This is a genomic window from Pseudomonas xanthosomatis, from assembly GCF_019139835.1.
GTDB lineage: Bacteria > Pseudomonadota > Gammaproteobacteria > Pseudomonadales > Pseudomonadaceae > Aquipseudomonas > Aquipseudomonas fakonensis.
Map to the genome: position 1 here is coordinate 4,602,501 of NZ_CP077075.1, position 56,563 is coordinate 4,659,063.

Annotated in this window: 54 protein-coding genes and 1 pseudogene (2 of these 55 only partly in view); 31 read left to right on the forward strand and 24 right to left on the reverse strand. The window is 64.0% G+C overall.

All coding sequences use genetic code 11. The features are described from left to right. Both rhtA and KSS93_RS20285 read left to right on the forward strand, forming a co-directional pair. Positions 1-678, forward strand: partial view of a threonine/homoserine exporter RhtA gene (gene rhtA, locus KSS93_RS20280; RefSeq protein WP_217885694.1) — the 3' portion only. Its footprint begins 210 nt before the window's first position; only the last 678 of its 888 coding nucleotides appear in the window; the start codon falls outside the window, past its left edge; it ends in the stop codon at positions 676-678. A gap of 187 nt (positions 679-865) precedes the next feature. Beyond that, entirely contained in the window at positions 866-1,147 is a 282-nt protein-coding gene (locus KSS93_RS20285) for a hypothetical protein (protein ID WP_217885695.1), read from the forward strand. Positions 1,148-1,476: 329 nt separating this feature from the next. Here the strand turns inward: KSS93_RS20285 and KSS93_RS26995 are convergent. Then, positions 1,477-2,129: pseudogene (locus KSS93_RS26995) on the reverse strand (IS4 family transposase); the annotation flags it as partial. Positions 2,130-2,272: 143 nt separating this feature from the next. Continuing rightward, a complete protein-coding gene (locus KSS93_RS20300) occupies positions 2,273-4,081 on the reverse strand; it encodes an aminopeptidase P family protein (RefSeq protein WP_217885698.1) in 1,809 nt (602 codons plus the stop codon). 194 nt (positions 4,082-4,275) lie between these two features. Between KSS93_RS20300 and KSS93_RS20305 the strand changes: the two genes are divergently transcribed. Further along, positions 4,276-5,376 carry a DUF3182 family protein gene (locus KSS93_RS20305; RefSeq protein WP_217885699.1) on the forward strand — a complete coding sequence of 367 codons (1,101 nt, stop codon included), beginning with the start codon at positions 4,276-4,278 and terminating at the stop codon, positions 5,374-5,376. Next, a complete protein-coding gene (locus KSS93_RS20310; RefSeq protein ID WP_217885700.1) occupies positions 5,360-6,130 on the forward strand; it encodes an alpha/beta hydrolase family protein in 771 nt (256 codons plus the stop codon). The genes KSS93_RS20305 and KSS93_RS20310 overlap by 17 nt, the downstream gene beginning before the upstream one ends. Here KSS93_RS20310 and KSS93_RS20315 read toward each other — a convergent pair. After that, positions 6,109-6,489, reverse strand: a complete 381-nt coding sequence (locus KSS93_RS20315) for an antibiotic biosynthesis monooxygenase (protein WP_217885701.1) — start codon at positions 6,487-6,489, stop codon at positions 6,109-6,111. The genes KSS93_RS20310 and KSS93_RS20315 overlap by 22 nt on opposite strands. A gap of 85 nt (positions 6,490-6,574) precedes the next feature. Between KSS93_RS20315 and soxR the strand changes: the two genes are divergently transcribed. Next, entirely contained in the window at positions 6,575-7,021 is a 447-nt protein-coding gene (soxR, locus tag KSS93_RS20320) for a redox-sensitive transcriptional activator SoxR (protein ID WP_217885702.1), read from the forward strand. A 3-nt stretch (positions 7,022-7,024) separates the two neighbouring features. Here soxR and KSS93_RS20325 read toward each other — a convergent pair whose 3' ends face one another. Next, positions 7,025-8,002 (reverse strand): GlxA family transcriptional regulator, encoded by a 978-nt coding sequence (locus KSS93_RS20325; protein ID WP_217885703.1) that lies wholly within the window; start codon positions 8,000-8,002, stop codon positions 7,025-7,027. A gap of 82 nt (positions 8,003-8,084) precedes the next feature. Between KSS93_RS20325 and KSS93_RS20330 the strand changes: the two genes are divergently transcribed. Further along, complete coding sequence (locus tag KSS93_RS20330; protein ID WP_217885704.1) at positions 8,085-8,633, forward strand: cysteine hydrolase family protein; 549 nt, start codon at positions 8,085-8,087, stop codon at positions 8,631-8,633. Here KSS93_RS20330 and KSS93_RS20335 read toward each other — a convergent pair. Further along, positions 8,630-9,193 carry a helix-turn-helix domain-containing protein gene (locus tag KSS93_RS20335; protein ID WP_217885705.1) on the reverse strand — a complete coding sequence of 188 codons (564 nt, stop codon included), beginning with the start codon at positions 9,191-9,193 and terminating at the stop codon, positions 8,630-8,632. The genes KSS93_RS20330 and KSS93_RS20335 overlap by 4 nt on opposite strands. Positions 9,194-9,277: 84 nt before the next feature. Here KSS93_RS20335 and KSS93_RS20340 point away from each other — a divergent pair, with 84 nt between their 5' ends. The 7 genes from KSS93_RS20340 (at position 9,278) to KSS93_RS20370 (ending at position 16,498) form a co-directional block, all read left to right on the forward strand. Continuing rightward, positions 9,278-10,207, forward strand: a complete 930-nt coding sequence (locus KSS93_RS20340; protein ID WP_217885706.1) for a DMT family transporter — start codon at positions 9,278-9,280, stop codon at positions 10,205-10,207. Between the two features lie 233 nt (positions 10,208-10,440). Then, positions 10,441-13,356, forward strand: coding sequence for a monovalent cation/H+ antiporter subunit A (locus KSS93_RS20345; RefSeq protein WP_217885707.1), 2,916 nt, complete (start codon positions 10,441-10,443; stop codon positions 13,354-13,356). Next, entirely contained in the window at positions 13,356-13,700 is a 345-nt protein-coding gene (locus KSS93_RS20350; protein WP_003250128.1) for a Na+/H+ antiporter subunit C, read from the forward strand. The genes KSS93_RS20345 and KSS93_RS20350 overlap by 1 nt, the downstream gene beginning before the upstream one ends. Next, the gene (locus tag KSS93_RS20355) at positions 13,697-15,376 is read left to right on the forward strand and encodes a monovalent cation/H+ antiporter subunit D (RefSeq protein WP_217839393.1); all 1,680 of its coding nucleotides are present in this window, start codon (positions 13,697-13,699) and stop codon (positions 15,374-15,376) included. The genes KSS93_RS20350 and KSS93_RS20355 overlap by 4 nt, the downstream gene beginning before the upstream one ends. Then, positions 15,373-15,861: a Na+/H+ antiporter subunit E gene (locus KSS93_RS20360; protein ID WP_217885708.1), complete on the forward strand. Its 489-nt coding sequence runs from the start codon at positions 15,373-15,375 to the stop codon at positions 15,859-15,861. The genes KSS93_RS20355 and KSS93_RS20360 overlap by 4 nt, the downstream gene beginning before the upstream one ends. Beyond that, entirely contained in the window at positions 15,858-16,136 is a 279-nt protein-coding gene (locus KSS93_RS20365; RefSeq protein WP_217839395.1) for a K+/H+ antiporter subunit F, read from the forward strand. The genes KSS93_RS20360 and KSS93_RS20365 overlap by 4 nt, the downstream gene beginning before the upstream one ends. Next, the gene (locus KSS93_RS20370; protein WP_217885709.1) at positions 16,133-16,498 is read left to right on the forward strand and encodes a Na+/H+ antiporter subunit G; all 366 of its coding nucleotides are present in this window, start codon (positions 16,133-16,135) and stop codon (positions 16,496-16,498) included. Before KSS93_RS20365 ends, KSS93_RS20370 begins: the two co-directional genes overlap by 4 nt. A 3-nt stretch (positions 16,499-16,501) precedes the next feature. On the opposite strand, the gene KSS93_RS20375 is transcribed toward KSS93_RS20370, so the two are convergent. Together KSS93_RS20375 and KSS93_RS20380 are read right to left on the reverse strand one after the other, a co-directional pair. Further along, positions 16,502-16,708: a hypothetical protein gene (locus tag KSS93_RS20375; protein ID WP_217885710.1), complete on the reverse strand. Its 207-nt coding sequence runs from the start codon at positions 16,706-16,708 to the stop codon at positions 16,502-16,504. Further along, on the reverse strand, positions 16,705-17,175 hold the full coding sequence (locus tag KSS93_RS20380; RefSeq protein ID WP_217885711.1) for a hypothetical protein: 471 nt from the start codon (positions 17,173-17,175) through the stop codon (positions 16,705-16,707). The genes KSS93_RS20375 and KSS93_RS20380 overlap by 4 nt, the downstream gene beginning before the upstream one ends. A 209-nt stretch (positions 17,176-17,384) precedes the next feature. On the opposite strand from KSS93_RS20380, the gene KSS93_RS20385 reads away from it, so the two are divergent. Beyond that, positions 17,385-17,672 carry a hypothetical protein gene (locus tag KSS93_RS20385; RefSeq protein ID WP_217885712.1) on the forward strand — a complete coding sequence of 96 codons (288 nt, stop codon included), beginning with the start codon at positions 17,385-17,387 and terminating at the stop codon, positions 17,670-17,672. A gap of 8 nt (positions 17,673-17,680) precedes the next feature. Here KSS93_RS20385 and KSS93_RS20390 read toward each other — a convergent pair whose 3' ends face one another. Together KSS93_RS20390 and KSS93_RS20395 are read right to left on the reverse strand one after the other, a co-directional pair. Further along, entirely contained in the window at positions 17,681-19,288 is a 1,608-nt protein-coding gene (locus KSS93_RS20390; protein ID WP_437182055.1) for a methyl-accepting chemotaxis protein, read from the reverse strand. A 144-nt stretch (positions 19,289-19,432) separates the two neighbouring features. Continuing rightward, entirely contained in the window at positions 19,433-19,837 is a 405-nt protein-coding gene (locus KSS93_RS20395; RefSeq protein ID WP_217885714.1) for a TraR/DksA family transcriptional regulator, read from the reverse strand. A gap of 330 nt (positions 19,838-20,167) precedes the next feature. Between KSS93_RS20395 and KSS93_RS20400 the strand changes: the two genes are divergently transcribed. Further along, a complete protein-coding gene (locus KSS93_RS20400) occupies positions 20,168-20,413 on the forward strand; it encodes a hypothetical protein (protein WP_217885715.1) in 246 nt (81 codons plus the stop codon). A gap of 128 nt (positions 20,414-20,541) precedes the next feature. Here KSS93_RS20400 and KSS93_RS20405 read toward each other — a convergent pair whose 3' ends face one another. The 8 genes from KSS93_RS20405 to KSS93_RS20440 all read right to left on the reverse strand — a co-directional run bounded on the left by KSS93_RS20405 (position 20,542) and on the right by KSS93_RS20440 (position 32,762). Then, positions 20,542-21,315 carry an enoyl-CoA hydratase gene (locus KSS93_RS20405; protein WP_217885716.1) on the reverse strand — a complete coding sequence of 258 codons (774 nt, stop codon included), beginning with the start codon at positions 21,313-21,315 and terminating at the stop codon, positions 20,542-20,544. A 13-nt stretch (positions 21,316-21,328) separates the two neighbouring features. Then, positions 21,329-22,456 carry an acyl-CoA dehydrogenase gene (locus KSS93_RS20410; protein WP_217885717.1) on the reverse strand — a complete coding sequence of 376 codons (1,128 nt, stop codon included), beginning with the start codon at positions 22,454-22,456 and terminating at the stop codon, positions 21,329-21,331. A gap of 8 nt (positions 22,457-22,464) precedes the next feature. Then, entirely contained in the window at positions 22,465-23,658 is a 1,194-nt protein-coding gene (locus KSS93_RS20415; RefSeq protein WP_217885718.1) for an acetyl-CoA C-acyltransferase, read from the reverse strand. A gap of 12 nt (positions 23,659-23,670) precedes the next feature. Beyond that, positions 23,671-24,438, reverse strand: a complete 768-nt coding sequence (locus KSS93_RS20420) for an SDR family NAD(P)-dependent oxidoreductase (protein ID WP_217885719.1) — start codon at positions 24,436-24,438, stop codon at positions 23,671-23,673. Between the two features lie 12 nt (positions 24,439-24,450). After that, on the reverse strand, positions 24,451-26,097 hold the full coding sequence (locus tag KSS93_RS20425) for an AMP-binding protein (RefSeq protein WP_217885720.1): 1,647 nt from the start codon (positions 26,095-26,097) through the stop codon (positions 24,451-24,453). Between the two features lie 116 nt (positions 26,098-26,213). Next, positions 26,214-30,734, reverse strand: coding sequence for an NEL-type E3 ubiquitin ligase domain-containing protein (locus tag KSS93_RS20430; RefSeq protein ID WP_367616817.1), 4,521 nt, complete (start codon positions 30,732-30,734; stop codon positions 26,214-26,216). A 69-nt stretch (positions 30,735-30,803) separates the two neighbouring features. Next, the gene (locus tag KSS93_RS20435; RefSeq protein WP_217885722.1) at positions 30,804-31,817 is read right to left on the reverse strand and encodes an AraC family transcriptional regulator; all 1,014 of its coding nucleotides are present in this window, start codon (positions 31,815-31,817) and stop codon (positions 30,804-30,806) included. Between the two features lie 81 nt (positions 31,818-31,898). Continuing rightward, positions 31,899-32,762, reverse strand: coding sequence for a LysR substrate-binding domain-containing protein (locus KSS93_RS20440; RefSeq protein ID WP_217885723.1), 864 nt, complete (start codon positions 32,760-32,762; stop codon positions 31,899-31,901). Between the two features lie 118 nt (positions 32,763-32,880). Between KSS93_RS20440 and KSS93_RS20445 the strand changes: the two genes are divergently transcribed. Together KSS93_RS20445 and phnX are read left to right on the forward strand one after the other, a co-directional pair. After that, positions 32,881-33,987, forward strand: a complete 1,107-nt coding sequence (locus tag KSS93_RS20445) for a 2-aminoethylphosphonate--pyruvate transaminase (protein ID WP_217885724.1) — start codon at positions 32,881-32,883, stop codon at positions 33,985-33,987. A gap of 34 nt (positions 33,988-34,021) precedes the next feature. After that, a complete protein-coding gene (phnX, locus tag KSS93_RS20450; protein ID WP_217885725.1) occupies positions 34,022-34,849 on the forward strand; it encodes a phosphonoacetaldehyde hydrolase in 828 nt (275 codons plus the stop codon). A gap of 99 nt (positions 34,850-34,948) precedes the next feature. Here phnX and KSS93_RS20455 read toward each other — a convergent pair whose 3' ends face one another. Beyond that, positions 34,949-35,509: an NADPH-dependent FMN reductase gene (locus KSS93_RS20455; protein WP_217885726.1), complete on the reverse strand. Its 561-nt coding sequence runs from the start codon at positions 35,507-35,509 to the stop codon at positions 34,949-34,951. 157 nt (positions 35,510-35,666) lie between these two features. Here KSS93_RS20455 and KSS93_RS20460 point away from each other — a divergent pair, with 157 nt between their 5' ends. Then, positions 35,667-35,885, forward strand: a complete 219-nt coding sequence (locus KSS93_RS20460) for a hypothetical protein (protein WP_217839415.1) — start codon at positions 35,667-35,669, stop codon at positions 35,883-35,885. Here KSS93_RS20460 and KSS93_RS20465 read toward each other — a convergent pair. The 4 genes from KSS93_RS20465 to KSS93_RS20480 all read right to left on the reverse strand — a co-directional run bounded on the left by KSS93_RS20465 (position 35,869) and on the right by KSS93_RS20480 (position 40,391). Continuing rightward, positions 35,869-38,118 carry an Orn/Lys/Arg family decarboxylase gene (locus tag KSS93_RS20465; protein ID WP_217885727.1) on the reverse strand — a complete coding sequence of 750 codons (2,250 nt, stop codon included), beginning with the start codon at positions 38,116-38,118 and terminating at the stop codon, positions 35,869-35,871. The two genes, KSS93_RS20460 and KSS93_RS20465, sit on opposite strands and share 17 nt — an antisense overlap. A gap of 149 nt (positions 38,119-38,267) precedes the next feature. Then, on the reverse strand, positions 38,268-39,023 hold the full coding sequence (dnaQ, locus tag KSS93_RS20470; protein WP_217885728.1) for a DNA polymerase III subunit epsilon: 756 nt from the start codon (positions 39,021-39,023) through the stop codon (positions 38,268-38,270). A 140-nt stretch (positions 39,024-39,163) separates the two neighbouring features. After that, the gene (gene rnhA, locus KSS93_RS20475; protein WP_217839418.1) at positions 39,164-39,604 is read right to left on the reverse strand and encodes a ribonuclease HI; all 441 of its coding nucleotides are present in this window, start codon (positions 39,602-39,604) and stop codon (positions 39,164-39,166) included. A gap of 13 nt (positions 39,605-39,617) precedes the next feature. Beyond that, a complete protein-coding gene (locus KSS93_RS20480) occupies positions 39,618-40,391 on the reverse strand; it encodes a class I SAM-dependent methyltransferase (protein ID WP_217885729.1) in 774 nt (257 codons plus the stop codon). A gap of 80 nt (positions 40,392-40,471) precedes the next feature. Here KSS93_RS20480 and gloB point away from each other — a divergent pair, with 80 nt between their 5' ends. The 11 genes from gloB to KSS93_RS20535 all read left to right on the forward strand — a co-directional run bounded on the left by gloB (position 40,472) and on the right by KSS93_RS20535 (position 53,393). Beyond that, entirely contained in the window at positions 40,472-41,251 is a 780-nt protein-coding gene (gene gloB / locus KSS93_RS20485) for a hydroxyacylglutathione hydrolase (RefSeq protein ID WP_217885730.1), read from the forward strand. Positions 41,252-41,351: 100 nt separating this feature from the next. Further along, positions 41,352-42,785 carry a lytic transglycosylase domain-containing protein gene (locus KSS93_RS20490; protein ID WP_217885731.1) on the forward strand — a complete coding sequence of 478 codons (1,434 nt, stop codon included), beginning with the start codon at positions 41,352-41,354 and terminating at the stop codon, positions 42,783-42,785. A 238-nt stretch (positions 42,786-43,023) separates the two neighbouring features. Next, a complete protein-coding gene (locus tag KSS93_RS20495; RefSeq protein WP_217885732.1) occupies positions 43,024-44,853 on the forward strand; it encodes an extracellular solute-binding protein in 1,830 nt (609 codons plus the stop codon). Then, entirely contained in the window at positions 44,850-46,682 is a 1,833-nt protein-coding gene (locus KSS93_RS20500; RefSeq protein ID WP_217885733.1) for an extracellular solute-binding protein, read from the forward strand. Before KSS93_RS20495 ends, KSS93_RS20500 begins: the two co-directional genes overlap by 4 nt. Position 46,683: 1 nt before the next feature. Further along, a complete protein-coding gene (locus tag KSS93_RS20505) occupies positions 46,684-47,757 on the forward strand; it encodes a microcin C ABC transporter permease YejB (protein WP_217839424.1) in 1,074 nt (357 codons plus the stop codon). Position 47,758: 1 nt separating this feature from the next. After that, positions 47,759-48,778: an ABC transporter permease gene (locus KSS93_RS20510; protein ID WP_217885734.1), complete on the forward strand. Its 1,020-nt coding sequence runs from the start codon at positions 47,759-47,761 to the stop codon at positions 48,776-48,778. A 1-nt stretch (position 48,779) separates the two neighbouring features. After that, positions 48,780-50,387, forward strand: coding sequence for an ABC transporter ATP-binding protein (locus KSS93_RS20515; RefSeq protein ID WP_217885735.1), 1,608 nt, complete (start codon positions 48,780-48,782; stop codon positions 50,385-50,387). A 79-nt stretch (positions 50,388-50,466) separates the two neighbouring features. Then, the gene (locus tag KSS93_RS20520) at positions 50,467-51,570 is read left to right on the forward strand and encodes a PDDEXK family nuclease (protein WP_217885736.1); all 1,104 of its coding nucleotides are present in this window, start codon (positions 50,467-50,469) and stop codon (positions 51,568-51,570) included. A 478-nt stretch (positions 51,571-52,048) separates the two neighbouring features. Beyond that, entirely contained in the window at positions 52,049-52,297 is a 249-nt protein-coding gene (locus KSS93_RS20525) for a hypothetical protein (protein ID WP_217885737.1), read from the forward strand. A 306-nt stretch (positions 52,298-52,603) separates the two neighbouring features. Continuing rightward, positions 52,604-52,873 carry a DUF3077 domain-containing protein gene (locus tag KSS93_RS20530; RefSeq protein ID WP_217839428.1) on the forward strand — a complete coding sequence of 90 codons (270 nt, stop codon included), beginning with the start codon at positions 52,604-52,606 and terminating at the stop codon, positions 52,871-52,873. 262 nt (positions 52,874-53,135) lie between these two features. After that, complete coding sequence (locus tag KSS93_RS20535) at positions 53,136-53,393, forward strand: hypothetical protein (protein WP_217885738.1); 258 nt, start codon at positions 53,136-53,138, stop codon at positions 53,391-53,393. Between the two features lie 579 nt (positions 53,394-53,972). On the opposite strand, the gene KSS93_RS20540 is transcribed toward KSS93_RS20535, so the two are convergent. After that, positions 53,973-54,410 carry an MAPEG family protein gene (locus KSS93_RS20540; RefSeq protein WP_217885739.1) on the reverse strand — a complete coding sequence of 146 codons (438 nt, stop codon included), beginning with the start codon at positions 54,408-54,410 and terminating at the stop codon, positions 53,973-53,975. Further along, complete coding sequence (locus KSS93_RS20545) at positions 54,407-54,706, reverse strand: DUF2834 domain-containing protein (protein WP_217888779.1); 300 nt, start codon at positions 54,704-54,706, stop codon at positions 54,407-54,409. The genes KSS93_RS20540 and KSS93_RS20545 overlap by 4 nt, the downstream gene beginning before the upstream one ends. Positions 54,707-54,948: 242 nt before the next feature. Here KSS93_RS20545 and KSS93_RS20550 point away from each other — a divergent pair, with 242 nt between their 5' ends. Continuing rightward, on the forward strand, positions 54,949-55,752 hold the full coding sequence (locus KSS93_RS20550) for a helix-turn-helix domain-containing protein (protein WP_225917227.1): 804 nt from the start codon (positions 54,949-54,951) through the stop codon (positions 55,750-55,752). Between the two features lie 340 nt (positions 55,753-56,092). After that, positions 56,093-56,563 carry the 5' portion of a pirin family protein gene (locus tag KSS93_RS20555; protein ID WP_217885741.1) on the forward strand. The gene runs 252 nt beyond the window's last position, so the window shows 471 of its 723 coding nt (coding positions 1-471); its start codon is at positions 56,093-56,095; the stop codon falls past the right edge of the window.

Genomic DNA, 56,563 nt, shown 5'->3' on the forward strand with positions numbered 1-56,563 from the left:
ACCTGGCGCAGCGTGATCATCTACGGCATGGCCCTGGGGGGCATGAACTTCCTCTTCTATATGTCATTGCGCACCGTCCCCCTGGGTATCGCCGTCGCCCTGGAGTTCACCGGCCCTCTCACCGTTGCACTGCTGGCCTCGCGCCGGGCGCTGGATTTTGTCTGGATCGCGCTCGCCGTCGCCGGCCTGCTGTTGCTCATCCCCGTCGGCCAGACCGGCGCCAGCATCGACCCGATCGGCGCCCTCTATGCCTTGGGCGCAGGAGTCTGCTGGGCTCTGTACATTCTTTATGGACAAAAAGCCGGCGCCGAGCACGGTATCCAGACTGCGGCCCTGGGCGTAGTGATCGCAGCGCTCTTCGTCGCACCAATCGGCATCGTGCACGCTGGCAGCGCTTTGCTCACCCCCGCCCTTCTACCTATAGCCTTGGCTGTAGCCGTTCTGTCCACCGCATTGCCCTACAGCCTGGAGATGGTCGCCCTCACCCGCATGCCCGCCCGTACGTTCGGCACCCTGATGAGCATCGAGCCGGCTTTCGGCGCGTTGTCGGGCCTGCTCTTTCTCGGCGAAAAACTGACCCTCTGGCAATGGCTGGCCATCCTTGCCATCATCACTGCGTCGGTCGGCGCGACCTTGTCGATGAAACGCGATAGCACCCCACCGGTAGCGGCCGACTGATTTGAGAAATATTTGCATTTGAGTGGTGTCGGCCTTGTACCGCTCGCCGCAGCTGACTTAAGCTGTCACAAAATCATAATCAAGACGCTATCTACTTGGCAGCAAAGGGATGCTGGGGAATCTCAAGGAAGACTCGAAGCGCTGACGACAGGCCTGCTCAAGCAGTCGGGCCTGCATAAGGACAGGAATGAAACGTATTTTGCTCATCCTGGCTATCTTGGCCATTGCTGGATGTGCCGCTACGGCCAAGACCGAGGTGAAACGGGGAAAAAAGGGCCTGCATATCAATTGCTCGGGCCTCTCCTCCTCGTGGGACAAGTGTTACGCCAAGGCCGAAACCTCCTGCAGCGGCAAAGGCTACAAGGTGATCGCCCGCTCCGGTGACAATGACGAGGAGCCTGGTGACTACATCTTCGGCATCAACCCGGCCGGCTATACCAGCCGCAGCATGATCGTTATCTGCAAGTAGAAGCAAAAAAGGGCAGCCCGCAGGTTAATGCCAGTCAGTTAAGCTGACTGGCATTTTCATTTTCGGGTCGGATATTTTGCTGGTCGTTGCTTCACCACTCTCGGGAACCAACGATCAGGTCGTCGATGAGGCAAGACATACTGCGCCGCTGATGCCTGCAGATCCGCCAGAAATCCTGGCAGGTTACCGGGATGATTAAGTGACGTGCCATGCAACAAGCCCAAGATTGCCCAGCTGCAAGCGGTAAAGCTCATTTCGCAGAGGTAGACGCCAGGGCACTGCCTCGATAACTGAACCATCTGATAACGCAACAAGTTGTAGCCCAGCAGCACGCCCCACAACTCTTGCGCAATGATTTCTGGCGTCTTGCTTCTCAGCGTGTATTCGCCGTCCAAGAGCCCTTGCTTGATCTCCCGGTAGCCCAATTCGATTTCCCAGCGCTGGCTGTAAAGATCGACGATCTCATCACCCGGGAAGCGCAGTGGATCGGTCATCGAGGTCAAGACACTCACAACCTTTCCTTTGATCGTTTTGCTCAATAGTCGCGCTCGGACCTCCAGCGCTAAGCCCGGCCACTGCTTGCGGGCCTGGGGCGATGTGCGCAAAACGACCAGCGCATCATTACGCCCAAGCTTGTGCTCAACCTCATACTGAACGCCCTTTTCAAGGGGATCAGCCAGTGGCGCTGCTCACCTTGCGATTGCCAGTGATGCAGCAAGCCCAACGAGTAGAAACCTTTATCGAAAAGGGCCAGTGACTGGTTAGGCGTCGTGGCGATCAGCTGTTCAGCCAGCTTCATTTCACTGCTGTGGTAGCTTTCAAAAGTGCTGCTGATCAGCAAATGGCTGGTCAGCTCCGTCTGACAGAGCATTCGAACTTGAGGAAAACCGCCGTCCCCATGCTGGTTGGTCGCTCCACCGTAGAACGCCCCTAGCCCCTCAAGGGCATTTGGCCTTGATGCCATTTCGTGAGTGAGGGACAGTGCTTTTGCTAAACGCATAAAAAATCCGATGCTCGTTTCCAAGCATCGGATTTTGCGGCCTACGGGCTAAAGGTCAATGCGTCAGTCTTAACTGACTGGCATTAGCCCGCAGGCTGCCCTTTTTCATGTTCGTATGACCCGCTTCAGATAGCCGCAGTGCGCTGTTCCAGCCATTGCAGCGCCTCACCAGCCAGCAGCGGTGCAAGCCGTTCGCGCACGCTCCAGTGATAGCGGTTAAGCCAGGCAGCATCCTCGCGCCCCAGCAGCTCGGGCAGCAGGCAGCGCGTGTCGATCGGGCACAAAGTCAAGGTTTCGAACTCCAGGAAGTCGCCGAACGCCGAGCTACCTGCCTCACGGTTGACCACCAGATTCTCGATCCGCACGCCCCATTCCCCCGGCCGATAAGTACCTGGTTCGATGGAACTGATCATCCCCGGTTGCATGGCCGTCTGTGGCGTGGCTGGTGCCTGGAAGGCGATCACCTGCGGCCCTTCGTGCACGTTCATGAAATAACCCACGCCGTGCCCGGTCCCGTGGCCGTAGTCCACCTGGTCGGCCCAGATCGGCGCCCGCGCGATGGCGTCGAGAAGCGGCGACAGGATGCCTCGCGGGTAGCGTGCCCGCGACAAAGCAATCATGCCCTTAAGCACGCGCGTGCAATCAGCCTTCTGTTCATACGTTGGCTCACCGATCGGCACCATCCGCGTGATGTCGGTGGTCCCCCCAAGGTACTGCCCACCCGAGTCGATCAGCAGCAGGCCATTGCCTTCGATAACCGCATGGGACTGCTCGGTGGCCCGATAGTGAGGCATCGCGCCATTGCCATTGAAGGCCGCGATGGTGGAAAAACTCAGCGATACATAACCCGGGCGCCGGGCCCGGGCCGCAGTAAGTTGTTCATCGACGGTCAGCTCGGTAATGCGTTCGCGACCCAGGTTGGCCTCGAACCAGGCGAAGAACTCGCACAACGCCGCACCGTCCTGCTCCATCACCTGGCGGATATGCACCAGGTCGGCCTCGCTTTTGCGAGACTTGCTCAGGGTCGTCGGGTTGATGCTCTCTACAAGGCGCACCTGCCCATCAAGTGCATCCACCAGGCCGCAGGTAACCCGCGCCGGGTCCAGCAACAGGCTGCTGCCAGGTTCGATCGCTGCCAGGGCTTGCTCCACTTCATCGTACCCGCGCACCTCGATGCCATCGGCAGCCAGCACCTGACGCAGATGACCGTCTACCTTGTCCGCGCCCACGAACAGCAGGGCCTTGCCCTGGCTTATCAAGGCAAAGGCGACGAACACTGGGTTGTAGGAGACGTCACTCCCCCGCAGGTTGAACAACCAGGCAATGTCATCCAGCGTGGCGATGAAGTGCCAGTCGGCCCCCTTTTCGCGCAAACCAGCGCGCAGGGTGGCCAGTTTCTCGGCCCGGCTGACCGTGGCGTGAGGCGGCAGGTGCTGGTAAACCGGGTTGACCGGCAATGCTGGCCGATCGGTCCACACCTGGCCAAGCACGTCGAGGCGGGTCAGCAGCCGTACCTCGCGCGCCTTCAGCCGCTCACCCAGCTGCCGCGAAGCAGCCAGCGCCATCACCGCACCATCCACCGCCACGGCACCCCCAGCCGGGGCATGCTCGCCCAGCCACTCAAGCGCCCCCGGCTGCCCCGGGCGCAATTTCATCAGTTCGATACCGCTGCCTTGCAGTTCATGTTCGGCTTGCTCCCAGTAGCGGCTGTCGACCCACAGCCCGGCGAACTGCGTTGTCACCACCAGCGTGCCCACAGAGCCATGGAAACCGGACAACCACTGGCGCCCCTGCCAATACCCCGGCAGGTACTCGGACAGGTGCGGGTCGGCCGACGGCACCAGCAGGGCATCGACGCCCTCGCCGGCCATCACCTCACGCACACGGGCCAGGCGTGCCGGCACACTTTCCAGAAGGGGGGACTGACTGTTCATGCACACTCCTGCGGGCTTATCTCGGCGGGTCCAGGCCGTCGATAATGGAACAGCCAGCCGGGGCCCGCAATCATGCAGGCGACATCAAAGCAGGCTTTGCCGCAACCGCCCTGCCGACCGCCGGTCACTCGCCCTGAACTTGCCCAGTGCTTAACCTTCACAAACTCTACACAGGCAGTCGATGAGAGAAGCCCATGCAAACGAAGCACGCCGTGGTGCTGCTCGATACCCGCGAGCACACGCCCGAGCATGAGCACGCGGTCCACCTGAAGCTGGCCGACGGCCTGGCCCGGCTATTGGGCGTCGAACGCCATGACGCTGCGCAGCCTTGCGTGCATGGCAAGCACTACTACTATGTCCCCACCGAAACGCTGCTTGAAACGTCAGGCCAGACGCCGCCAGGCATCAACGATGAGGGCGACCTGTTCGGCGGCCTGGTCAGCCACCCGTACATGGCGACCAAGGCCATCTCCCACCCGTTGCCCGCGGGCGCCACATCTCCCCCAGGCTGGACTGATGCCTTCGCCCGGCAGGCCAGCGATGCACTGCTGCGCGGCTACAGCGTATTTTCCAAAGCCGACGCCCGCCGCGCCGTCGCCCTGCTGCTGAGCAACGGCAAAGTTCGCCTCAAACCCGTGCTGGCCACCGCTGGCCGGGGCCAGCAAGTGCTCGAACATATCGACCAACTCGAAACACTGCTCGCCACCATGGACGATCAGCAACTGGCGCTATGGGGTCTAGTGCTCGAAGAAGACCTGAGCGACGTCGAAACTTTCAGCATCGGCCAGGTCCGCGTGGCCGGGCTGACTCTGAGCTATCACGGCACGCAACAGCTGACCCGCGACCACCAGGGCTGCGAGGTGTACGGCGGCTCCGACCTGATCGTCGTGCGCGGCGGCTACGACGCCTTGCTGCAGCGGCCACTGCAAGACCACCTGCGCCTGGCGGTCAACCAGGCGGTGGCCTACGAGCAGGCCGCCGAAACGCACTTTCCCACCTTCGTCGTCTCGCGGCGCAACTACGACATCGCCCGCGGCCGCGATGCCAAAGGGCACCTGCGCAGCGGTGTGCTGGAGCAATCCTGGCGCATCGGTGGTGCCAGCAGTGCCGAGCTTCTGGCCCTTCAGGCATTCACCGACGACCCGGCCCTGCAACAACTGCGCGCATCAACCCACGAGGTGTTCGGCACACCCCAACTGCCCGCCGACGCCACACTCTTCTATCAGGGGGATGACAGTGAACTCGGACAACTCTGCAAATACGCACGGATACGCGAGCATGGCCATCGAGAGTGAAAACATCGAGCTGAAGGTCCAGGGCGAGAGCATCGCCGGCACCCTGGTCAGCCCCGGCAGCCGCATGCCCGGCATCCTCTTCGTCCACGGCTGGGGCGGCAGCCAGCAGCGCGACCTGGCCCGGGCGCGGCAGATCACCGGGCTTGGCTGCGTGTGCATGACCTTCGACCTGCGCGGCCACGAAAAAACCGAAAGCCAGCGCCTGACCGTCACCCGCGAACAGAACCTCGATGACCTGCTGGCCGCCTACGACCTGCTCGTCGGCCACCCCAGTGTCGACCCAGGCGCCATCGCCGTGATCGGCAGCAGCTACGGCGGCTACCTGGCCACCCTGCTCACCGCCCGCCGCACAGTGAAGTGGTTGGCGTTGCGGGTACCGGCGCTGTATTGGGACGATGAGTGGAACATGCCCAAGCAAGGGCTCGACCGCCAGCGCCTGAACGACTACCGCCGCCGCGCCCTGGGCCCGGCCGACAACCGTGCCCTTGGCGCCTGCGCCGAATTCGCCGGCGACGTACTGCTGGTGGAATCCGAACAGGACGACTACGTACCCCACGACACCCTGATGAACTACCGCTCGGCGTTCGTCAGCGCTCATTCACTGACCCATCGCATCGTAGACGGCGCCGACCATGCGCTGTCCAGCGAAGAAAGCCAGAAAGCCTACAGCGCGATGCTCACCGCCTGGGTCAGCGAAATGGTCATCGGCGCGCGCCTGGACCGCTACCCGCATTACGCCCCGTGGTACGCCTGAACCTCGCCAACCTGGCAGTGCAAACCACCGTCGGCCCCGCGTACCAGGCTGCGCAGGGCCTGGTACGCGGCAAAGTTCACGCCCCGGGCCTGGTGCTGGCTCAGCAGCGCCAGGAACGGCTCTTCGACAAAGGTCTCGGCCGCAGCGGCCCATACCTCGCGTGAGCGCCATTGCAGATACTGCAGCACCCGGCAGCCGTCGTCACTGGCCTGAATACTGGCCCCCTCAAGGCCCTCGCAGCGCAGCGCCAGTTGCTCGCAACGCGCCACCAGCGCCTGCGCCAGGGCGCTCTGCCGATCCGGCGGCACGTCGTACTCGATCATCTGGGTGAACCACAGGGAATGGGCATGCGCCGTCATCGACCGTCTCCTCGCTTGGGGCTGTTGCAGCCTGTCGCCGCGCAGGGTAAAACCTCGAGCTAACTCAAGGTCAAGGACTTTTTCCATGAAAGCGCCCTCCCCCGGCGAACGCCTGCTCAGTGTCGGGCAACTGGCTGCGCGCAGCGGTGTAGCAGTGACCGCCCTGCATTTTTACGAGACCAAGGGCCTGATCCACAGCACCCGCAACGCCGGCAACCAGCGCCGCTACCCACGCGCGGTGCTGCGCCGGGTAGCGGTGATCAAGATGGCCCAGCGCCTCGGCATTCCACTGGCCGACATCGCCCTGGCCCTGGCCGCCCTGCCCCAAGACCACACCCCCAGCGCCGAGGACTGGCAGCGCCTGTCGCTGCGTTGGCGCAAGGAGCTGGACAAGCGCATCGAAGAATTGAGCCTGCTGCGTGACCAGCTCGACGGCTGCATCGGCTGCGGCTGCCTGTCGCTCAAGGAGTGCCCGTTGCGCAACCACCACGACCGCCTGGGCGAGGCCGGCCCCGGCCCACACCTGGGCTGAGGCTCAGGCGCTGCCCACCGCAAAACGCCGCCGATAGTCGCTGGGGGTCATGCCGGTCAGGCGCTGAAACACCTTGCGAAAGGCTCCAGGGTCCTGATAGCCAACGCCCCAGGCGATCTGGTCGACACTGCGCCGGGTGAATTCCAGCAGCCGGCAGGCACGCCCAACCCTCACTTGCTGGGCATATTCGGTCGGGCGCAGCCCGGTGGCGGCGCGAAAACGACGCAGAAACGTCCGAGGCTCCAGCCCCGCACAACGGGCCATGTCAGCCAGCCCCGCATCGCGTCCGGCCTCGCCCTGCAGCCAGTGCTGCACCCGCAGCACCGCCTCGTCGCCATGCTCCAGCCGCGGGGTGAACAAAGCCCCTGGCAAAGGTGCCGGCGTGGGCTCGACCGCCAGGTAACGGGCCGTTTCACGGGCCAGGGTATGGCCCAGAAAACGCTCCAGCAGGTGCAGCCCCAAGTCGGTCCAAGCCATCAGCCCTGCCGAGGTGACGATATCGCCGTCATCCAGCAACGGCTGGCTGGCCGCCACCTGCACCTTGGGAAAGCGCTCGCTCAGGGCCTGGGCGTAATTCCAGTGGGTACAGGCCGCGCGCCCATCCAGCAGGCCGCTGCCGGCAATCAGAAACACCCCGATGCACACCGACGCCAGTACCGTACCCTGCCCATGCAACTGGCGAAGCATAGCGCCATGGGCTGCCAGCAGCGCGTTCGAGGGCGCCGCCGCCAGGCTCGGCGGGATCAGCATCACCCTGAGCCTATGCCCGGGCTGTGGCAGGCTGTCGTGAACAAGCTGCAGTTGTGCGCTTTCATCCAACTGCCAATGGCTCACCCGCAACAACGGCAAGCCGTGCTCGCCCAACTCGCCAGCCACCCGGTTGGCCACCACGAACAGGTCGGTCAGGCCATGCACCGCAGCGCTTTGTGCCCCCGGGTAGACCAGGATACCGATTTCCAGGGTGTCAGTTTTTGCCGTCATTGTGTCGCTCGCGCCAATGCCCAGATCGATCAGGCAAGCCTATAACTATCGTCAGTTCTTCACTACTGCCGCAGGAGGCACCATGAGCAAGCAAGCGCTGATTCTCATCGACATCCAGAACGATTACTTCCCCGGTGGCAAATGGACCCTCGACGGCGTCGAAGCCGCCGCCGACAACGCCGCCCGGCTGTTGGCAGCCGCCCGTGAACGGGGCGATCTGGTGGTGCATGTGCGCCATGAGTTCGCCGGCGCCGATGCACCGTTTTTCGCCCCAGGCTCCCCAGGCGCCGAGATTCACCCCAAGGTCGCGCCAGCCGCTGGCGAGCCCGTGGTACTCAAGCACCAGGTCAACAGCTTCCGCGACACCAACCTCAAGCAGGTACTCGACCAGCACGGCATCGCCACGCTGACCATCGCCGGCAGCATGAGCCACATGTGCATCGATGCCGCGGCACGCGCTGCTGCTGATTTTGGCTATGAAGTGAAGGTGGCCCACGATGCCTGCGCCACCCTGGCGCTGGACTTCGGCGGCCGTCAGGTTGCTGCCCGGGACGTGCATGGCTCGGCCATGGCCGCCCTGGCGTTCGCTTATGCCAACGTCGCCGGCACCGACGAGCTGCTCAAAGGCTAAATGACCACGTTGCGCACAAAGCGCACTGGCAGCGCCCCGTCATTGCGGTAGGCGTAGCGACAGTCGCTGGGGAATACGTGGAACTGGCCACTGTGCAAGCGGTGCTCGGCACCCTCTATCAGCAACGTGAGCTGCCCTTCGGCCACGTAGATCTGCTCGCTCCAGCCCGCCGCATCGGCTTCGCTGGTGTAAAGCTCGCCTGGGGCCAGGGTCCACTCCCACAACTCCACCTCACGCCGTGCAGGGCTGCTGCCCAGCAGTACCGCCCGGCTGCCGGGGTTCTCGCCGGCCCAGGCCAGCTCGTCGATACGGCTGGGGTCGCGCTGCTCGGGCGCCTGGATCAGGGTACTGAAGGCCACCCCAAGGGCTTCGGCGATCAGGTCCAGGGTAGTCAGGCTGACATTCTTCTCGCCCGCCTCGATGGCCACCAGCATGCGCCGGCTCACACCGGAGCGTTCAGCCAGCGCGGCCTGGCTCATGCCAGCAGCGCCACGCAGGCGACGCACGTTGTGGCTGACATGCTGCAGCACCGAGGCACGCTGCATGGAATCTTTGTGCACTATATTGCTCACTCGCTCAGGTTGCGCAGTATACTGCCCACTTTGCGGCGAATTGTGCGCCGCCCCTGCCGAGCACGCAAGACCATGAACCAGACCACCCCGGCCAAACGCGCCATCACCTTCCGCCTGAGCAAGGCCGAGCTGGTGCTGGTGTTCATCACCATGCTCTGGGGCGGCACCTTCCTCATCGTGCACAACGTCATGACCGTCAGCGGGCCGATGTTCTTCGTCGGGCTGCGCTTCGCCGCCGCGGCGCTGTTCGTCGGGCTGGTCTCGGCGCGCGCACTGGCGGGGCTGACCTTCACCGAACTCAAGGCGGGCATGCTCATCGGCGTCACCATCATGCTCGGCTACGGCCTGCAGACCATGGGCCTGCAAACCATCAGCAGCAGCCAGTCGGCATTCATCACCGCGCTCTACGTGCCTTTCGTGCCGCTGCTGCAATGGCTGGTGCTCGGTCGCCGCCCAGGGTTGATGCCCAGCGTGGGTATCTGCCTGGCATTCGTCGGCCTGATGCTGCTGGCCGGCCCCGAGGGCGGCGCCCTGCACTTCAGCGAAGGCGAACTGGTGACCCTGGTCAGCGCGGTGGCCATCGCCGGTGAAATCATCCTCATCAGCCGTTACGCAGGCTCCGTCGATGTGCGCCGGGTCACCGTGGTGCAACTGGCCACCGCCTCGGCCTTGGCGTTCCTGATGATCGTGCCCACCCAGGAGCGTCTGCCCGATTTTTCCTGGTTGCTGCTGGTCAGTGCCATCGGCCTGGGCGCCATGAGCGCGGTGATTCAGGTGGCGATGAACTGGGCACAGAAGTCTGTCTCGCCGACCCGTGCCACCCTGATCTATGCCGGCGAGCCAGTCTGGGCCGGGGTAGTCGGGCGCATCGCCGGCGAGCGCTTGCCGGGCGTGGCGCTGATCGGCGGGCTGCTGATCGTGCTGGCAGTGGTGGTCAGCGAGCTGAAGGTCCGCCGCCGCGACGAAGCACGCGACAAGCAGGAAGAAGCCGCCCCCCTGTAACGGCCGGCTTGCCGGCGATCACCGGCAAAGCCGGTGCCATCCTCAGCCCGCTCCGGCCAGCCGGTTGCCACACGCGGTCGCACAATCTCGTCTGACCGCTATCCTTTGTAAAAAACTGTTATAAAAAAACAGCTTGTCACAGCGCATTTGTAGGATTTCGCAACCGCTTGCGTGTTGGTGATACACACCCCGGCACGTATGATCCTTGGCAAACCTCTCCAGATCAGAACGCTATGTCATTGATTGTGCTATTGCTTCTGCCCTTCGTGGGCAGTTGCCTGGCGGCCGTGCTGCCGCACAACGCACGCAACGCCGAGTCCATTCTTGCCGGGCTCGTGGCCTTGGTCGGCACCGTCCAGGTGGCGTTGCTGTACCCGCAGGTCGCCCATGGCGGCGTCATCCGCGAAGAACTGCTGTGGCTACCCAGCCTTGGCATGAACCTGGTCCTGCGCATGGACGGCTTCGCCTGGCTGTTCAGCCTGCTGATATTGGGCATCGGCGCCCTGGTGTCGCTGTACGCCCGCTACTACATGTCGCCGCAGGACCCGGTGCCGCGCTTCTTCGCGTTCTTTCTGGCCTTCATGGGCGCCATGCTCGGCCTGGTTATTTCCGGCAACCTCATCCAGCTGGTGTTCTTCTGGGAGCTCACCAGCCTGTTCTCGTTCCTGCTGATCGGCTACTGGCACCACCGCGCCGACGCCCGCCGCGGCGCCTACATGGCGTTGATGGTCACAGGCGCCGGCGGCCTGTGCCTGCTGGTCGGCGCCCTGTTGCTGGGCCACGTGGTCGGCAGCTACGACCTCGACAAAGTGCTAGCTGCTGGTGATGTCATTCGCCAGCACGCCCTGTACCCGGTACTGCTGCCGCTGATCCTGGTCGGCGCCCTGAGCAAAAGCGCGCAGTTCCCATTCCAGTTCTGGTTGCCCCACGCCATGGCCGCACCCACCCCGGTGTCGGCCTACCTGCACTCGGCAACCATGGTCAAGGCCGGGGTATTTCTGCTGGCGCGGCTGTGGCCGGTGTTGTCCGGCAGCGAAGAGTGGTTCTGGATCGTCGGCGGTGCCGGCGCCGCCACCCTGCTGCTCGGCGCCTTCGCCGCGATGTTCCAGAACGATCTCAAGGGCCTGCTGGCCTACTCGACCATCAGCCACCTGGGCCTGATTACCCTGCTGCTGGGCCTGAACAGCCCGCTGGCGGCCGTGGCCGCCGTGTTCCACATTCTCAACCACGCTACATTCAAAGCCTCGCTGTTCATGGCCGCCGGCATCATCGACCACGAAAGCGGCACCCGTGACATCCGCCGCCTCAGCGGCCTGTTCCGCCTGGTGCCCTTCACCGCCACCCTGGCCATGGTCGCCAGTGCCTCGATGGCCGGCGTGCCGTTGATGAACGGTTTCCTCTCCAAAGAGATGTTCTTCGCCGAAACCGTGTTCATCAGCTCCACCGCCTGGGTCGAGGCCGCCCTGCCGGTCATCGCCACCCTCGCAGGCACCTTCAGCGTGGCCTATGCACTGCGCTTCACCGTCGACGTGTTCTTCGGCCCCAAGGCCGAAGACCTGCCGCACACGCCCCACGAACCACCACGCTGGATGCGTGCCCCGGTCGAACTGCTGGTACTCACCTGTCTGGTAGTCGGCATCTTCCCGGCGCAATCGGTCGGCCCGCTGCTGGCCGCCGCCGCCCTGCCGGTGGTCGGCGGCACCCTGCCCGAGTACAGCCTGGCCATCTGGCACGGCTGGAATGCGCCATTGATCATGAGCCTGATCGCCATGTGCGGCGGCGTCGTCCTCTACCTGCTGCTGCGCAAGCAGTTGCAGCGCGGCCGCTTCCCCTACCCGCCACTGATCGAGCGTTTCAACGGCAAGCGCCTGTTCGAACACGGCCTGGTACGCCTGATGCTGCTGGCCCGCCACCTCGAACGCCTGCTGACCACCCGCCGCCTGCAGGTGCAGCTGTTCATGCTGGTGCTGGCGGCCTTCATCGCCGGCCTCACGCCGCTGCTGTACAGCGGCCTGAGCTGGGGCGACCGGCCAAAAATCCCCGGCTCCGGGGTGTTCGTCGCGCTGTGGCTGATCGCCATCGCCTGCGCCATCGGCGCCGCCTACCAGGCCAAGTACCACCGCCTGGCCGCATTGATCATGGTCAGCGTGTGCGGTCTGATGACCTGCATCACTTTCGTCTGGTTCTCCGCCCCCGACCTTGCCCTTACGCAACTGGCGGTCGAAGTGGTAACCACCGTGCTCATCCTGCTCGGCCTGCGCTGGCTGCCGCGGCGTATCGAAGGCGTCTCGCCGCTGCCCGGCAGCCGCGACCGCGCTCGCCTGCGCCGCCTGCGCGACCTGGTACTGGCAGTACTGGTCGGTGGCGGCATGGCGCTGTTGTCCTACGCCATGCTCACCCGCCCAACCCCCAACGACATCTCCTCGTTCTACCTCAGCCGCGCCCTGCCGCAAGGCGGCGGCACCAACGTGGTCAATGTCATGCTGGTGGACTTCCGTGGCTTCGACACCCTGGGCGAGATCACCGTACTGGTGGCCGTGGCCCTGACCGTGTTCGCCCTGCTGCGCCGCTTCCGCCCACCCAAAGAAAGCATGCAGTTGCCCGCCCAGCAACGCCAGCTGGCGCCAGACGTGGTCACCGACCTGGTCAACCCGCGCCATGCCACCGACACCGCCCTAGGCTTCATGATGGTGCCGGCAGCGCTGGTGCGCCTGCTGCTGCCGATCGCCCTGCTGGTGTCGATGTACCTGTTCATGCGCGGCCACAACCAGCCGGGTGGTGGCTTCGTCGCCGGCCTGGTGATGTCGGTAGCGTTCATTCTGCAATACATGGTCGCCGGCACCCAGTGGGTCGAGGCGCAGATGAGCCTGCGCCCGCTGCGCTGGATGGGCACCGGGCTGCTTTGCGCCACCCTGACCGGGGCCGGTGCGATGCTGCTCGGCTACCCCTTCCTCACCACCCACACCGCGCACCTGCACCTGCCGCTGCTCGGTGACATACACGTGGCCAGCGCGCTGTTCTTCGACATCGGCGTGTACAGCGTGGTGGTCGGCTCGACGCTGCTTATCCTCACGGCGCTGGCGCACCAGTCGGTACGTGCCTACCGCCCCGGCAATCCTGCCAAGTCCAGCCAAGCAGGAGCCGCCTGATGGAAGAAGTCATTGCAGTCGCCATCGGTGTTTTAGCCGCCTCGGGGGTGTGGTTGATCCTGCGCCCGCGTACCTATCAGGTGATCATGGGCCTGTGCCTGCTGTCATACGGGGTCAATCTGTTCATCTTCAGCATGGGCAGCCTGTTCATAGGCAAGGAGCCGATCATCAAGGATGGCGTCACGCAAGATTTGCTGCATTACACCGACCCGCTGCCCCAGGCCCTGGTGCTCACTGCCATCGTCATCAGCTTCGCCATGACCGCGCTGTTCCTGGTGGTGCTGCTGGCATCGCGCGGCCTGACCGGTACCGACCACGTAGACGGCCGGGAGCGTGACGAATGAGTGGCATGAGCCAACTGATCATCGCGCCGATCCTGCTGCCGCTGGTCACTGCGGCCCTGATGCTGCTGATCGGCGAGAAGCACCGCTGGCTGAAAGCCCGCCTCAACCTGCTGTCGACCTTCATCGGCCTGGCCATCGCCGTATCGCTGCTGCTGTGGGTACGTACCCAGGGCCAGGCCGAGTCCATCGGCGTCTACCTGCCCGGCAACTGGCCGGCGCCGTTTGGCATCGTACTGGTGGTCGATCACCTGTCGGCGTTGCTGCTGGTGCTCACCGGCATCGTCGGCAGCAGCGCGCTATTGTTCGCCCGCGCCCGCTGGGACGGTGCCGGGGCCAGCTTCCATGCGCTGTTCCAAATCCAGTTGATGGGCCTTTACGGCGCCTTCCTCACCGCCGACCTGTTCAACCTGTTCGTGTTCTTCGAAGTGCTGCTGGCGGCCTCCTACGGCCTGCTGTTGCATGGCTCGGGCCGCGCACGGGTCAAGGCCGGCCTGCACTACATCGCCATCAACCTGTTCGCCTCGTCGCTGTTCCTGGTCGGTGCGGCCATGCTCTACGGCGTCACCGGCACCCTGAACATGGCTGACCTTGCGCTGAAGATCCCGCTGGTGCCCGAAGCCGACCGTGGACTGCTGCACGCCGGCGCAGCAATCCTGGCCATCGCGTTCCTGGCCAAGGCCGGCATCTGGCCGCTGAACTTCTGGCTGGTGCCGGCCTACTCGTCGGCCAGCGCCCCGGTAGCTGCGCTGTTCGCCATCATGACCAAGGTCGGCCTGTACGCCGTGCTGCGCCTGTGGAGCCTGCTGTTCTCCGGGCAGGCCGGGGCCTCGGCGCATTTCGGCGGTGACTGGCTGGTATACGGCGGCCTGGTCACCCTGGCCGTGGCCGCCGCCTCGATCCTCGCCGCCCAGCGCCTGGAACGCCTGGCCGCGCTGAGCATCCTGGTTTCGGCCGGCACCCTGCTGGCCGCCGTCGGCTTCGGCCAGCCGGTCCTCACCGGCGCTGCACTGTTCTACCTGGCCAGCTCCACCCTGGCCCTGTGTGCATTGTTCCTGCTGGCCGAACTGGTGGAGCGTTCGCGCTCGGCCAACGAAGCGCCGCTGGACGACGAAGAAGACGCCATGCCATCGCCACTGGAATCGCTGCACCCACCCAAGGGCATCAACCTGGACGACGAACAAAAAGCCGTGATCGGCCAGATCATCCCCTGGACCATGGCCTTCCTCGGTTTGAGCTTCATCGCCTGCGCCCTGCTTATCATCGGCATGCCGCCGCTGTCGGGGTTCATCGGCAAGCTCAACCTGATCAGCGCGCTGTTCAACCCGCAAGGGCTCGGGGTCGCCCCGCAGCAACCGCTGGGCACGGCAGGCTGGACCTTGGTCACCCTGCTGGTGCTGTCGGGCATGGCGGCGCTGATCGCCTTTGGCCGGGTCGGCATCCAGCGCTTCTGGAAGCCCGAAGAACGTCCTTCGCCACTGCTGCGCCGTTATGAATGCCTGCCCATCGTCATGCTGCTGGGCCTGTGCATCTTCTTGAGCCTCAAGGCCGAGCCGCTGCTGCGCTACACCCAGGACACCGCCGCCGAACTGCAGGCCCCGGATGCCTACATCAACGCGGTCATGGCCACCCGCCCACTGCCCGGGCCGACCACTGCCAGCGCCGAGGTGCAGCCATGAACCGCCTGTTCCCCGCGCCGCTGCTGTCGGCCTCGCTGTTTGTGCTGTGGCTGCTGCTGAACCTGTCGGTGAGCCCGGGCAACCTGTTGCTGGGCGCCGCCCTGGGGCTTCTGGCGCCGATACTCATGGCCCCGCTGCGCCCGCAGCACGCCCATGTGCGTCGTCCGCTGGTGATCGCCCGACTGATAGCGCGGGTGGGCATCGACGTGGTCCACTCGAACCTGCTGGTAGCCCGCGGTGTACTGTTTGCCGGTAGCCGGCCACCGCGCTCGGCCTTCGTGCATATTCCGCTGGCGCTGCGCGACGCCCACGGCCTGGCCGCCCTGTCGATGATCACCACGGTGGTGCCCGGCACGGTCTGGTCGGAGCTCGCCCTGGACCGCAGCGTCCTGCTGCTGCACGTGTTCGACCTGGAAGACGAAGCCGCCTTCATCGAACACTTCAAGCACACCTACGAACGCCCGCTGATGGAGATCTTTGAATGAGCGGCCTGTTAGCCAACGCCGTCCTCGCCAGCCTGTTCATCTTTGCCATCGCCATGGGCCTGGCGCTGATCCGGCTGTTCCGCGGGCCCTCCGCCCAAGACCGGGTACTGGCCCTGGACTACCTGTACATCCTGGCCATGCTGATGATGCTGGTGCTGGGTATCCGCTACGCGAGCGACACCTACTTCGAAGGCGCGCTGCTGATCGCCCTGTTCGGCTTCGTCGGATCGTTCGCCCTGGCCAAGTTCCTGCTGCGCGGCGAGGTGATCGAATGACCGAAACAATGCAATTGCCGTTCTGGCTGGAATTGTCGGTGGCGGCCCTGCTGCTGCTCGGCAGCCTGTTCGCCCTGATCGGCGCCATCGGGCTGCTACGGCTGAAGGACTTCTTCCAGCGCATGCACCCACCGGCACTGGCCTCGACCATCGGCGCCTGGTGCGTGGCGCTGGCCTCGATACTGTATTTCTCGATGCTCAAGCAAAGCCCGGTGCTGCACGCCTGGCTGATCCCGATCCTGCTGTCGATCACCGTGCCGGTGACCACGCTGCTGCTGGCCCGCGCGGCGCTGTTTCGCAAACGCACCAGCGGCGAGGCGGTGCCGGACGAGGTCAGCAGCGGCCACGACCGGGGCAACTGACCCTCAAACCTCGCTCAGGCGCTGCAGCTCACGGCGCACCATGGCAACAAAAGGTGGCGGGCTGAGCTGGTAAAGCTCGCCGGCCACCCAGGCCAGCCAGGCGCCCTCCAGCTCTTCACGACGCGCCAGCAGGCGCTGGGCCTGCTCGGTGGCCTGGGCCTGGTGCTGGCGATGAAACCCGGCCCGCGACGCAGGCCCCGCCTCACTCATTCGCTGGCCTTGAAAGTGGTCAGCTCGCCCTTGCGCCATTTGGCCACCTTGCCGGTCACCGCCTTGAGTAACTTGCCCAGGCCTTCGGGCACCTGTTGTTGCGCCGCGAACACCAGCATCACGCCATGCCCCTCGCGAAACACGATGCCATCGCCCTCTGGCACCGAGACGAACGCGTAGTCGCCCTGGCCGTAAACGTTGAACTTGATCTCGCGAAAACGCAGTTCCAGCTTGCCGCCCTCGCGGCTGGGCAGCACGGCGGCGCGGAAGTGGTCGCCTACCTTGAGCTCGAGCCGCTGCTTGTCATCCACCACCAGCGCATCGTCGGTGTCGATTTCGGCCATGTACAGGCCTTCAGGGCTCTGCTCGGTGACATAGACGAAACGCCCCTGGAACAGCTTGACCAGCTTGGCGCGCAGGTCGCCCAGGGCAAACAACGCATGGGTATCAAGAGTACTGACTGCCAATGAAAGGTTCCTCGCATCTGTAGCAAGCGGCCACTCGTACGCACCGCAGGGGTGGCCGCCGATGAAAAAGTCAAAGTCCGATGGCGCTAAAGCCCGGCAACGAAGGATCCACGCGGCGCAAGCCCTGCGAGAACCGGGAAATGCTTCTCCAGTCCATCGCCCGGTTGCACGGGGTACGCTTCGGCATGATTCGGTAACGGGAAAATGTAATGACTGAAGGCCAAACCGTCGAAAAAGAAGCGGCAGACCACGTCAGCCCCCTGCTCAGAACAGGGTCGCGATCATCACACGCGCATTACAGGGGGATGAATATGCACGAAAACACCGAAATCCGTCGAGAGGCACAACGCATTTCCTGGCCGGAAAAACCCCGTTTTATCGTCATCCCCGCCGGAATCGCCTTCTACCACGTCACTGACAGTTGCACCGGCAGGGTCAAGGGCTTTCGCAGGCGCCACGAAGATGCCTGCGAACTGGCACGCCACCTGGAAGGCTGAGCACTTGCTCAGTCAAGGCCAGGCTCGGGGCGGTACCCCAGGCGCAAGCCGCCCCAATGCCGGCCCTGAACGAAGATCGGCACCGACAGGTCATGCATCAGCTCGCCGGTGTCCCGGGTATAGGTTTGTAGCAACACCCGCTGCTGGTGGCTGCCACAGCGAATGCCGGTGCGGTCGTCAAAGGTGCGTTTGCTGCGGTTGTGGGCGGTATCATGCACCGGGTCGCCGGTCAGCGGCTGGTTGAAGGCATTGTTGTGGGTCGGCACATAGCCTTGCGGGGTGCAGGCGATGGCGTACACCAGGCCCTCGTGCTGCAGCAGCGGCTCCTGAATGTGCGGCAGCACGGTATCGGTGTACTGGTCGAAGCGGGTGCTGAAACGTGGCGGCTGCATGCCGGCAATCGGCCGGTACTGGCGGTCGAACAGGTCATCCAGCGTCACCCTGCCCTGCTGGATATCCGCCTCGAAACGCTCGCCGATCTGCCGGGCACCGGCCTGGGCCAGCTCGAACACCCGCTGATGGTAGGCATCCAGCCCGACTTCGGCCAGCCGCTCGCTCAAACCTTCCACCTGGCTTTCCATCTGCACCGCGGCCTTGGCCAGGCGGCGGGTCTGCTGATCGCTCACCTCAAGGTCGCTGCGCACCTGGGCCACTGCCTGGAACAGGGTATCGAGCTGGGCCCGGTTGGTATCGGTGCCTTCGGCGATCTCGCTCACCTGCCCTTCGACACTGGCCGCCAACTCGGCGATCTGCGCCAACTGCCCGCCGGTATGTTCCACCTGCTGCACGCCGCTGCCCAAGTCATCGGCCAACTCACGAATCTGCGCCACCACCTGGGCGGTACGCGCCTGGATATCGGCGACCATCTGCCCCACCTCCTCGGTGGCGCTGGCGGTGCGCCCGGCAAGGCCACGCACCTCGTCGGCGACCACGGCAAAACCGCGCCCGTGCTCACCGGCCCGGGCAGCTTCGATGGCGGCATTAAGTGCCAACAAATTGGTCTGGCTGGCGATGGCCTGGATCACCAGGGTCACCCGCGCGATATCTTCGCTGCGCTGGTGCAGCGCCTCGATCAGCTCGCGGCTGGTGGTGGCGCGCACACTGAGGTCATGCATGCGCTGGATCGACTCGGCCAGCACTGCGCTGCCGGCCACGCTGCTGCCGTGAGCCGCACGCGCCGCCTGCAGTGCCTGCTGGCTGAGCTGGGCGCTGGCCTTTTCGGTGACGATCATCACCTCGGCGCTGCCGACGATTTCCTGCGCCGCACCCAACTGCGATTGCACCCGCGCCGCAAGCTGCTGCGCGGCATGGGCCACGGCAGCGGCCGACAGCGCGTTATGGCTGGTGCCCTTGGCCAACTGACGAATCAGGTCGTCTTCCTCGGAGGCTTCGATTACCGGCACAGTGCGCACAGCTTGCCGCCAGCGCGGCAACCACAGCACCAGCAATGCCAGTGGCACGGCCAGGTATAGCGCCTGCTCGACGAACGCCGTGGCGCCCAGCAGCGCACACAGCGCCACGCCCTGCAACAAGGCAAGGCCGCGGGTGGTAGCCGACTGTGGCATTTCGGCGGGCGGCAGAGTTCCTTCTCGCATCATCTTCGTGGTCCATCGCATGTCGTTATTGTGACGCCATTAAACGCCACTACAACGCCACTATCCATACTCCCTTGGAAGTAAGGCGCCCACCCATGATGCACAGCAAGAAAACACAAAGGCCCCAGGGATCGCTCCGTGGGGCCTTGGCTCAGGCTGCCGAGGTCAGACTTGCCGCTGGTGGCGGTCGAGCTGCTCGTGGCGTTCCTGGGCTTCGATGCAGTACTTGGTGGTCGGGCTGATCAGCAAGCGCTTCAGGCCGATCGGCTCGCCGCTGTCGTCGCACCAACCGAAGCTTTCGTCACTGATGCGGTCCAGCGCCATTTCCAGTTGCGGCAGCAGGCGCTGGTCGCGGTCGATGGCGTTCACCAGCCAGGTGCGCTCCTCTTCAACCGACGCCACATCGGCAGGGTCCGACGGGGTGTCCAGGCTTTCGATGGAGTTGCGGCTAAGCTCGATGCGCTCGTGGGTTTCGACTTTCATCGCCTGCAGCAGCGCGGTGAAGAACGCCAGCTGTTCGGCGTTCATGTAGTCATCGGCCGACATGGCCAGCAACTGTTCCTTGGTCATCGATTTCTCTATGAAAAAATGTGCATTGGGGCGATTCGGGTGCCGGCGGTGACGCATCACCGCCGGCGGAATTCTTCAAGCGCCAACCGGCACTCTTTTACAGGGGGCGGCAGTCTAAGGTGCCAGGCGACGTCGGGCAACAGAAATGACGGGGCATTTGACCGAAATAGCCAGGAATCCGCCCATTGGTGCCTCATTCGCGCGGCCGGGAGGCGCCCAGGGGCAATATGCCGCAACAAATCTTGCATTGTTAAGCATCGACGCTGCGCTGGCGCAGAAGCCCAGAATGGCCTAGCTACAGTTTCTGATCGACCAGGGCGAAGTCCAGGTATGCGCCTCGGGGCCGCGCAAGCGCCTGGCCACGGTGCAGGAGCCCCGGATGACTCTCTTGACGAGTACGCCATCCCCCACCGAAGCACTGTGCCGTGGTACGCGCATTTTCACTACCCGACGATGGATACCGCCAAGGCCGAGTTCACCGCCGGGCATCTGAAAACCGCAGCGCAGCGCCATGCCAGCGGCAATGCAGACGTGTACCGCGCACCGGTCAGCAGCACTTCAGGCACTCACCACTAACCACGCCGCGCTGCATCGAAGCAGGCGACGCGGTGGTGCGCAGCGGCTCCATGCCGATGTTCGCGGCTAAAGCCGCCGCTCCTAAAGAACCGCGCAGCACCTGAGTCAAGCGCCAGGCTTGCAGCGCCTCAACGGTCCTTGAACTGCGCCTCGCGCTTGGCGATGAACGCCGCCATGCCTTCTTTTTGGTCCTCGGTGGCGAACGCTGCATGGAACACCCGCCGCTCGAAACGCACACCTTCGCTCAAGGTCACTTCGAACGCCCGGTTGACGCTTTCCTTGACCATCATGCTCACAGGGACCGATTTGGCAGCAATGGTCGCGGCCACTTTCAGTGCTTCTTCCACCAATTCAGCCTGCGGCACGATGCGCGCCACCAGCCCGGCACGCTCGGCTTCTTCTGCGCCCATCAGGCGCCCGGTCAGGCACAGCTCCATGGCCTTGGCCTTGCCCACCGCGCGGGTCAGGCGCTGGGTACCGCCCATGCCCGGCAGCACCCCGAGGTTGACTTCCGGCTGGCCGAATTTCGCGTTGTCGGCGGCCAGGATGAAATCGCACATCATCGCCAGCTCGCAGCCACCGCCCAGGGCAAAGCCTGACACCGCAGCGATGATCGGCTTGCGCCGGTTGGCGATGCGGTCGGCGTCGCTGAACAGGTCATCGACGTAGATCTGCGGATACTTGAGCTCGGCCATCTCCTTGATGTCGGCGCCGGCAGCAAAGGCTTTGGCGGAGCCGGTCAGCACCACGCAGCCTATGTTCGGGTCACGTTCGAGCTGGTCTAGGGCCTGGTTGATCTCGGCGACAATCTGCGCGTTCAGCGCGTTCAGCGCCTGGGGGCGGTTAAGGGTGATCAGGCCGACCTTGCCGTGGATGTCCAGCAGGATGGTTTCGAATGCCATGCAGGTTGCTCCTTCAAAAGTTGCGCGCAATGACCATGCGCTGAATGTCACTGGTGCCTTCGTAGATCTGGCACACCCGCACATCGCGGTAGATGCGCTCCAGCGGGAAGTCGCTCAGGTAGCCATAACCGCCCAGGGTCTGCAAGGCATCCGAGCAGACCTTTTCGGCCATTTCCGAGGCGAACAGCTTGGCCATCGACGCCTCCACCAGGGCCGGGCGCCCGGCATCGCGCAGGGCCGCGGCGTGCAGCACCATCTGCCGGGCCACGGCAATCTTCGTCGCCATGTCCGCCAGGCGAAAGGCCACTGCCTGGTGTTCGATCAGCGGCTTGCCGAAGCTCTGGCGTTCATTGGCGTAATCACGGGCCACCTCGAACGCCGCCCGGGCCATCCCCACCGCCTGCGAGGCTATACCGATACGCCCGCCTTCAAGGTTGGCCAGGGCGATCTTGTAGCCCTGCCCCTCCTCGCCCAGGCGGTTGGCCAGCGGCACCCGCATATTGTCGAAGACGATCTGGCAGGTATCGGAGGCGTGCTGGCCGAGTTTGTCCTCGACCCGCGCCACCTGGTAGCCCGGCGCATCGGTGGGCACGATAAAGGCGCTGATGCCGCGCTTGCCGGCCTCAGGGTCGGTGACGGCGAACACGATCACCACCCCGGCATTCTGCCCGGAGGTGATGAACTGCTTGCTGCCATTGAGCACGTAGTGGTCGCCGTCCAGCCGCGCGCGGGTTTTCAGGCTGCTGGCATCGGAGCCGGCCTGGGGCTCGGTCAGGGCGAAAGCGCCGAGCATCGCACCCGTGGCCAGCGGTGTGAGGAACTGCTGTTTCTGCGCCTCGCTGCCGAACTTGAGAATCGGCACGCAGCCCACCGAGTTGTGCACGCTCATGATGGTCGAGCAAGCACCGTCACCGGCGGCGATTTCTTCCAGGGCCATGGCATAGGCCACATAACCGGTATCGCTGCCGCCATACTGCTCCGGCACCAGCATGCCGAACAGGCCCAGTTCGGCCATCTCTTCAATGGCCTCCTTCGGGAAGCGATGTGCTTTGTCCCACTGCTCGGCGAAAGGTTTCAGGCGTTCCTGGGCAAACCCGCGCACGGCGTCGGCGATCTGTTGTTGCTCGTCAGTTACCAGCATGGTTCACCTCAGTACAGGCATTCGACGGCCATGGCCGTGGCCTCGCCACCGCCAATGCAGATGGCCGCCACGCCACGGCGCAGGTTGTTCTGGCGCAAGGCCGACAGCAGGGTTACCAGAATGCGCGCGCCCGAGGCGCCAATCGGGTGGCCCAGGGCGCAGGCGCCACCATGGATATTGACCTTGTCGTGGGGCAGGTCGAGCTGCTTCATGGCCGCCAGAGTGACCACGGCGAACGCTTCGTTGATCTCGAACAGGTCGACTTCGGTCAGGCTCCAGCCGGTACGCTTCATCAGCTTGTCGATGGCGCCGATGGGCGCCGTCGGGAACAGTGCCGGGGTGTCGGCGAATGCGGCATGCCCATGGATCACCGCCAGCGGCTTGAGGCCGCGCTTGTCGGCTTCGCTGCGGCGCATCAGCACCAGGGCCGCAGCGCCATCGGAGATCGAGCTGGAATTGGCCGCCGTCACCGTGCCACCTTCGCGGAACGCAGGTTTGAGCTGCGGGATCTTGTCCAGGCGCGCCTTGGGTGGCTGCTCGTCGTCCTTGATCTGGCGTTTCTCCTTACCCTCGATGACTTCCACAGGGGCGATCTCGGCAGCGAAGCGGCCGCTGCTGATTGCCTCCTGCGCACGGGTCAGCGAAGCGATGGCGAAGTTGTCCTGGGCCTCACGGCTGAAGCCGCCGTTCTGCGCGCAGTCCTCGGCAAAGGTGCCCATCAGCCGGCCCTTGTCGTAGGCGTCTTCCAGGCCGTCCATGAACATGTGGTCGATGATCTTGCCATGGCCCATGCGGTAGCCACCGCGGGCCTTGTCCAGCAGGTACGGGGCGTTGCTCATGCTCTCCATGCCGCCAGCAACGATCACATCCGCGCTGCCGGCCAGCAACTGGTCATGGGCCAGGATCGCCGCCTGCATGCCCGAGCCACACATCTTGTTCAGCGTGGTGCAAGTGGTGTGCTTGCCCAGCCCGGCGCCGAGGGCCGCCTGGCGTGCCGGTGCCTGGCCTTGCCCGGCTGGCAGCACGCAGCCGAACAGCACTTCATCGACGCTTGCCGCATCGAGGCCGGCGCGCTCCACGGCAGCACGGATCGCCGCGCTGCCCAGCTGCGGTGCATTAAGGCTCTTGAGGTCGCCCTGCAGGCCGCCCATAGGCGTGCGCACGGCGCTGACGATAACGATCGGGTCATTGGCGAGGGTCATGTTCTGTGCTCCTTACTTGGCAGCCATGCGCAGCGCACCGTCGAGGCGGATCACCTCGCCGTTGAGCATGCTGTTCTCGATGATGTGGCGGGCCAATGCTGCGTATTCCTGCGGGCGGCCCAGGCGCGGCGGGAACGGCACCCCGGCGGACAGCGAAGCACGCACCTCATCGGTCATGCCGGCCATCATCGGGGTTTCGAAGATACCCGGGGCGATGGTCATCACGCGGATGCCGAAGCGCGCCAACTCGCGCGCGGCAGGCAGGGTCAGGCTGGCGATGGCACCCTTGGAGGCTGCATAGGCCGCCTGGCCGATCTGCCCGTCGTAGGCGGCAATCGAGGCGGTGTTGATGATCACGCCGCGCTCGCCGCCCTCGCCTGCCGGCCCTTCGGCCATGGCCGCAGCAGCCAGGCGCAGCAGGTTGAAACTGCCGATCAGGTTGACGTTGATCACCTTGGCGAAGCTGCCCAGCCCATGCGGGCCGTTTTTGCCCAGCACCTTCTCGGCGCCGACGATACCGGCGCAGTTGACCAGCCCGTGCAGGCTGCCAAAGGCGCTGACGGCGGCATCGACCGCTGCCTGGGCAGCCTGCTCGTCGCTGATGTCGGCCACCGCAAAGCGGGCATTGCCGCCCAACTCAGCGGCCTTGGCTTCGACGGCGGCGGCGTTCAGGTCCACCAGCATGACCTTGGCCCCGGCCTCGATGAGCATCTGCGCAGTGGCGGCGCCCAGGCCCGAAGCCGCGCCGCTGACAATGAAATTGCTGTTCTGGATGTGCATGTCGGTATTCCTTCAGGCGCCCGCAGCGATCGGCTGCGCAGCTTGTTGTTTGGCGATTTCCTGGTTGCGCAGGATGAACCGCTGCAGCTTGCCGCTCGGGGTCTTGGGCAGCTCGCTGACGAATTCGATTTCACGCGGGTAGGCGTGGGCATAGAGGCGCTGGCGCACATGCTGGCGCAGGGTTTCTTCAAGCTCGGGGCTGCCCGCGTACCCCTTGGCCAGCACCACGAACGCCTTGATCAGCTCGGTACGCTGCGGGTCGGGCTTGCCGATCACCGCCGCCTCAATCACCGCCGGGTGCTCAATCAACGCGCTTTCCACATCGAACGGGCCGACCCGGTAGCCGGATGTGGTGATCACATCGTCACTGCGCCCGACGAAGCTGATGCTGCCGTCCGGGTTCAGCTCGACGGTATCGCCAGAGAGGTAGTACTTGCCGACGAATGCCTTGGTCGGCAGGCCGTGGTAGCCGCCGAACCAACACAGCGGCGACTGCTCGCGGTCCACCGCAAGAATGCCCGGCTGGCCGGCGGGCAGCTCAAAGCCCTGCTCGTCCACCACCACGATGCGGTGGCCGGGGATGGCGAACCCTGCCGACCCCGGGCGAACCGGGTGGCGTAAACCATGATGGTTGCACAGCACCATGCCCAGCTCGGTCTGCCCGTAGTGGTCATGGATGGTCACCCCGAGCTCGCCTGCGAACCAGCGGATAACCTCGGGGTTGAGCGGCTCGCCTGCGCTGCTGACCACCCGCAGGCGGCCCTTGATCGGCGCGGCGAACGCGTCACCTGCAGCAATCAGCAGGCGGTAGGCGGTCGGTGACCCCGCCAGGTTGGTGATGCCCAGCTTGTCGATGATCCGCGCGCAGCTTTCAACGCTGAACGGCCCGTCGTAAAAGGTGGTGGCGTGGCCCAGGGACAGCGGCCCGGTAACCGCGTAGTACAGGCCATAGGCCCAGCCCGGGTCGGCCAGGTTCCAGAAGTTGTCATCCGGGCGCAGGTCGATGGCATCGCGCATGTAGCCCTGGAACGCGACAATCGCCCGCAGCGGTACTTCCAGCGGCTTGGCCGGGCCCGTGGTGCCGGAGGTGAACATCAGCAAAAACGGGTCGTCACCTGTGCGCATCACCGGTTCGCAATCATCGGCAGCGGCATCGAGCAATGCCTGGAAGTCCAACTCGCCCGGGACAGCGCCCACGGTGATAAGCGTCGGACACTGCGGCACGTCAGCGAGTTTTGCCCGGTTGCCGCGGTCGGTCACCACCACGCGGGCGCTGGACTGCGCCAGCCGGTGCTCGATGGCTTTCGGGCCAAACGCAGTGAACAGCGGTTGATAGACGGCGCCCAGGCGCCAGGTGGCGAGGATCGTCACCAACAGCTCGGGGGTGCGTGGCAGCAGGCCAGCAACCCGGTCACCGGCGCCCACACCCTGGGCCCTGAGCACGTTGGCAAAGCGTGCGGCCAGGGCTTGCAATTGGTCGAAGCTGTAGCGCCCGCCGTTGCTGCCCTGGCCTTCATGAATCAGCGCCAGCTTGCCGCTGCCGGCATGCCGGTCACAGCATTCGACACAGGCATTGAGCGCCTGCAGGCTGCCGTGCAGGGCAGCAGCAGCGGCCTCGGTGTAATTGAACGAACGGGCCGCCTCGGCGTAATCGCGCATCGTCAGACTCCTGGCTTTTTATTGTTGGAGTGCACCATCGGTCTGGCGATATTCGCGCCGCAGCCCAGGGCGGGCAATGGCCAAAGCTGTCAATCTGGATGACCGGTTTTGCCCGGTCAGCCTTGCTCTTCGGCCAACACCTCCAGGGTCAGGCGTACAGTGAGTGAGTTGACGGCTGCCTGGCGCTCGACCTTTATCGCTTCCCATTGCTGCTGGTATTGCCCGCTGGTCATCGTCGCCTCCTGCTCGTCCAGTGCGGTGCCACGCTGATCGAACGGCAACTCCAATTCGTCGAACAGCGCCAAATGCCGCTCATGCATATAGCGTTGCCAGAACACCCTGGCGCTCAGGTCTTCGGCCAGAGCTTCATCGGTTTGCGCCGCGAGTACCACCCTGCTGGCTTCCTGCAGCTGCTCCTCGCTGACCCTGGCCACGCGACCAAAACGCATGCTACGCGGCTGGAAAGGCAGTTGCAGCTGATCAGCCAGGTTCACACGGTAGAACAGGCTCACTTCGATTTCGTCGACACTCCCCCCTTCAATGCCGCGGGCGCGGATATCCTCACGGGCGAACTGCTCCAGCCGATCCAGACGGAACAGCCCGCGCCCCAGGCTCAGCAGTTGGGTACGGCGTTCACCCAGCGCCCCATCACTGTCGGCGACGGCAACCCGGACTTGCACCTGCAGTGCCGCGAAGCGGTCGATGACGCTGTCTTCACAGGTCAACGGCTGGTTGACCTCGGTGAAGACCTGCTCGCGCAGCTCGCTGTCGCTTTCCAAGGTTTGCAGCAGCGCCCACACGTGATCCGCCATATACGCCTGGCCTAAACGAAAATCTGCGGTACGCGGCAACTCGCTCAATATATCGAATACAGCGCTGCTGTGCGGCAACGCACTCAGCGTATCCCAGCGCTCAGCCAGAACATCCCGCTGCGTTTCCGGCATCCTTTCCAGCCACACGCGCCTGGCCTCGGTGTAATCGCCCCCCACGGCGAGCTCGCCCACACCCTCATGTTGCATGGGGTGGACCTCGATCATGCGCAGATTCATCAGGTCCCGCGCCCGCATCCGGTTACGCTCCACCAGCAACGTTAGCCGGAAATCGAGTGGCATCTGCAGGATTTCTGCCGGCACTCTGGCAAGCTGATTGTCGCGCAGGTCGGCACGCTCCAGATAACCCAGCAGCTCAAGCCCTGTAGGCCATTCGCTCAGGCGGCAATTACTCACGTTCAGCCGCGCCAATCGGGACAAGTGGTTGAAGCGCATCTGCAACCGGCCCAGCGGGTTGTAGCTCAGGTCGAGTTCGACGAGCTCCGGCAGGGCGGCCAGTCTGGCAAAACCTGCGGCAGTCATACGGATCTGATTGTGGCCAAGGCGCACCACGCGCAGGTCGGTAAGGTAGCCAACACCTTCAGGCACCTGGGTCAGGCGGTTGCTGCGCAGGTTCAACCGCCGCAGTCTGGAGAAAGCCCGCAAAAAGTCCACCGGCACCTGATCCAGGCGCATATTGGCCAGCGTCAGCACCGTGACATGCTCGAAATCAGTGGTAGGGGGCACAACGGGCAGGCGTTCCACCGGCAGACCGCTCAGGTCCAGACGCATACCTTCGACGTTCCCCTCCCCGTCATGGACCGGCTCGCCCTGCAGGCGCCAGGCGCGGCGAAGGCGCAAGGCGAGCTGCTCGCGGGTGCTGCGGGCCACGGGCTGGCTTTGCTGCTCCACCCAGCGGTTGAGGCTGATGCGTAGTTGAGCGTAGTTTTCTTCCTGCTCCAGCAGGATATCGAAGGCCGTCCCTGGCCGCCTCATCAACTGGTTCAGGTAGTCCTCGACTTGCGCATCGGAGAAACCGGTGTAAAGGCTGCGAATGCGTACCCTCAACGTCGCACGGGCATTGCCGGAGCCCTGTCCTCGGCCACTGAGCAGGTAGCCCACGCGCCCATCGGGCAGGCGCTGCCCAGGATTGAACCACGGTTGCTGCGCACGCCAGCCCAGAATCTGCAGCAACCGTGCACGGCTGACCGGCAATTGCTCGAGCACCCTCAGACGAAGCTGGTCGGCTGCCCCCACGGAGCTGATGCTCATACTGCCCAACTGCTGCGCAGACAGCAGCGCAACGATCGCCTCGAACAGCCCGGCTGGCTCTGCTACGGGCACATCGCGCTCGTAGCCCTGGTTATCGTAAAGCCGATAGCGTCCGCCCTTGAGCATCAGCACCGTCATCGTACGGGTGTCTCCCTGGGGATTGATGCTGCTGATCCGTCGCCCGGTGTCGGACCCTTGGCGCAGCTCGAAGTTGGCAGCGCTGGGCCAGTTCGGCACACGCCTGAGCAGCGACAAGACCAGCTCGCCGGTTTCATCGCTGCTCGAGCTGCGCAGATACAAACCTTCCAACGCACGGTTGAGCCTGGCCATCTGCAGCAGCGAGCTGGCCTTCTGCGCCACCGTCAGCGGCACGCGCGCCTCGGTCCGAGCCACGGCCAGCTGAACATCATCGGCCCCCTCGACCAAGCTCAGCACGTAATCATCCGGCAAGCCGGGAAAATCGCGCTTGAGCAACGTAAACAACGGCTCGTTTGACCCAGGGACCGCCGTCAGGTGATCGAGCAGCGCGCCTCTGAGGCTCGCTGCATCTTCGATCAACGCCTGATGCAGTTTCTGGCCGCGCAGGCCCTGAATGCCGGGTCTCGCCAGGCACCAGTCGAGGATCTGCCGGTCGCCGCTGACTGCCGTGGTGCGCTCGAGATCGTCACTGATCGTGGCCGTGTCTTGCAGCTCGGCAAAAAACGCATTGATGCGCCGGTCAGCCTCGAAACGCCGCAGGGTGTAGCGCAAGTTGACGGGCACCGGTCGTTGCTCGACCAGCAGCCCGCGCAACTCATCCTGGTCCACACCCGCCACCCGCATGATATGTTCAGCCCGCGCGCTTTCCAGCGCGGGCTGGTGAGGCCACAAAGTGTCGAGCAGGCGCACGCTGTCATCCCACTCCAGTGGCCGCTCGCCATGCAGCCACCAGCCACGCTCGCCATTGCTGTGCACCACCGGCCCGAACGCATCGTCACCTCGCGGGTGGCGCAAACGCCACGGCCCTACCGGGTCGGGCCGATGAACCTCGTAGTAATGCTGGCCCACCTTCATCCAGCGCCGAGGCCCCGCCCCATACAGGCCGTCGGCTTGCAGGGTGGCGTCGTCGGGCTCACTGACATAAGGGCGCAAATCGGACGACCACAGGCGCTGACCTTGCGCATCGAGCTGAACCGGCTCAAGTCCGTCGACGAAGGCACTGCGCTCGAACCCTTTGGCGACAAGGCTGGCGCCCGCCCCCACCGCCGCAACCACCGCCAGGCTTTCGGCCACCCCGAGCATGTGCTCCAGCGCCTCGTGCTGGTGCCCGTGATGCCAGTCCACCGCGCCCTCGCAGACCTGCGACAGTATCTGCACGACGAACTGCCCCAGCAGCACTTCACCGACCCCCGGAATGAACAGCCCTGCCAGGTTGACCAGGCTCATTCCGGCACTCTCCCAGGCATCCAGGCGCGCGCGCGCAGCCTTGCTATCGGCATCGGCAGTTGGTACCAACAGCAACCGGGCATCCTCCTTGGCCTGGTTGACCTGCAGCGCCACCAACTTCGCAAAGACATCGTCGGAATGCGTCTTGCCGTCGAGTGCCAGGTCCGGGGAAGGGTCCTTGAGCCGTGTCCGCAGCTTTTGCACGAACGCCGGACGCTCACCCAAGGCGATCAGCTGGCTCACATAGGCAAGATAGTCAGGTTGCCTCAGCAGTGCGGTGAATTGTTCGGTCATCAGCGCCCACGAGGCGTATTTGCGCAGAGCCTGTTTGGGGTCGCTGGCAAGGTACAAGATAACCCCGGCATCTTCCCCCTCAGGGCCGCGCATCTGCATGACCATAGCATCGGCAACCGGGCGGCCGAGCATCCTCAATGACCCGGGATAGGCGAACAACGCCTGTGTTGGTGTTTCGTGGCCATCCGCCACTGCCTTCAGGGCAACCTGCTCGCGCGCATCGATCTGCCCCTTCAGCAATGCCACCTCGGTCGCCAACCTCAGGCCTGCACGTTTGTTTTCGCTCAACAACGTCAGCGTCGAAGGGTTGAAGGTGCGTTCCAGCAGGGTTTGATAGCGAGCACCGACATTTGCTGCCCGGCAGGCCCTGACCAGCGCTGAGGTGTCCTTGTAGACCAGTTCGAGGGTGCCCGGCACTACCAGCCCCGAACCGTCATAGAACGAAGCACCGTCGTGGAAGTTCTGCATCAGTGTCAGCAGCCCGGGCTTGCGGGTGTAGCGCGGTACCACGTAAGGCCAGCCGCTGCCCATGTAGCGACCGAACTCCGGGGTGATTTCCAACCACTGCAGGTCGCTCAGTGTCTGGCCGTCAGGCAAGTGGGCGGCCAGCAGCGCATCGATCTGCTGCTCGGCGAAGCGTTGCAGCGGCAGCAGCTCGAGGGTGGCGGCCCGTAGCTTCTGCTCACTGTCGCGGTGCTTGCTGAAGCTGTCACGCAGGGTGTTGATCTGGGCCGGGGTCGCCCGCAGCAGCCACTGCGGCAGGCGGGCGCCGATGAAGGCGTCGGTGGCGTGGTCGATCTTTTCGGTGACGGACGAAGGTACGGCGGTGGCAGGCATGGCAATGACCTCTGCAGATTGAGGCCGCAGAGTTTCCGGCGCGGCCAGCCACCAAAGCAGAGGGAAGCATTAGCGAGGCTGGCGCATCACCAGATTGCGGTAGTGCCCAGGGTTGCAACCGAACCACTTGCGAAACGCCTTGTAGAACGAGCTGCTGTCGGCAAACCCCAAGCGCTGAGCGATGTCCGCAAGGCTCGGCTCGGCATTGGCCAGCCAGGCGATCGCCAGCTCCCGGCGCACGCTGTCCTTGAGCCCCTGGTAGGTCTGGCCCTCCTCGGCCAGGCGGCGGCGCAGGGTCGACGGCGACAGGCACAACTGGCGGGCCAACTGGTCGGCGTCAGGCCAAAGGCCGGGGTCGAGTGCCAGCAGGTCGTTGCGCACGCGCCGGCCCAGGCTTGCCGGGTCGCGGTACTTGACCAGAATGTTGCCCGGGGCCTCGGCCAGAAACCGCTGCAGTTCCTCGGGCGTGCGCTTGAGCGGCTGGTCCAGGCAACCGGCGGCGATGATCATGCGTGTGCGTGGCCGCTCGAACTGCAGGTTTTCCGAGAACATCACCCGGTAGTCGTCGCAAAACGGCGGCTCGGCGCAGCGCAGGTCGATGGCCAAAATCGGGATGCGCCGCCCGGCCAGCCAGCAGGCCACACCGTGCACGATCATCCAGAAGGTGAAATAGGTGAACGCCCGGCGCGGCTCGTCGCGCGGCTCCATGATGACGATCTCGGCCAGGCCCGGCTGGCGCACCAGGCTGGGCTGCAGGTCTTCGAACATCAGGCAGAAAAAGTCCAGCGCGCAGCGCAGGCCGTCGGCCAGGGTTGGCTGGGCCATGGCGGCACGGCACACAAAGGCCAGGCTGCCGCTGCGCAGGCCGCGCGGGTCCATGGCGAAGAACTCGTCATTGCAGCGCCGCGCCAGCAGGCGCCACAGGCGTGCGTAGGCGTCGGCGCCGACCCGTGCCTCGGGTAGCCGCAACTGCTCGGCATCGATACCGGCCTGGGCCAGCACGGCATCCACCGCGCCACTCGGGCAGCTTTGCAACAGCGCTTCACGCACCAGTTGCATGGAGATGGTGTCTTTTTCGCTCATCAAAGGTTTCCGCTCACTGCAGCAGCACGCGCCCTGTAGCAGCCGGCTTGCCGGCGATGGGGCCAGCGCATCTTAGGCCCCTCAAACACCGGCAGCCAACCCCAGAAACGCCTGGATCAAGCGCAGTTCCCGGCGCCGCTCCAGGCACCCGAGCATATGCTGGTTGACCAGCCCCGCCCCGCTCAACGACCGCGCCACCACCCGCGGGTCATGGGCCACCTCGGTGGACGACACCACGCCAATGCCCAACTGCGCCGCCACCGCCTCGGTAACCGCCTCGCGGCTGCCTAGCTCCAGCAGCACCCGCGGCTGAATGCCTGCCCCGGCGCAGGCCTTGTCGAAGGTGCGCCGGGTGGTCGAGCTGGGTTCGCGCAGCACCATGATCTGTTTGTCCAGCGCGGCCAGCGGCAGGTCATCAGCGGCCTCGGCCCAGGCATGCCCCAGCGGCAGCAAGGCGCACAAGCGCGACTCACAAAGGCTCTGCAAATGCAGCCCCTTGCGCGGCTCGATCTCGGTCAGCACCGCCACATCGGCATGCTCGCCCAGCAGCGCGGCCAGGGTTTCCTGGGCGTTGCCCAGGCGCAGGTTGACGGTGATGCCCGGGTAGCGCTCGCGCAGCAGTGCCAGCATCGGCATCACCCGGTGCGGGCCGTCGGCGGCCACCTCCAGGCGCCCGGTGAGCAACTGGCGGTTGGCTTCAAGCATCGCCTGGGCCTCTTCTGCCAGGCCGAACATGGCCCGGGTGATCGCCGCCAGGCGCGTGCCCTCCTCGGTCAGCTCGACCCGCCGCGCGGTGCGCCGCAGCAAGGTGATCTGGTAGTGCTCCTCCAGCGCCTTCACGTGCCCGGTCACCGCCGGCTGGCTGATGAACAGGCGCTCGGCGGCGCGGGTGAAGCTGCCCTCGCGGGCGACGGCATCGAAGGCTCGCAGCTGGAACAGGTTCATATCTATCGGCCTGACTGATGGCTGGCATATCTACAAACAATTTGATTGATAGGTCGGCCAATTGCAACCTAGCCCCATAGTTTTCCAGCCCAGCCCACCGCCTGTGAGGAAACACGCAATGAGCAACGCCCCGATCCTGCTGACCCCCGGCCCCCTGACCACTTCGCTGCGTACCCGCCAGGCCATGCTTGTGGACTGGGGTTCCTGGGACCGCGACTTCAACCAGCTGACCGCCAGCGTGTGCGAGCAGTTGCTGGCGATCCTCGAAGGCGCCGCCAGCCACCACTGCGTGCCCCTGCAAGGCAGCGGCACCTTCGCCGTCGAGGCCGCCATCGGCACCCTGGTGCCGCGTGACGGCAAGGTACTGGTGCTGATCAACGGCGCCTACGGCCAGCGCCTGGCGAAGATCTGCAAGGTGCTGGGCCGCGCTTACAGCACCTTCGAAACCGCCGAAGACCAACCGACCACCGCCGAGGACGTCGACCGCCTGCTGGCAGCCGACCCAAGCGTTACCCACGTGGCGCTGATCCACTGCGAAACCAGCACCGGCATCCTCAACCCGCTGCCCGAGATCGCCCAGGTGATCCAGCGCCACGGCAAACGCCTGATCATCGACGCCATGAGCTCGTTCGGTGCGTTACCCATCGATGCCCGGCAAATCCCTTTCGAGGCGCTGATCGCCGCCTCCGGCAAGTGCCTTGAAGGCGTGCCGGGCATGGGCTTCGTATTCGCCGAAAAAACCGCGCTGGCCGCAGCCGAAGGCAATGCCCATTCGCTCGCCATGGACCTGCACGACCAGCACCAGTACATGACCAAGACCGGCCAGTGGCGCTTCACCCCGCCCACCCACGTGGTCGCTGCCCTGCACGAAGCGCTGCAGCAATACAACGAGGAAGGCGGCCTGCCGGCCCGTCACCAGCGCTACGCCGACAATTGCAAGACCCTGCTCGACGGCATGGCCAAAATCGGCCTCAAAAGCTTCCTGCCTGCGGATATCCAGGCGCCGATCATCGTTACCTTCCACGCCCCCATTGATGCCCGCTACCAGTTCAAGAACTTCTACGAGCGGGTCAAGGCCAAGGGTTTCATCCTCTACCCCGGCAAGCTGACCCAGGTCGAGACCTTCCGTGTCGGCTGCATCGGCGTGGTCGGCGCGGCCGGCATGCAGGCCGCCGTTGATGCCGTGGCCGAGGTGCTGCGGGAAATGGAAGTGCTGGACATCTGACCCTCTGCCCACCCAATTCAAGGAAATTGCGCACATGAACTACAGCAACCCCACCCAGCTGCAAGCCGCCATCCTCGACTGGGCCGGCACCGTGGTCGACTTCGGCTCGTTCGCCCCCACGCAGATTTTCGTCGAGGCCTTCGCCGAGTTCGACGTGCAGGTGTCCATCGAAGAGGCCCGCGGGCCCATGGGCATGGGCAAGTGGGACCACATTCGCACCTTGTGCGACGTGCCGGAAATCGCCGAGCGCTACCGCAAGGTGTTCGGCCGCGCACCTACCGACGCTGACGTCACCGCCATCTATGAACGCTTCATGCCGCTGCAGATCGAGAAGATCGCCGTGCACTCGGCGCTGATCCCCGGCGCCCTGGACACCCTCACCGGGCTGCGCAAGGGCGGGTTGAAGATCGGCTCGTGCTCGGGCTACCCCAAGGTGGTGATGGACAAGGTGGTGGAGCTGGCTGCGCAAAACGGCTATGTGGCCGACCACGTGGTGGCCACCGACGAAACCCCGAACGGGCGCCCGTGGCCGGCCCAGGCCCTGGCCAACGTGATCGCCCTGGGTATCGATGATGTGGCCGCCTGCGTGAAGGTGGACGACACCGTGCCGGGCATCCTCGAAGGCCGCCGCGCCGGCATGTGGACCGTGGCGCTGGTGTGCTCGGGCAATGCCCTGGGGCTGACCTGGGAAGAATACCGCGCACTGGGCGCCGAGAAGCTCGAGAGCGAGCGCCAGCGCATTCACCAGCTGTTCGCCGGCTCCCGGCCGCACTACCTGATCGACACCATCAACGAGCTGCCCGAGGTGATTGCCGATATCAACCGGCGGCTGGCCAAGGGGGAGATGCCGCAGGCGTTCTGACAGGTCGGCGTCGCCTTCTTCGCGGGTAAACCCGCTCCCACAGGGATATTGATCCGCCTGTGGGAGCGGGTTTACCCGCGAATGGCCATATGCGCACTGTCAGACCGAGCGGTTCAACTTCACCCAGGAGGCAAATTTGTCGATGAACGCCTGCAGGAACGGCCGGGTCTTGTCGTTCAGCTTGCCGCCGTCATCGAACAACGACGCCGCCCCGCCGATATACGCCTCGGGCATCTGCATGCACGGCATGTCGAGGAACACCAACGACTGGCGCACCGCATGGTTGGCGCCAAAACCGCCGATCGCCCCCGGCGACACGCTGACCACCGCCGTCGGCTTGCCGCTCCAGGCGCTCTGCCCGTAGGGCCGCGAGCCCACATCGATGGCGTTTTTCAGGCAGCCCGGTACCGAACGGTTGTACTCCGGGGTGACGAACAGTACCGCGTCGCTGCGGCGGATCTCGTCGCGAAAGCGCTTCCAGCTGTCCGGCGCTCCCTCGGCCTCGACGTCTTCGTTGTACAACGGCAAATCGCCGATCTCGACGATTTTCAGGGCGAGGCTGGACGAGGCCAGCTCGGACAAGGCGCGGGCCACCTTGCGGTTGTAGGAGTCCTTGCGCAAACTGCCGACGACAACCGCTACCGAATAGACCTGGCTCATGGCGTGTAAGTCCTGTGTGGGGAATGGAACCTGAACAGTTATAGATGACCGTTCCTCGGCCCTTAGGTTTTTTTCCTCTCGGCAGAAAACTTCCCAAGCGTTTCGCTGGTCTATGCCTACAGACATTTCCTACACGTTTCAGAGGGTTCCACCCAAAATGGCAGCAGTAATGGTCGGCCAGTTCCACGCCCGCGACGCCGAAGGCCGTATCTACCCCGTGCACGAATTCCAGGAGTCCACCCTCCAGGCCGACGGCAGCACCCAGGGTGCGCCGATCACCACCTACCGCCTGGCCATCGGCGACCGGGTGAACTACCTGGGCGAGGACCGCTTCGAGCTGGCCCAGACCGGCGTCGAGATCATTCGCATTCCCTGATGCAATCCACCGTGTAGGCCTGCCCTTCACGCTGCAGGCCATGCACGTCGGCGACAAAACCCGGAAAGCCCTCATCGAAGGCCCGGGCAAAGGCCAGGTAGTCGAGGATCGAGCGGGTCGCCTCGGTAAAACGCTCCCCCGGCATGATCAACGGAATCCCCGGCGGGTACGGCACCAGCATCACCGCCGCCACCCGGCCCAGCAGCTCCCCGATCGGCACCGCCTCCACCTCCCCGCGCACCATCTGGTCATAGGCCCGCGACGGGCTCATGGCAACTTCCGGCAACTTGGTGAATAGCCGCTTTAGCTGCTTGGCCGTGGCATTGCTGCGGTAGCAGGCGTGCAACTGCTCGCACAGCTCGCGCAGGCCCAGGCCCTTGTAGCGCGCCGGCTGCTCGGCGACCACGCTGGGCAGGCACTCATTTAGCAGCGTATTGGCGTCATAGTGGCGCTTGAACTCCAGCAGCTCGGTGAGCAGCGTGCTCCACTTGCCCTTGGTGATGCCCATCGAGAACAGCACCAGAAAGCTGTACAGCCCGGTCTTCTCCACCACCAGCCCACGCTCCCACAGGAACTTGCCCACCACCGCCGCCGGAATGCCGTGTTCGTCCAGCACGCCGCCAGCACTCAGCCCCGGCATCACCAGGGTGACCTTCAGCGGGTCGAGCAGCACGTAGTCATCGGCCAGCTCGCCAAAGCCATGCCACTCGGCGCCCGGCTGCAACAGCCAGTCCCGCGCCGCCAGGCGGTGGATGCCTTCGGCTTGGGGCGGCTGCCAGATGCTGAACCACCAGTCGTCGGCGGCGATGTGCTGGCGCAGGTTGGCCAGTGCCCGGCGAAAGCTCAGGGCCTCATCGAACATCTCCTGCAGCAGCGAACGCCCGGCCGGGCCCTCCATCATGCTCGAGGCCACGTCCAGCGAGGCCAGGATGCTGTACTGCGGCGAGGTGGAGATATGCATCATGAAGGCTTCGTTGAAACGGTCGCGGTCCAGCTGGCGGGTGGCGCCGTCCTGCACATGGATCATCGACGCCTGGCTGAACGCCGCCAGCAGCTTGTGGGTGGAATGGGTGCTGAACAGCAGCGGGCCGTCATCGGCCCGCGCGGTGCCCATGGCGTAGCGCCCGGCAAAGAAGTCGTGGAAGGCCGCATAGGCGAACCAGGCCTCGTCAAAATGCAGCACCTCGACGCTGGCGCCGAGCAGTTGCTTGATCATCCCGGCGTGGTAGCACAGGCCGTCGTAGGTGGAGTTGGTGACCACCGCCAGGCGAATCCTGGCCGGGCGGCCCTGGGCCAGCGGGTGCGCGGCGATTTTTGCGCGGATCGACTCGGGGCTGAACTCACTGAGCGGGATCGGCCCGATGATGCCCAGCTCGTTGCGCTCCGGGCACAGGTAAATGGGGATGGCACCGGTCATGATGATCGCGTGCACCACCGACTTGTGGCAGTTGCGGTCCACCAGCACCAGGTCGTCGCGCCCGACCATGGCGTGCCAGACGATCTTGTTGGCGGTGGAGGTGCCGTTGATGACGAAGAAGGTGTGGTCGGCGCCGAAGTTACGCGCCGCCCGCGCCTCGGCTTCGGCCAGGGGGCCTGTGTGGTCGAGCAGCGAGCCGAGCTCAGGCACTGACACCGACAAGTCCGAGCGCAGGGTGTTTTCGCCAAAAAACTGGTGAAACGCCTGCCCTACCGGACTTTTGCGGTAAGCCACGCCGCCACCGTGGCCGGGGGTGTGCCAAGAATAGTTGGATTGCGCGGTGTGCTGCACCAATGCCTTGAAGAACGGCGGCAGCAGGCCGTCCAGATAGTTGTGCGCCGCCCGCGCCACCTGCCGCGCCAGAAACGGCACGGTGTCTTCGAACAGGTAGAGGATGCCGCGCAGTTGGTTGAGCTCGCCCATGGCCTCGGCCGGGGCGTTTTCCAGGGTTACCTGCTCGCCAAGGGCGAAGATTGGCAGGTTGGGCGCCCGCAGACGGGCCAGGCCGATCAGCTCGGCCATGTTCTGCAGCAGGTGGTGGTTGTCGCCGACGCCTTCGGCGGCAATCAGCATGCAGGCCAGGCCATGGTGGGTGGCCGCGACCAGCCGCGCCTCGGCATGGTCGGCGGCGGCAAGGATGGCAAAGCCGTCCTGGGCCAGCTCGGCGGCGATGCCACGCACCCGCTCGCCGGCCACGCTGTCGGCCTTGATCGCCCGGTGGACGATGAGGATGGGGAACTTGAGGTCCTTGTACATCGGGCGGCTACCTCCACAGGGGCGATACCCACAGTGTAGGAGCCGGCTTGCCGACGATGGGGCCTGGCCTGCCGACCACAAAGCACCCCGTCAACCAAGCCCCCTGTGGGAGCGGGTTTACCCGCGAAGAGGCCGGGCCTGCTTAAGCCTCAGCCCGCCGCCGGCTCAGTCAACACCTGCCACATCGACGGCCCGCCGGCCGACTTGGCTACCGCCGCCAAACGCTCGGCATGGGCTTCGAGCTCCTGCTCGCTGGCCAGGATCACCCGCCCCGGTGCACGCCCGGTGATACGGCGGATCTCACTCCCAGCACTGCCCTGCCCCTCCTCGCTACCGGCCCCCTCGCCGGCCAGCGACAGGCTGGTCTGCCCACCGGTCATCGCCAGGTAGACGTCAGCCAGCAGTTCCGAGTCGAGCAGTGCGCCGTGCAGCTCACGGCCGGAGTTGTCGATGCCGTAGCGTTTGCACAGCGCATCGAGGCTGTTGCGCTGCCCCGGGTGGCGCGAGCGCGCCATCATCAGGGTGTCGAGGATCGGGCAGTGCTGGGAGATATCGGCGCGGTCCTGCTGGCCGATCAAGGCGAATTCGTTGTTGATGAAGCCAACGTCGAACGCCGCGTTGTGGATGACCAGAGTCGAGCCCTGAATGAACTCGAAGAACTCCTCGGCCACCTCGCCAAAGCGCGGTTTGCCCACCAGGAAGGCGTCGGTGATGCCGTGAACGCCGATGGCGCCCTCGTCGCTCTCGCGGTCAGGCTGCAGGTAGACGTGGAAATGCCGCCCGGTCAGCCGCCGGCCAATGACCTCGACGCAACCGATCTCGATGATGCGGTGGCCTTCGGTCACCGGCATACCGGTGGTTTCGGTATCGAGGATGACAAAGCGTTTGTCTTGCTGCTGCTCCACGCGGGGACTCCAACTGGCCGTGCCTGAATTCGGGGCGGGAGTATAACCCAACCACAGCTTGCGATTGGGGCCGCTTTGCGGCCCTTCGCGGGTTTAGCCGCGAAGGGCTGCGCAGCAGCCCCAACCCACGCGCCTCAACCCTACTTGCGCAGCTCGTCCACCCCACGGTTGGCCAACTGGTCGGCGCGCTCGTTGCCGGGGTGGCCGATATGGCCGCGCACCCACTTCCAGGTCACCTTGTGCCGGTTGACCTGCTCATCCAGCGCCATCCACAGGTCGGCGTTTTTCACCGGTTCCTTGGCGGCGGTCTTCCAGCCGCGCTTCTTCCAGTTTGGCATCCACTCATTGATGCCCTTCATCACGTACTGGGAGTCGGTGGTCAGCACCACCTCGCACTCACGCTTGAGGGCCTTGAGCCCCTCGATGGCGGCCATCAGTTCCATGCGGTTGTTGGTGGTTTCACGCTCGCCGCCCCACAACTCCTTCTCGACGCCCTTGAAAACCATCAGCACACCCCAGCCGCCCGGGCCTGGGTTGCCCTTGCAGGCACCATCGGTGTAGATCTCGACGCTCTCGCTCATGTACCACTCGTGTTCAGTGCTTGTCAGTATCAGGGCTGGCGGCGCTGCGGTTGACCTTGGCCAGCGGCAGCGGCAGCAGCTTGCCCATCGGTTCGCGGCGCGCCGGGCGCAACGGGCGCAGGCCAACCACCATCTTGCGCGCCACCAGCAGGTAAACGCCGCCACCGGCGCTCTGCCAGCCCCCGGCAACCCGCTCCCAACCCGCCAGGCGCTGCTGCCAGGCCGGTGAGGCGAGCGGCGGACGATAGCACCCGAACCTGCGTTTCTCCAGCGCGAAGCCCAGCAGGTTGAGCCAGTCCCCCACCCGCGAGGCCGAGATACACCGCGCCTTGCGCAAGGCGCCGCGGCTGAACAGGTGGCGCACGCCCCAACTGCTCCAGGGGTTGATGCCGACGATCAGCAGGTGCCCGCCCGGGCGCACCGCACTGGCCGCCTCACGCAGCAGGCCGTGGGGCGACAGGCTGAAGTCCAGGCCATGCTGCAGCACCACCACGTCGGCGGCATGCTCCGACAACGGCCAGGCCTGTTCTTCGCAGACGATTTCCACCCCCGGCAACGGCGCGCCCAGGCGCACGTTGCGCTGCACCTGGGGGGCGTTGGGCGGTGCTTCGGCGCCAGGGCCGTAGTGCACCAGGTAGCCGCCGAAAAAGCGCCCGAGCTCTTCGCTCAGCAGCTTTTCTTCCTCTTTAAGCATCAACTGGCCCAGCGGCCCGTCGAACCAGTCGCGGGCCAGGCGGATCAGCTCGACCCACTCGGGGTCGGCCTGGGCGGAGGCTTGGTCGGTCATTGCGTTATCCCTCGGAAGGTTCTCGGGCCGCGCCATCGCGGCTAAGATGCCCCCATGTCCAGGCTTGGCGAAATCGCACCATGATACAGATCGTTGCCCTACCCGCTTTCTCCGACAACTACATCTGGTTGTTACAGGATACTGCCAATCGCCGCTGTGCGGTGGTCGACCCGGGCGATGCCGCCCCGGTGCTCAAATGGCTCGGCGAAAACCCCGGCTGGGTGCTCGAGGATATCCTTGTCACCCACCACCACCACGACCATGTCGGCGGAGTCGAGGCCGTCAAGCAGGCCACCGGTGCCCGCGTCTGCGGCCCGGCCCACGAACGTATCCCGGGCCGTGACCTGGCGCTGGACGACAACGCCCGCGTGCAGGTGCTGGGCATTGAATTCGAGGTGCTGGCCATGCCCGGCCACACCCTCGGCCACATCGCCTACTACACCGGGCAAACGCCCACGCCCCTGCTGTTCTGTGGCGACACCCTGTTCGCCGCCGGCTGCGGGCGCCTGTTCGAAGGCACCCCGGAACAGATGCACCAATCGCTGCAGCGCCTGGCCGCCCTGCCCGAGGCCACCGAGGTGTACTGCGCCCACGAATACACCCTGAGCAACCTGCGTTTTGCCTGCGCCGTGGAACCGCAAAACCCGCACGTTCGCCAACGCTTCGAGGACGTTACCCGTCTGCGCGCCGACAATCGCATCAGCCTGCCCTCGACCATCGGTCTGGAGCGCCTGACCAACCCGTTTCTTCGCACAGCTGAAACATTCGTTAAACAAAAAGCAGACGAATGGAAGGGGCATTCCAACCCAAGCCAAGCCACTGTTTTTGCTGCCTTGAGGTCTTGGAAGGACGTGTTCTGATAACCTCAAGATATATCGCGACATAGTCCTAAAGGTTGACCCGGCCGGGGGCGGTTCCTAGAATCGCCGAACTTTTTTGCCCGGATAACACCCCCAGCCGATGTCTTCCAGTAGCCGCAGAACCTCTCATTCGGTCGCCCTGACGCGACTGGCACAGATCAGTGCACTGGCGCTGGCCGCCACACTGGTGGGCTGCCAGAGCACCCGTCAGCTCGACGAATCCGACAGCGTTCGCGCACACAACTACCAGGCGCGGATCAAGCACAAACCCGCACCGCTGGTGGTCAAGGCAAAGCCCCAGGCCCAGGCCCCGCAAGATGTGTGGGAGCGCATGCGCCAGGGCTTCGCCCTGCAGGACGGCATCGACGTCAACCCGCGCATCGAACAGCAACGCCTGTGGTTCGCCAGCAACCCGTCGTTCGTCGAAACCGCCGGCGAGCGCGGCAGCCTCTACCTGCACTACATCGTCGAACGCCTCGAAGAACGCGACATGCCGCTGGAGCTGGCGCTGCTGCCGGCCATCGAAAGCGCCTACAACCCGATGGCCTACTCACGGGCCAGTGCCGCCGGCATGTGGCAGTTCATGCCGGCCACCGGGCGCCACTTCAACCTGCGCCAAACCAGCTTCTACGATGGCCGCCGCGACGTCACCGCCTCGACCAACGCCGCGCTGGACTACCTGAACCGCCTGCACGACATGTTCAACGGCGACTGGCTGCTGGCCCTGGCGGCCTACAACGCCGGCGAAGGCACGGTCAGCCGCGCCATCGAACGCAACGAAAAACTCGGCCTGCCCACCGACTACTGGAACCTGCCGCTGCCACAGGAAACCCGTGACTACGTGCCCAAGCTGCTGGCCCTGTCGCAGGTGGTCAACACCCCCGAAGCCTACGGCGTGAACCTCAACCCGATCGCCAACGAGCCCTACTTCGAAGCCGTCGCCATCAACGAGCGCCTCGACCTGTCGCGGGTCGCCGCCTTTGCCGACATCGACGAAGACGAACTCATCCAGCTCAACCCGGCGTTCAAGAAGCGCATGACCGTGGACGGCCCCAAGCAACTGCTGGTGCCCACCGCCAAGGCGCAGCTGCTGTCGGACCGCATGTCCAACCTCAAGCCTGAAGAGCTGATCAGCCTGCAACCGAACAAGGCCGTGTTCCAGGCCGCCCTGGCCGAAGCCAAGGCGCCGGCGGCGCGCAGCTACCGGGTCAAGCGTGGCGACAACCTGGGCAGCATCGCCAAGGCCAACCGGGTGTCGGTCAAGCAGCTGCAAAGCTGGAACGGCATGCGCGGCAACAGCCTCAAGGTTGGCCAGGTGCTGGCCCTGCGCGGCGGCAACGCACCCAGCGCGGCAGGCAACCGGGTGGCCGACTCGAAGCAGCGTTCCACCCAGTACAAGGTGCGCAAGGGCGACTCGTACTATCTGGTTGCAAAACGTTTCAACGTCGAGATGAAACACCTCAAGCGCTGGAACCCGCGCAGCGGGCATGCCCTCAAGCCCGGGCAGACGCTGACCGTTTACCTATCGCACTGACCACCTGGTCCGTGGCCAAATCCGCTCCAGAGGGAGCGGGTTTACCGGGATGCCGGACCACCGCGAACACCGGCAACGCCGGTGCCATCCATCGCGCAGGCTGCTTCGCGGGTAAACCCGCTCCCACAGGGGCTGCATCGCCCGATCCATCGTCACTCTGAAGCAGCTCTTTTTCGAGCCTGTACAAGCTGTTACTGTACCCCGACCCAAGCCCAACGCCCCTGGATCGGATGCCGACTTGATACGTCCCCTCCTGCTGTCCCTCAGCCTGGCCTTGAGCTTCCCCGCCGTCGCGATGGTGAGCGAAAGCCACGGATATGCGCAGTTCGGCACGCTCAAGTACCCGGCCAGCTTCACCCACTTCGACTGGGTCAACCCGCAAGCGCCCAAAGGCGGCACCTTGCGGGCCATGGCGTTTGGCACCTTCGACACGCTCAACCCTTACACTTTCAAAGGGTCGAGCCCGGTCACCACGCCCAATTTCCTGCAGTACGGCATCAGCGAGCTGAACGAAACGCTGATGGTCGGCACCGGCATGTACGACCCCTCGGGCGACGAGCCCACCAGCAGCTACGGCCTGATCGCCCGCTCGGTGGAGTACAGCGAGGACCGCAGCTGGGTGGTGTTCAACCTGCGCCCCGAAGCGCGCTTTCACGACGGCACGCCGATCACATCGGCCGACGTCGCGTTCAGCTACCGCACCCTGCTCAAAGACGGCCACCCGCTGTACCGCACCAACCTGCAAGAGGTGCAGCGCGTCGACGTGCTCGGCCCGCTGCGCATTCGCTTCGTGTTCAAGCGCGCCGGCAACCCGCTGCTGATTCTGCGCCTGGGCGAAATGCCGGTGCTGCCCAAGCACTACTGGCAAAAGCGCGACTTCAAGGCCACCACCTTCGAGCCGCCGCTGGGCAGCGGCCCGTATCGCATCAGCGAAGTGGTACCCGGCCGGCGCGTGGTGTTCGAGCGGGTGAAGAACTACTGGGGCAAGGACCTGGCGGTGAACCGCGGCAAGTACAACTTCAACCGCGTCGAGTACGAGTTCTATCGTGACGCCACGGTGGCCTTCGAGGCATTCAAGGCCGGTGAGTTCGACATTTACATCGAGCACCAGGCCAAGAACTGGGCCAACGGCTACAACTTCCCCGCCGTGCGCCGTGGCGAGGTGATCAAGGCGCAAATCCCGCACCAGATCCCCACACAAACCCAGGGCCTGTTCATGAACAGCCGCCGCGCCGCCTTCGCCGACCCGCGGGTACGCCAGGCGCTGGGCCTGATGCTCGACTTCGAGTGGACCAACCGCGCGCTGTTCAATGGCGCCTACCGGCGCGCCACCAGTTATTACCCCAACAGCGAGTTCACCGCCAGCGGCCTGCCCACCGGCAAAGAGTGGCTGCTGCTCAAGCCGTTTCGCGACCAGTTGCCGGCCAAGCTGTTCACCGAGCCCTACCAGGTGAGCCACACCGACGGCAACGGCATCAACCGCGCCACCCTGCGCCAGGCCCTGGCGCTGTTCGCCGAGGCCGGCTGGAAGCTCAACGGCCAGCGCCTGCTCGATGCCAAGGGCCGCCAGTTCCGCCTGGAGCTGCTGCTGGTCAACCCCAACCTTGAACGCATCCTGCAGCCTTATGTCGAAAACCTGGCCAGCATGGGCATCGACGCGCGCCTGCGCACCGTCGACCGCGCCCAGTACAAGCAACGCCTCGACCAGTTCGACTTCGACATGATTCTGATGACCCTAACCCAGACCCTCAGCCCGGGCCTGGAACAATGGCTGTACTTCCACTCAAGCCAGGCCGCAGTCAAGGGCAGCAAGAACTACGCAGGGGTGAAGGACCCGGTGGTCGACCACCTGCTCGACACCCTGCTGGCCGCCCGCACCCGTGACGACCAGGTGGCCGCCGCCCGCGCCCTGGACCGGGTGCTGTCGTGGCAGTACTACATGATCCCCAACTGGTACCTGGACAACCATCGCCTGGCCTACCGCAACCGCTTCGCTTTCGTCACCACGCCGCCCTACACCCTCGGGCTGAACACCTGGTGGATCAAGCCTTCGGAGAAAGCCCAATGATTTCGTCGCTGCGCACCTTTACCGCCAGCCTGCTGCTCAGCTGCCTGGCCCTGCCGGCGCTGGCCGCCCCGCAACACGCCCTGACCCTGTACGACGAAGCCCCCAAGTACCCGGCCAACTTCAAGCACTTCGACTTCGTCAACCCCGACGCCCCTAAGGGCGGCACCTTCCGCCAGTCCAGCTTCGGCGGCTTCGACAGCCTCAACCCGTTCATCAACAAGGGCGTGGCCGCCGACAACCTAGGCATCATCTACGACACCCTGATGCGCCAGAGCCTGGACGAGCCCTTCACCGAGTACGGCCTGGTGGCCGGCAAGATCGAAAAGGCCCCCGACAACAGCTGGGTGCGCTTCTACCTGCGCCCCGAGGCACGTTTTCACGACGGCCACCCGATGCGCGCCGAAGACGTGGTGTTCACCTTCAACACCCTGGTCAAGGACGGCGCGCCGCTGTACCGCCAGTACTACGGCGATGTCGCCGAGGTAATCGCCGAAGACCCGCTTAAGGTGCTGTTCAAGTTCAAGCACAACAACAACCGCGAGCTGCCGCTGATTCTCGGCCAGTTGCCGGTGCTGCCCAAGCACTGGTACCAAGGCCGCGAGTTCACCCGCGGCAACCTTGAAATACCCCTGGGCAGCGGCCCGTACAAGGTCGCCGAAGTGAAGGCCGGCCGCTCGATCCGCTACGAGCGGGTGAAGGATTACTGGGGCAAGGACCTGCCGATCAACCGCGGCTTCTACAACTTTGACGCCATGACCTTCGATGTGTACCGCGACAACAACGTCGCCCTCGAAGCCCTCAAGGCCGGCGCGTTCGACTATGAGCTGGAGGTGAGCGCGAAGAGCTGGGCCACCGCCTACGACATCCCCGCCGTGCGCGACGGGCGCCTGATCAAGGAAGAAATCCCCAACGGCAACCCGGTGGGCATGCAGGGCTTCATCTTCAACCTGCGCAAGCCGGTGTTCCAGGACATCCGCGTGCGCAAGGCGCTGAGCCTGCTGTTCGACTTCGAGTGGACCAACAAGCAACTGTTCAACGGCGCCTACATTCGCACCGACAGCTACTTCGAAAACTCCGAGATGGCCGCCAGCGGCCTGCCCTCGCCCGCCGAGCTGAAAATCCTCGAACCGCTGCGCGGCAAGGTGCCTGACCAGGTATTCAGCCAAGCCTTCGAAAACCCGGTCAGCGATGGCAGCGGCATGATCCGTGAGCAACAACGCCAGGCCTACAAGCTGCTGCAAGAGGCCGGCTGGAAAATCGTCGACGACAAGATGGTCGATGCCACCGGCAAGCCTGTGAACATCGAGTTTCTGCTGGCACAAACCCAGTTCGAGCGCGTGCTGCTGCCATTCAAGCGCAACCTCGCAGACCTCGGCATCGGCTTCGATATCCGCCGGGTGGACGTTTCGCAGTACATCAACCGCCTGCGCTCGCGGGACTTCGACATGATCGTCGGCGGCTACCCGCAGTCCAACTCGCCGGGCAACGAGCAGCGCGAGTTCTGGTCCAGCGCCGCCGCCGACAACCCCGGCAGCCGCAACTTCATCGGCCTGCGCGACCCGGCCATCGACCAACTGGTGGAGCAACTGATCAACGCCGCCTCGCGCCAGAGCCTGATAGACCACTGCCGCGCCTTGGACCGCGTACTGCAGTGGGGCTATTACGTGGTGCCCAACTGGCACATCAAGACCAACCGCGTGGCCTACTGGAACCACATCGGCCACCCGGCCAAGTCGCCCAAGTACGACGTCGGCATCGACACCTGGTGGGTCAAGCCCAACGTCACCCCGGCGGTAAGCGAAGCCCCGCCCGCCAACGAGGCCAACTGACATGCTGGCCTATATCCTGCGGCGCCTGCTGCTGATCATCCCGACCCTGTTCGGCATCCTCGTCATCAACTTCATCATCGTCCAGGCCGCCCCCGGCGGGCCGGTGGAGCAGATGATCGCCAAGCTCGAAGGCTTTGACGGCGCCACCAGCCGCATTGCCGGCGGCGGCGCCGAAGTGTCGGTGGCCGGCTCCAACTATCGCGGCGCGCAGGGGCTGGACCCCGCCCTGATCGCCGAGATCGAGCGCATGTACGGCTTCGACAAGTCGCCGCCCGAGCGGCTGTGGATCATGGTCAAGAACTACGCCCGCTTCGATTTCGGCGACAGCTTCTTTCGCGACGCCAAGGTCATCGACCTGATCGCCGAGAAAATGCCCGTGTCGATTTCGCTGGGGTTGTGGAGCACGCTGATCATGTACCTGGTGTCGATACCCCTGGGCATCGCCAAGGCGGTGCGCCACGGCAGCCACTTCGACGTCTGGACCAGCTCGGCGATCATCGTCGGCTACGCCATCCCCGCGTTTTTGTTCGCCATTTTGCTGATCGTACTGTTTGCCGGCGGCAGCTACTTCGACTGGTTCCCGCTGCGCGGGCTCACCTCCAACAACTTCGACGAGCTGAGTACCACCGGCAAGGTGCTGGACTACTTCTGGCACCTGGTGCTGCCCATCACCGCGCTGGTGATCGGCAACTTCGCCACCATGACCCTGCTGACCAAGAACAGCTTTCTCGACGAGATCAACAAGCAGTACGTGGTCACCGCCAAGGCCAAGGGCCTGAGCCGCAACCGCGTGCTGTACGGCCACGTGTTCCGCAACGCCATGCTGCTGGTGATTGCCGGCTTCCCCTCGGCGTTCATCGGCATCTTCTTCACAGGCTCCCTGTTGATCGAGGTGATCTTCAGCCTCGATGGCCTGGGCCTGATGAGTTTCGAAGCGGCAATCAACCGCGACTACCCGGTGGTATTCGGCACCCTGTTCATCTTCACCCTGCTGGGGCTGGTGGTGAAACTGATCGGCGACCTCACCTACACCCTGGTCGATCCGCGTATCGACTTCGCCAGCCGGGAGCACTGACATGGCCCTCTCCCCCCTCAACCGCCGGCGCTTCGAGCGCTTCAAGGCCAACCGCCGTGGCTGGTGGTCGCTGTGGCTGTTTCTGGTGCTGTTTGTACTGAGCCTGGGCGCCGAACTGATCGCCAACGACAAACCCATCGCCGTGCGTTACGACGGGCAGTGGTACATGCCCGCCTTCAAGCGCTACCCCGAAACCACCTTCGGCGGCGAGTTCCCGCTGGAGGCCAACTACAAGAGCCCGTACATCCGCGAGCTGCTGGCGAAAAAAGACGCCTTCGTGCTGTGGGCGCCGATCCCGTTCAGCTACCAGAGCATCAACTACGACCTCAAGGTGCCCGCCCCTGCGCCGCCCTCGCTGGACAACCTGCTGGGCACCGACGACCAGGGCCGCGACGTGCTGGCCCGGGTGATCTATGGCTTCCGGGTGTCGGTATTGTTTGCCCTGACGCTGACCATCGCCAGCTCCATCATCGGCGTCATCGCCGGCGCCCTGCAGGGCTTTTATGGCGGCTGGGTAGACCTTGCCGGCCAGCGTTTTCTGGAGATCTGGTCCGGCCTGCCGGTGCTGTACCTGTTGATCATCCTCGCAAGCTTCGTGCAGCCCAACTTCTGGTGGTTGCTGGGCATCATGCTGCTGTTCTCGTGGATGAGCCTGGTGGACGTGGTGCGCGCCGAGTTCCTGCGCGGGCGCAACCTCGAGTACGTGCGCGCAGCCCGCGCGCTGGGCATGCGCAACGGCCCGATCATGTTCCGGCACATCCTGCCCAACGCCATGATCTCGACCATGACCTTCATGCCGTTCATTCTCACCGGCGCCATCGGCACCCTCACCGCGCTGGATTTTCTCGGCTTCGGCCTGCCCGCCGGCTCCCCGTCGCTGGGTGAGCTGGTGGCCCAGGGCAAGTCAAACCTGCAAGCCCCTTGGCTTGGCATCAGCGCCTTCGCCGTGCTGGCGGTGATGCTGAGCCTGCTGGTGTTTATCGGCGAGTCCGCCCGCGATGCCTTCGACCCGAGGAAATGACATGAGCCAAGACACCCTGATCGAAGTGCGCGACCTGGCCGTGGAGTTCGTTACCGGCGAGCAGGTCAACCGCGTGGTCGACGGCATCAGCTTCGACATCCGCAAGGGCGAAACCCTGGCCCTGGTGGGCGAGAGCGGCTCGGGCAAGTCGGTCACCGCCCACTCCATCCTGCGCCTGCTGCCCTACCCCCTGGCCCGCCACCCCAGCGGCACCATCCAGTACGGTGGCAAGGACCTGCTGCACCTGGGCGAAAAGCCCATGCAGCGCATCCGCGGCAACCGCATTGCGATGATCTTCCAGGAGCCGATGACCTCGCTGAACCCGTTGCACAGCATCGAGAAGCAGATCAACGAAATCCTTTTGCTGCACAAGGGCCTGACCGGCAAGGCCGCCACCGCCCGCACCCTGGAGCTGCTGGAGCTGGTCGGCATCCCCGAGCCGCACAAACGCCTCAAGGCCCTGCCCCACGAGCTGTCCGGCGGCCAGCGCCAGCGGGTGATGATCGCCATGGCCCTGGCCAACGAACCCGAGCTGCTGATTGCCGACGAGCCCACCACCGCGCTCGATGTGACCGTACAGTTGAAGATTCTCGACCTGCTCAAATCGCTGCAGGCGCGCTTGGGGATGGCCCTGCTGCTGATCAGCCACGACCTCAACCTGGTGCGCCGCATCGCCCACCGCGTTTGCGTGATGCAGTGCGGCAAGATCGTCGAACAGGCCGACTGCGCCACGCTGTTCAGCAAGCCGCAGCACCCCTACACGCAGATGCTGATCAACGCCGAGCCCAGCGGCGCCCCCGCCGCCAACGCCGAAGGCGCGCCGCTGCTGCAAGTGCAGGATTTGAAGGTGTGGTTCCCGATCAAGAAGGGCCTGCTGCGCCGCACCGTGGACCACGTGAAGGCCGTGGACGGCGTTAACTTCAGCCTGCCCCAGGGGCAGACGCTGGGCATCGTGGGTGAGAGTGGCTCGGGCAAGTCCACCCTCGGGCTGGGCATCTTGCGTTTGATCTCAAGCCAGGGCGGCATTCGCTTCCATGGGCAGGCGCTGGAAGGCTTGAACCAGAAGCAGGTGCGGCCGCTGCGGCGGGAAATGCAGGTGGTGTTCCAGGACCCCTTCGGTAGCCTCAGCCCACGCATGTGTGTGGCCGATATCGTTGGCGAAGGCTTGCGGATTCACAGCATCGGCACGCCGGCCGAGCAAGAAGCGGCGATTATTGCGGCGCTGGAAGAAGTAGGGCTGGACCCGCGTACGCGGCATCGGTATCCCCATGAGTTTTCTGGCGGGCAAAGGCAGCGGATTGCGATTGCTCGGGCCTTGGTGTTGAAGCCGGCGTTAATTTTGCTGGATGAGCCCACCTCGGCGCTGGACCGGACGGTGCAGCGGCAGGTGGTGGAGCTTTTGCGCAATTTGCAGGTCAAGTACAACCTGACCTACTTGTTCATAAGCCATGATTTGGCGGTGGTGAAGGCGTTGAGTCACCAGTTGATGGTGATCAAGCATGGGCAGGTGGTTGAGCAGGGAGATGCGCAAGCGATCTTCCGTGAGCCGCAGCATGGGTATACGAAGCAGTTGTTGGAGGCGGCGTTTCTCGAGACAGATCATCACTGAGCCCCACTAGAAACCTGAAGCCGAATCTACTCGAAACTTAGACATCAATAAAAACCCAACTTACACAGCGAGTATAAAATTGGAAAGGATTTCTCTACATCAGATCCCCCCTCCCACTGACTGGCAGGACTTCGAGCGACTTTGCAAAGATTTATGGTCTAAATTACTAGGCGACCTAAACACACAAAGAAACGGACGGTCTGGTCAACCTCAGCACGGAGTTGATGTATATGGCGTTGATCCTAGCAACATGCGATGGGGAGTCCAATGCAAAGGCAAAGACAATTACACAGCCGCACAAAGCATTGTAACCACAGATGAACTAGACAACGAAATCTTAAAAGCAGAAAACTTTACGCCACCTATTCATCATTTTGTACTCGCGACCACCGCCCCAAAAGATTCTAAAATTGAATCTCACGCACGAAAAATTTCCGCACGCCACGCAGAGTCTGGGAAGTTCAGTGTCACCGTTATGGGCTGGTCCGACATAGTTGAGCATATCGAAAAGCACCCTGAAATACTAAAAAAGTACTATTCTTTCTTCGTAAACTCGAGTGCCAGAGAAGATGAATACTTCAAGATCTGGTCAAAGTCTATAGATTTACAAAGCCTTGGATATCACTGCAACTACTTGCCGTTCAGCAATTTTAGCGTGCGCTTTTCCGGCCATTACATTAACACATTACAATCACACCTACTCAGATCAGAAAACCTAAGCATCGATCCATACTGGCAGTCTTTAGATGCAGGTTTTTTACGAGCAACTGAAAACCTTAACACCGTAATAAAAGACCTTATCTCTACTTGCAATCAGTACGAAAACAATATCGACCCTAATGGAATCATAACATACTGGGTAGATGACCAACACCTAGAGTACAGCCAAAGAGGCCTGTACATCGAGTACCGAAAAAATGTTCTCCGCTGCTTATTTTACATGACCATAAAGTCTGCAAACCTAGTCATCAAACGATATAACCACATTACAAAAACACACCAAATACCCTACATCGGCTTTATCAGGGAATATCCGTATAACTTTCCAATACTTGGGACGCCATTCCTATCCCCCGAGGAATTCCCAAACTACACCAACGACGAACTTGAAACCGGACAACTTTATGAAGGACTAATCAAAGTTGACAACTGGATTCGCAGCCAAGTATATGAAAACCCTTAATAAAACCTTCAAACATTGATGCCTTTCGCTTGGTAGCAATTCATATTTTGAAGCAACAGGCTACCAAGTGACGCATCAGAATCCTACGAAAAAATATCCAAGATAACTTTGTCAGCCACCCATTTCAGGCGCTTATCTGTCATATGTACCCAACTCGTCCACCACACTCCTCTTCGACATGCTAAATCAGACTTAACGCATTCCTTGTAGTCCATTTCCCAAATATCCTCCCACCGCCGATTTTCCGTTGCGGCTGCTGCCACATCGTCCTAGTCTCGCCAAGTCGCTGAAACCAGCGATCGGCTTTGACAGGCCGCTACGGTAAATTGCATGCAGCAAGCCCTTATGGCAGCTGTACGTGCGGGCACGCTTGCGTGCGCCGGAGCTTGCAATTTCCGCCGGTCTGTCAACCCACGTACAGCTGCCACCCTACTGTTTGACAGCAGGCAGGTGGCGGCACCGCCAAAGGGAAATTGCTATGTTAAAGATCGTTCCAGACCCACCCCACAACCCCCACTCCCTCGAAGACACCCTCATCCAGGCTACGGAATACGCCCTGTGCGCACAGACCGTGGCGCAGCAGGCTGCCTTGCTGCAGCCCAGGTCGCCGGTCTCGCTGCTGATCATGGCGGCGATGCATGAACTGGAGGCGCTGCGGGTTTTGCTTGAATCGGCGTTGATTCAGGTACAGATGCCGCCACAGGTCAGGCCTCAGGTGCTGCACTAGGCCGCCAGGTAATGGCTGCCTGGGCTGGCCCTATCGCCGGCAAGCCGGCTCCTACACAGATGCGCATAACCCTGTGGGAACGGGCTTGCCGGGATGCCGGACCACCGCGTTGCCTAATTCGCGGGCAAGCCCGCTCCCACAGGATTGCGCGAGGCCAGAATCAAGCGCTGTACCTGTAGGAGCCGGCTTGCCGGCGATGAGGCCGGTTCAGGCAGCACAAGACAGTTGCCCCCGCAAGGGGCAGTGGCGCTGCCGCGAATTCAACTCACACGCGACAGGCGCTGAATATTTCAGGGAGATTGAACAATGACCACAGACGACACCACGCCAAAAACCACCGTCGGCAAAACCCGTTTCTATCAAAGCGCAGGGCATACCGAACCGCTGTTCTGCATCGAGCCGGGCATTCCTTGCCAGCACGCGCGCGAGCAGGCCTCGGAATTGATGGGGTGCGTTCGCGACATGACCCTGGTCGGGGTGCTGGATGGCAATGCGCAGCTGGTTTGGGCGGCGCATTACCTCAGCGCGTTGGCCAAGGCGTTGATGGATGATGCCGAGTTGGGGATGAAGCACTGAGGTTGGGGCTGCCCGGGTTCGCTGAATCTGGGCAGCCCTGCTCCACTGCCACCAAGAGGCCGTGACTCGCCAGCACCAATGAGAATAGTCGTGAGCCAAACAGAACTGACCATCCGGGAAGCAGCGGATTTGCTCAATGTCTCACTCGAGTACATGGAGCAGTTACTGGAAAAAGGTGAATTCCCCAGCTCAAACCCGGCAGCCTCAGGCCGATCCGGATTGAAGACTGCATGGCCTAAGCACAAGCGCGACAAAGTCAGCCGTGCCGCATTGGACGAGCTGGCTGCGCAAGCCCGAGCGCACGCTGCAGGTGCAAGCGGCGTTTTTCGAGCGCACGGGCGATGAAGAACTGATGGCTTTGACCCGCAATGCGCGGGTGGTCTCCAAGCCCAAAGCAGACCTGGATGCCATTACCGACTTCGATATTCCTGGCAGTTGGGCGAATGCGGCGCTGGGTGACGCGGCCCGTGATGCCATCGGCTTCCACACCAGTGCCGACCATGCCTTGCTAGAAGCCTGATATGGGCTGGCAGCGGACTAAGGACTGGCCTGATACATCGCGATGCCGATCATGGACTTGAATGTGGACTTTACCCCGTACTTCGATATCTGGCGGCTGGGTGGTAAGCACCTGCACCTGAGGGATGAATGCTGGGTTGCCCAGCAGTTCTGACGGTCTGAAGCGACGCTTGGCTGGCACCGGCTGCGCCGGTGTTCGCGGCTAAAGCCGCTCTCATAGAACAAACTAAAAGCTATTGATTTAACACGGTTCCTGTGGGAAGCGGCCTTGCCGGGGCGCCGTCCGGTCGAGATGGGGCGCGAAGCGGCCCCAAGGTCTTTGCCTCATGCAAGACTGTCGGGGCTGCTGCGCAGCCCATCTCGACCGGACGGCGCCCCGGCAAGGCCGCTTCCCACAGGGCGCGGTGCATCTGCGAGACTAGTTCTCTGCGCGACCGCGCAGCCCCGAGGGCTGGGTGATCTCCTACAGGGGACGCATTAAATTCAGACCTGCACTGTACCTGTATGAGCCGGCTTGCCGGCGATGAGGCCGGTTCAGGCAGCACAAGAAAGATGCTCCTACAAAGCCACCACCACGCCCCTATGCTGGCAACCCAACCACCACCCGGCTGATGACCAGCGCAGCCAACACGATCAGGCACAGCGTACCCACCGCATAACTCAGCGTTCGCCAAGGTTGCTTGCCGGCCAGATAACTCACCGTGTGCAGCACCCTCGCCAGGGTGAAAACAAGGCACAACCAGACGGTGACGGCAGCGTACCCTTCGAGCGACACCGCCAAACCACCCAACGCGATGAACATCGGGATGCTCTCCAGATCGTTGCGCCAGGCCTGCATCGCCCGATCCACCTCAGGCCGCTCAGCCGGCTGCGCCACGCGCCCGAACACTGCAGCGTCCTCTGCGTTGATAAACGCCAGATAGCGCAGGCGGTAGTAACCCTGGTAGCAAGAGATCGCCAGCATCTTGAAGAACAGCACCACCACGCAGCAGGTGTATACAGCTATGGCGCTGCTCATGCTGCATACCGCCGTGAGAAGCCCCTGGCCACGATGTACAAGAGCGGCCCGACCGAAACGAACACCGCCGTCAGCAGCAGGTAAGGCAGCACGCCAAACCAGCGACCGCCCCGCGCACGGTGGTCGTTGAACATCCAGATGCACCCCAGCCCTGCCATCAGGTACAGGTCGGTCACTACCTGCACCGTGTCCGGGCGACTCATCAGCTCCAGCCCAAAGGCAATCAACGACTGCTGCGCATTGAGCATGGTCCAGACGGTGTACAGCGCGAACCCAAGCAACACCAACAGCGCCACCCAACGCCCAACCGGGTATGGCGTGGGAGCGGGCTTGCCCCGCGAACCGGCAAAGCCGGTGCCATCCAACGTGCCGCTGGCATCGCGGGGCAAGCCCGCTCCCCCAAAGCCACTGCTCTTTTCTGCATCCTTCATGTTCGTCTCCTTGCTCAACCTCCCCACACACTAGTGATAGAGTCTCCCTCGCCTCAATGACCTCGCAGGTCATGGACGCTTCACCCAAGGACAGCCAGAGTCGAAGCATGAGCCCTCTCCCCTTTCACCCCACGCACCCTCCCGCCACCAAGGCAGGCGACCACCTGCGCCGCCTGCGCCGCCAGGCCGGGCTCAGCCAGCTGGACCTGGCGCTGCTCGCCGGCATCTCGCAACGCCACCTCAGCTGCGTGGAAACCGGCCGCGCCAAGACCAGCCCCAGCACCTTGCACGCGCTGCTCAGTGCCCTGGACGTGCCGCTGGAGCAATGCAACGCGGTGTTCCTCGCCGCAGGCTTTGCCCCGCGCTACGGCGCCGCAGCTCCCGACGCGCCGGCGTTGCAGATGGTTAACGATGCGGTGCAACACATTCTGCAGGCCAACAACCCGGCGCCGGCCATCGTCATCGCCAGCAACTGGGACATCACTGCCGCCAATGCCAGCGCCGGGCTGTTGTTCGCCATGGCCGGCGTGGCGCCGGGCAACGAGACCGGCCTGAACCTGCTGGACACACTGCTGCGCCCGGGTGGGCTGGGGGATCACCTGATCAATGCCGATGAAATACGTGCCATCGCCTGGCAACGGGCAGCCCGGGAAGCCTTGGGCAACCCTGAACTGGCCGAACGCCTGCAAGGTTTGCCTGCTCCGCCTGCACGGGCACTGGAGGCCCCGTTGTCCCCGGTGGTGCTGACCCGCGTGCGGGTTGGCGAGGGTGAGTTGCGCTTTCTGTCCACCTTCACCACCTTCGGCATGCCGATGGACATCAGCGTGGCGTCGCTGCGCATCGAGCACCTGATCCCGGCCGATGAATACACCTGGCACGCCATGCGGGCCGCCTATGAACAGTCGCTGTGAACCCCGCCGGCCGGCTCGACGCCGCTGCCGGGATGCAAGTGACTCAGTGCATGGCACCGTCTGCGCCGGTGTTCGCGGCTAAAGCCGCTCCTACAGATGCGGCGCTACATCTGGCTTCACACGGGTCCTGTGGGAGCGGGCTTGCCCGCGAAGCAGGCGGCGCGGTGGTTGGCACTGGCTGCGCCAGTGATCGCCGGCAAGCCGGCTCCTACAGGGGGCGCGCTATTGTCTACCAAGGCAAGACAGTCATTCTCCTTTCAGCCGGTTTTTAGCACCCATAAAGGACAGTAAAGTTCACTCCATACAAGGCACTCAAGCCTGACCTCATAGGAGATGAACCATGCTTACCGTTCGCAACGCAGACCAACGCGGCCTGGCCAACCATGGCTGGTTGAAATCGGCCCACACCTTCTCGTTCGCCGGCTACTACGACCCCGAGCAACAGGGGTTTTCCGACCTGCTGGTGATCAACGATGACCGTGTATCCGCAGGCAACGGCTTCGGCCAGCACCCGCACCGCGACATGGAGATTTTCTCCTACGTGCTCGAAGGCGCGCTGGAACACAAGGACACCCTGGGTACCGGCTCGGTGATCCGCCCCGGTGACGTGCAACTGATGAGCGCCGGCAGTGGCGTGGCCCACAGCGAGTTCAACCACAGCCAGGCGCAACCGGTGCACTTCCTGCAAATCTGGATTGTGCCTGCGGTCAAGGGTGCGACGCCGCGCTACCAGCAGCAGCACTTCAGCGCCGATGAGAAGCGCGGCAAGCTGCGCCTGATCATCTCGCCGGACGGCGACCAGGGTTCGCTG

Coding starts and splice junctions, on each gene's coding strand:
- KSS93_RS20285 (WP_217885695.1), top strand. CDS start 866: ATGAAACGTATTTTGCTCATCCTGGCTATCTTGGCCATTGCTGGATGT.
- KSS93_RS20300 (WP_217885698.1), bottom strand. CDS start 4,081: ATGAACAGTCAGTCCCCCCTTCTGGAAAGTGTGCCGGCACGCCTGGCC.
- KSS93_RS20305 (WP_217885699.1), top strand. CDS start 4,276: ATGCAAACGAAGCACGCCGTGGTGCTGCTCGATACCCGCGAGCACACG.
- KSS93_RS20310 (WP_217885700.1), top strand. CDS start 5,360: ATGGCCATCGAGAGTGAAAACATCGAGCTGAAGGTCCAGGGCGAGAGC.
- KSS93_RS20315 (WP_217885701.1), bottom strand. CDS start 6,489: ATGACGGCGCATGCCCATTCCCTGTGGTTCACCCAGATGATCGAGTAC.
- soxR (WP_217885702.1), top strand. CDS start 6,575: ATGAAAGCGCCCTCCCCCGGCGAACGCCTGCTCAGTGTCGGGCAACTG.
- KSS93_RS20325 (WP_217885703.1), bottom strand. CDS start 8,002: ATGACGGCAAAAACTGACACCCTGGAAATCGGTATCCTGGTCTACCCG.
- KSS93_RS20330 (WP_217885704.1), top strand. CDS start 8,085: ATGAGCAAGCAAGCGCTGATTCTCATCGACATCCAGAACGATTACTTC.
- KSS93_RS20340 (WP_217885706.1), top strand. CDS start 9,278: ATGAACCAGACCACCCCGGCCAAACGCGCCATCACCTTCCGCCTGAGC.
- KSS93_RS20345 (WP_217885707.1), top strand. CDS start 10,441: ATGTCATTGATTGTGCTATTGCTTCTGCCCTTCGTGGGCAGTTGCCTG.
- KSS93_RS20350 (WP_003250128.1), top strand. CDS start 13,356: ATGGAAGAAGTCATTGCAGTCGCCATCGGTGTTTTAGCCGCCTCGGGG.
- KSS93_RS20355 (WP_217839393.1), top strand. CDS start 13,697: ATGAGTGGCATGAGCCAACTGATCATCGCGCCGATCCTGCTGCCGCTG.
- KSS93_RS20360 (WP_217885708.1), top strand. CDS start 15,373: ATGAACCGCCTGTTCCCCGCGCCGCTGCTGTCGGCCTCGCTGTTTGTG.
- KSS93_RS20365 (WP_217839395.1), top strand. CDS start 15,858: ATGAGCGGCCTGTTAGCCAACGCCGTCCTCGCCAGCCTGTTCATCTTT.
- KSS93_RS20370 (WP_217885709.1), top strand. CDS start 16,133: ATGACCGAAACAATGCAATTGCCGTTCTGGCTGGAATTGTCGGTGGCG.
- KSS93_RS20375 (WP_217885710.1), bottom strand. CDS start 16,708: ATGAGTGAGGCGGGGCCTGCGTCGCGGGCCGGGTTTCATCGCCAGCAC.
- KSS93_RS20385 (WP_217885712.1), top strand. CDS start 17,385: ATGACTGAAGGCCAAACCGTCGAAAAAGAAGCGGCAGACCACGTCAGC.
- KSS93_RS20390 (WP_437182055.1), bottom strand. CDS start 19,288: ATGCGATGGACCACGAAGATGATGCGAGAAGGAACTCTGCCGCCCGCC.
- KSS93_RS20395 (WP_217885714.1), bottom strand. CDS start 19,837: ATGACCAAGGAACAGTTGCTGGCCATGTCGGCCGATGACTACATGAAC.
- KSS93_RS20400 (WP_217885715.1), top strand. CDS start 20,168: ATGCGCCTCGGGGCCGCGCAAGCGCCTGGCCACGGTGCAGGAGCCCCG.
- KSS93_RS20405 (WP_217885716.1), bottom strand. CDS start 21,315: ATGGCATTCGAAACCATCCTGCTGGACATCCACGGCAAGGTCGGCCTG.
- KSS93_RS20410 (WP_217885717.1), bottom strand. CDS start 22,456: ATGCTGGTAACTGACGAGCAACAACAGATCGCCGACGCCGTGCGCGGG.
- KSS93_RS20415 (WP_217885718.1), bottom strand. CDS start 23,658: ATGACCCTCGCCAATGACCCGATCGTTATCGTCAGCGCCGTGCGCACG.
- KSS93_RS20420 (WP_217885719.1), bottom strand. CDS start 24,438: ATGCACATCCAGAACAGCAATTTCATTGTCAGCGGCGCGGCTTCGGGC.
- KSS93_RS20425 (WP_217885720.1), bottom strand. CDS start 26,097: ATGCGCGATTACGCCGAGGCGGCCCGTTCGTTCAATTACACCGAGGCC.
- KSS93_RS20430 (WP_367616817.1), bottom strand. CDS start 30,734: ATGCCTGCCACCGCCGTACCTTCGTCCGTCACCGAAAAGATCGACCAC.
- KSS93_RS20435 (WP_217885722.1), bottom strand. CDS start 31,817: ATGAGCGAAAAAGACACCATCTCCATGCAACTGGTGCGTGAAGCGCTG.
- KSS93_RS20440 (WP_217885723.1), bottom strand. CDS start 32,762: ATGAACCTGTTCCAGCTGCGAGCCTTCGATGCCGTCGCCCGCGAGGGC.
- KSS93_RS20445 (WP_217885724.1), top strand. CDS start 32,881: ATGAGCAACGCCCCGATCCTGCTGACCCCCGGCCCCCTGACCACTTCG.
- phnX (WP_217885725.1), top strand. CDS start 34,022: ATGAACTACAGCAACCCCACCCAGCTGCAAGCCGCCATCCTCGACTGG.
- KSS93_RS20455 (WP_217885726.1), bottom strand. CDS start 35,509: ATGAGCCAGGTCTATTCGGTAGCGGTTGTCGTCGGCAGTTTGCGCAAG.
- KSS93_RS20460 (WP_217839415.1), top strand. CDS start 35,667: ATGGCAGCAGTAATGGTCGGCCAGTTCCACGCCCGCGACGCCGAAGGC.
- KSS93_RS20465 (WP_217885727.1), bottom strand. CDS start 38,118: ATGTACAAGGACCTCAAGTTCCCCATCCTCATCGTCCACCGGGCGATC.
- rnhA (WP_217839418.1), bottom strand. CDS start 39,604: ATGAGCGAGAGCGTCGAGATCTACACCGATGGTGCCTGCAAGGGCAAC.
- KSS93_RS20480 (WP_217885729.1), bottom strand. CDS start 40,391: ATGACCGACCAAGCCTCCGCCCAGGCCGACCCCGAGTGGGTCGAGCTG.
- gloB (WP_217885730.1), top strand. CDS start 40,472: ATGATACAGATCGTTGCCCTACCCGCTTTCTCCGACAACTACATCTGG.
- KSS93_RS20490 (WP_217885731.1), top strand. CDS start 41,352: ATGTCTTCCAGTAGCCGCAGAACCTCTCATTCGGTCGCCCTGACGCGA.
- KSS93_RS20500 (WP_217885733.1), top strand. CDS start 44,850: ATGATTTCGTCGCTGCGCACCTTTACCGCCAGCCTGCTGCTCAGCTGC.
- KSS93_RS20505 (WP_217839424.1), top strand. CDS start 46,684: ATGCTGGCCTATATCCTGCGGCGCCTGCTGCTGATCATCCCGACCCTG.
- KSS93_RS20510 (WP_217885734.1), top strand. CDS start 47,759: ATGGCCCTCTCCCCCCTCAACCGCCGGCGCTTCGAGCGCTTCAAGGCC.
- KSS93_RS20515 (WP_217885735.1), top strand. CDS start 48,780: ATGAGCCAAGACACCCTGATCGAAGTGCGCGACCTGGCCGTGGAGTTC.
- KSS93_RS20525 (WP_217885737.1), top strand. CDS start 52,049: ATGTTAAAGATCGTTCCAGACCCACCCCACAACCCCCACTCCCTCGAA.
- KSS93_RS20530 (WP_217839428.1), top strand. CDS start 52,604: ATGACCACAGACGACACCACGCCAAAAACCACCGTCGGCAAAACCCGT.
- KSS93_RS20540 (WP_217885739.1), bottom strand. CDS start 54,410: ATGAGCAGCGCCATAGCTGTATACACCTGCTGCGTGGTGGTGCTGTTC.
- KSS93_RS20550 (WP_225917227.1), top strand. CDS start 54,949: ATGAGCCCTCTCCCCTTTCACCCCACGCACCCTCCCGCCACCAAGGCA.